This window comes from Acinetobacter sp. S54, from assembly GCF_016624945.1.
Lineage (GTDB): Bacteria > Pseudomonadota > Gammaproteobacteria > Pseudomonadales > Moraxellaceae > Acinetobacter.
Window position 1 is genome coordinate 576,715 of the sequence record NZ_JACVUI010000001.1, and the last position, 40,850, is coordinate 617,564.

The window sequence follows — 40,850 nt, forward strand, 5'->3', positions numbered from 1 at the left end:
AGGGGGTCGTAGGTTCGAATCCTACTGCTCCGACCATATATATATAAATCAATGGTTTATACATTGTAAAAAATACATAGCTTCTTTTTTTTATATTTTTAATCTTTCTTTTACTCTTTATTTCTTTGAATGCTTTTATGTCTGAAACCTGTTTTTCATTCCCACAAATTCCCCAGTTTTCGATCGTTAAATAGTCTAAATCATCCAAAAAGCCTCTAAACAGATAGTTTAAAAAATTTGGGTGGGGGTAAAATTTTGAAGTAATAAAAGTAATATTTATAAATAATATTATATAAAACATAGTCTTATTGTGTATTTTGATAAGTATTTTTTATGAAATATTGAAGTATTTTATTGCTGATATAAAGAGCTATTTTTAAACTAAATTAATCATCTTAAAATCAATGGTTTATAGAAAATTACTTCTAAAATTACAAGATATTACATGAAAATGAAATTTTTAATTACATGAAAAACATATACTTAAGTAATTAATTTCTTTATTACCTCAAAATTCGATGCATACCTAACAATCGGTTCAATATTTGTATTTATTTTTTATTTTCGGTTTTGTATATATCCAATTTAGCTCTACAAATAGACTTAAATATGATTAAAACGTATCAATTCCTAATGCCTCAAATTCCCACGAAATAGCCTGTGTTCTGTTGTAGTAAGATGTAGTATCAATTTTTGTATTAATGTGGCTTAAATCGCATTCTATAAGCACCTACAGAGCCTATTTCTACATTTTCCTCCTTTGCAGTAAAACAGCCCTATATAGAAACCGCAGGTGGGGCGGGCAACTGCGCAGCGGGTCGATGGTGAGAGTGAAGATTGTATAAAATTTATACATATTGTTTGGGCCAAAAATTAGACACAAAAAAGCCAGCAATCGCTGGCCTTTTTAGATAAATGGCTTTCCGTCACACGGAACATAGGTTGTCATTGATAAAGAAACCGACTGTCCTATAAATCGATTGAACTAGATGTTTATAAAAGTTATAACTTAAGATATTGATATAAAAAAGATGTCGCATAACGGCCATTATGTTAAATAGAACAAACATTGCAGAACTTTTCGTTATACTAAATGGAAATTTTTGATATTTAGCTCAGCATATGAATACAGTGATAGCTACAATTTTAAGAAAAGTAGATAGCCTAAATATTACTTCAGACTTTTTCTTCCTGATGAATAAAACTAATCACCTAAGATACGCGGTTGTTTATGAAACAGATAACAGAGAATTTGAAATTATTGGAAATGTTAATAATATCTTTCAATACATACATGATCTTATGGATAGTCCTGATTTAGCTAATGGAATTTATAGCTATTATTCTATGGATAAAAAAGTAATACATCATACTGATTACAATCCTGAGTTATTTTGGGATGATGCAATGGAATTGATCTTATATCAAACTTATGATGTGGCTCCATCTGATGAAGAAAAAAAAATTCGATTACAGAAAAGCCTTCAACAAGAAAAAGTAAAAGAAACCCTAGTATATGCTTGCCATCTTAATTTAGTTGATCAGATAGATTTTTTGCTCTCCAAAAAAATAAGTAGAAGTGAATTAAATAAAAAACTTGAAGGTGCAGGAACACCTTTAGGCTTAAGTATTAAAAGGAATAATATTACATTAGCAAAGAAACTATTAAAACTTGGTGCAGATCCAAAGAAAAAATCATTAGTCTATACACCACTTGAATTGGCATTTATATATTCAGATGAAATGGTCTTTTATTTTTTCGATCATTTTAAAGATTATTTTATAAAAACAGTGACACAAAAAGGCTTAGCTATTGCTGGACTTAATCAGAACGCTGAAATTTATAAATTACTGATAAATTTAGGTTGTGACCCATTAGGTAAGGATCCAGTGTTCCAAATGCCACATGTTTTCGTAGATTATAATAACTTATACGGATTACAGTTCTTAGCTGAATATGGAATAGATATGAAACATAAAAATAAATACAAAGAAACGGCATTTGAAAGAGCACAGAAACAAGGGAAAACTGAATTAATAAACTACCTAGAAGCTTTTAATTAGTTTCTCTAAAATTAACATAATAAGCCTTATATGAATTTTTTATCTGATATAAATCATAGGCTTAATTTTAATAAAAAGCCCAATCTATAGTGTTTGGGCTCTTTTAATGATCTATCACATTTCACGTATACTTATTGATCATTTTTCATAATTTTATGTAGTCTCTCTTAAACTTTTCATCAAGTAATGCAATCGCCTGAGTGATTAATTGATTTTGTGGTATTCCATGTTCTTTACTTAATTCATCAATGAGTTCAACTGTAGTGATAGGGAGCTTATAAGTTTTTGCTTTAATTCCTCGTTTATTATCGCTTTCTGCTTGAATTTGAGTAGTTGATTTAGCCATCAGAATCTCCTATTATTAATTTAACTCGGTGGAGAGGCTAGGTAGCTGTAACTACCTAACCTATTGTTACCTTAGTAAACTGATTGGTTAATCAGCACTAAGAGAACAAGAACGATGATCTTTGCAAGTGTATTCATCGTCTCTCTCCGAGGTGTTTGTAACATTGAACTGTTACGCGTCATCAAGTCTTTATTGTCTTGATGAGTTTATTATAGGTGTACCTATAGTGTAAGTCAAGGATTTATTTATATTTTGTACTCGAAATATAGAAAAAAAGCTCACATTGGTGAGCTTTTTTTTGCCTAAAATTAAACTGGATCCTGATATTTTTTAAATCGAATTAGCTCTATTCCGACCCGTTCATTAATCTGTGAAAGCCTTGCCTGTAATGGCATGATCTCATTTCTATAAAATACATCTGATGCATCTTTAATTGAACCAAACCCGCCTGTGTTATTTGGAACAATACCCATCAACTGTGGAGGGATGCGAAGTGATGCAAGGACATCATCACGGGTAATAGACTTGATATGCACAAAATCATCTTTAGCTGCAATTTCGGAAACAGGAATAATCTGAACGCCATCTTTCTTACCGCCCGGACTATAGAAAAATAGGTTACGAAAATTTCCCGGGCCTTTACTGTTTTTTAATGCTTCACGTAGATTATCAATATCTTTGGGATCATTGGCTGGATCGTTTACATACATGATGAATCCAGCATGACTCCCATTGTTATAATATTTTCGACGAAATAAAGTAGCGGACTCATTGAGCCATGCACTTTGCAGAGTTGCGATATATTCAGGTTTTCCATAAATCTCCTGATCAATATCAGACTCTCGAACATGAAACATTCTGCCTTCTGGAAATTCATACTCTGAATATCCAAGATGGTCACTGGTGATCATAAAAAATCGATTGTCTTCCCCAACTCTCATATATTTTGCAAGACTCGGTTTAAACTGAATTGTGCGTTTGGTTACTGATCTGATCTCTTCCAGATAAAGATTTCCTGACCAGATAAAATCAAAAACGATTTGTTCAAATGCAGATCGGCTTAATAGGGGGTGGGGAATAAACTGGTTCACCAGAAAATTTCGTTTAAAGATGATACCGCTACTCAAGTACGGTGTGGAACGAAATGATTTAGATAGTCCTTCAATACTCACCGCTGGTTCATACCAACGGCCATTGAACCAGCATTCCATATATTCTGATAATTCTCCTCCGTTTAATACTGGTACTGGATCACCAAAGGTGAAGGCTTCAGTTCGGTTGGTTGGTCGAATAGTTTCTGCCTGTGCTGACAAAGCATTGAAGGCACTTTTTAAAAAATGAATTGGTTTCATTGAGAAAATTCCAAAATAGAAGAGTTAGAGATAGTTGTGCCTTCAAGAGGTTCATTAAATAAGGCATGCATTAATGCCCACGCTAAATCGGCATGTCCTACTTCTTCAGATCGGCTGGCGGTAAAAGTCATTTGTCGTTGGCTTGCGGTGAGTGTTTGTCTAATGCTCATTAGCGAATAAGCGATATCTGTATGGCCAGCATCAAATTCCAGACGTCCGTTCCGAATGACATCTAATGTTTTATAGACAAGTTTGGTTTTTACTTCTGGGCTGTAGCTGAAAGTGGTCAAATTCGGAAAAAATTGGCGAACTAGCTGGGCAACACCCGTTCCCATTCCAGTCGTGTCAATACCGATATACGTGACGTTATAACGCAGGGTAATTTGTCGAATGAATTCAGCCTGTTTTGCGAAATCATTTCCTTTGAGCTGATGACGTTCCAAGATCCGGAATTTTCCTCCGGGTTTATCTGGAGGAGCAAGCACAATTAGGCCAGAATTATCGCCTGTTAAAGCTGGGTCATAACCGATCCATACGGGTTTATTTGCGAATGGGCGTAGGTGCAAGGGTTTATAATCATGTGCCCAGACTTCCCAAGAATCAATCATGCACGACTGCAGCATGTTCAGTGGGAATATAGACAAGGCATCATCTATAAACTCACACATAAATAGATTGTTAAAATCCTCTACCGAATATTCAAATTTCAGACGCTCGATATTGAATAAATCACAACCGCCAGCCTTTGCATCATGGATATTGACGATTTGACGCCATGCAAAATCCTCACATAAACGGCCTTCTTTTAAAGCAGCATGAGATACATCAAGATTAATCCTTTGCTCTTTAGGACGACCTTTATTAAAACGGGTTCCTGTCCAAAAGCCGTAAGCTTCATGAGAAACTGAAGATGGGGTGGAAAAATATGTTTTACGCCACTTATCATGGGTTGCCATTCCCGATGCGACTTTTTCCAGCTCATTAAAACCATAAGTCCAGAAAAACTCATCAAAGTACAAATTACCCGTATAGCCCTGAGCAGTTCTGTAGTTCGTACCGAGGAACATCAAATTGGCCTGATTATTTCCCAATATGATTGATTCACCATTAAGTTCAACACCCGTATGCTCAAAGGCGAATTTCTTAATATAGTTCTTAAAAATATGGGCTTGAGATTTTGAAGCAGATAGGAAAATCTGGTTACGGCCCGTTTTGAGGGCATCGATAAACGCTTCATGGGCAAAATAATAAGTTGCTCCGATCTGACGACTCTTGAGAATAGCTCGGGTTCGTTGATCACCCGCCCGATACCAATCCCACTGGTACTCATATAAGCTATCCTCAAATGCATTAACGAGAATATCAATTTCATCGTCGGTAAATGTGTTCGGCTGTTTACGCTTTTTGGCCACCGAATTGCGATTTTGAATATTGGGGTTTAAATCAGACTCTTTGCCTGTATCACGATAACGTTCAATTCTGGCCAGCCGTTCAAGCTCCCTCATCAGAAGATCGACTTCCTTCATATCTCCGCTAGACTTTTTATTTTTGAAAATCAGAGTAATGAGCCGTGCTTCAATCGCCTGAGCTACACGGTTTTCAGGTTTAGTTTTTTCCCATTCATCCCGGGTTTTCCATGCCTGAACCGTTCGTTCCTTTTCGTCCAGAACCTCGGCAATATCGGTAATTTTCCAGCCACACCAATAGAGAAATTTGGCTTTTAACCTGTTGTCGAGGAACAAATTGACATTCGCCAACTGTGAAAATTCATTCATATCCAATGTCTGTTGCTTATCTGCTGCAAACATTGGCAGTACATGCTTCTAGATTCAGCTTTACAGAGTTGTAAACCGTTCGATTACAACTGACGCTCGTTGATACGACACGGCCTGATTGCCCATTCTGCACCTATCGAATTGCCCGAACTCCAATTTTCAAAGGTAAATGCAGCATGAGCAGCAAAGAGCAAAAAGCCAAAAAATTTAAATCGAAGTGGTTCCGTATTGCCACAGCAGGGGACACCACGGATGGACGTGAAATTCAGGCAAACTGGATTCAGGAAATTGCAGCAAGTTATAACCCACAAACTTACGGTGCACGTATCAATGTCGAGCATATTCGTAGTGTTTACCCAGATAGCAGCTTTGGTGCCTATGGTGATGTTATTGCCGTCAAAGCAGAAACAGTCGATGTCGATGGTGAAAAGAAACTCACCTTATTTGCCCAGATTGAACCAAATGACAACTTGATCGAACTGAATAAACGCAAGCAAAAAATTTACACCTCGATTGAAGTCAATCCGAATTTTGCCAACTCGGGCAAAGCTTATCTGGTTGGTTTAGCGGTCACTGACAGTCCTGCATCACTGGGTACTGACATGCTCCAGTTCGCTGCAAATGCTGAGGTGAATCCACTGGCTGACAAAAAACAGCATAAAGACAACCTGTTCACTGCTGCATCTGAAACCAGTTTTGAATTTGAAGAAGTAGCCGAGCCCAAAGTATTCGGAGCAGGCCTTGTCGAATCAGTGCGAAAGCTGTTCAAGAAACAGGAACAACAAGAGCAAGCTGCAACGGAGTCATTCAGTAACCAAGAGCAGGCCATTCTTGAAATTGCACAACAGGCTGCGGATCAGGGCACCGAGGTCACCAATCTTCAAACCTCGTATAGCGAACTGAAGCAACAGCATGAGCAATTAGCGACCGACTTTGCTGAACTCAAAACCCAGCTCGATGGCACTCCAGACCAAGCATCCCGGCCTAAAGCCTCCAGTACGTCCTTCTCAGAAGAAGAAGTCGACTGTTAATTCCTGATTATTAATAAATTATTGAGTAAGAAATATGCGTCCTATTACCCGTAAAAAATACAATGCAGTCATGGCTAAATTGGCTGAACTTAACGGTGTTGAATCCGTCGAGTGTAAATTTACTGTAGAACCCTCAGTCCAGCAGAAATTGGTAGAGAAAATTCAGGCCTCATCTACATTTTTGAATCGCATTAATATGCATGTGGTACCAGAGCAATCGGGTGAAGCAATTGGGTTAGGAATCACCCGTCCCATTGCTTCACGTACCAATACCAATAATAAAGACCGGCAAGCCAGTGATCCGACCGGACTGGATAACCGTTTCTATGTCTGCCGAAAAACAGATTTTGATACAGCCATCAAATACCAGAAGCTTGATCAATGGGCGAAATTTAAAGATTTCTATAACCGTTTCCGAGCCGTGATTATTAAACGTCAGGCGCTAGATCGCATCATGATTGGATTTAACGGGACTTCAATTGCTGCTGACACAGACATTGCTGCAAACCCACTTCTACAGGACGTAAACAAAGGCTGGTTACAGAAACAACGTGAAGAAAACCCAAGCCGGGTTTTAAAAGAGGGAGCTACCGCAGGCAAACTTACCATTGGTAAAGAGGGGGACTATAACAATCTGGATGCACTGGTAATGAACCTAGTAGATGAAATGATTGACGAAGTTCACCGTGAGAATCCGGATCTGGTGGTTATTTGTAGCCGTAAATTACAGTCTGATAAATATTTCCCATTGGTCAATAAAGACCAGGAGAACTCAGAAAAACTGGCTGCAGATATTATTATCAGCCAAAAACGTATGGGCAATTTACCACTGTATGCAGTGCCATTTTTCCCAGAGAACTGTTTATTAGTCACCACATTTGACAACCTTTCCATTTACATTCAGGAAGGTGGACTACGTCGAACAGTGATTGACAACCCGAAACGTGACCAGATTGAAAACTATGAATCGTCTAATGAAGACTATTACATTGAAGATTTAGGTCTGGCTGCATTGGCTGAGAACATTGAAGTACTTGCGGGGTAAATGCGCATGAACTTTGCCCGTCAACATTTTCGCAAGTATCAGGCCAAAGCAGCTGCTGAACAGGCTTCTGAATTTGGTTCTATGAAAGATGCAACGGCATATGAGCTGCAACTGATGCAGCTCAACAATGACCGTGCACGTTTAAAACAGATTCAGTCGACTGAAAACAAAGTGAAATTGAAAGCCGAATTGCTACCAAGTTATGGCCCTTATATCAATGGCATCCTTGAAGCCCAATCCGGTGTACAAGATGAAATCGTGACAGAGATCATGATCTGGAATATCGATACTGCAAATTTCAGCCGGGCATTACAGATTGCTGAATATATCTTGGCCCATAACTTGGCACTTCCAGACCGCTTTGAACGAACACCGGCTTGCGTCATCACTGAAGAAATAGCAACAGCTTTCCTCAAGCAACTCAAAACCAATGCCGAAATTGATATTGATGTATTGCTGCAGCTTGAGTCATTGATGACCCACCCGGATTTTCCAGAAAAAACACTGGATATGCCTGATCAGGTAAGAGCCAAGATGTATTTAGCCTTGGGCAAGGCTGAACTTCGCTTAATTACAGACAAGGACAAGCCCGATCTGACGCATACCCGAGCAGCTGCTGACTACTTACATAAGGCCGTTGAACTGGACGACAAATGTGGAGGTCGTGGTGATTTGAATATGGTGCAGAAACTACTTGATAAATTTGCTCCAGCAACAGATCAATCGACTCAAACCAATACAGATGGTGCAACAGCATCATCATAACAAGTGCCCACGCACCGCACTGGCGAACAATGGTAGTGATCAACTGACACAGTAAATCTTCATGAGCCATTGTTCCCACCAGTGCTTTTTTTCATTGGGGGAGCAACATGAGTTTTGTCGCAAGCGGTAACACCACACCGTCTCATATCACGATTAACAGTACAGAATTTTTTCCGAGCATTTCACTTGATGAGATCCGGGACATAGTCCGCATCGATGGGGCAGTAACCGATGCCAGATTAAAACAGGCCACATTAGAAGAAATTATCGATGTCAATCGTTTACTTATTGGATTGGTATCCACGGCCTCCAGTTTAGCTGAACTGGCAACCACCCACGTGGATGGAACATCAGATACCGAAATTCTGTATTTTTCGGCAGTTTCAAATGGTGTTGCCGCAAAAGTGAATGAGAAGTACCGCAGCTATGACACTAGCGCGACAGGCAATAAAAATGCGGATGAACTGACACCCACCATTGATGAATACCGACGTAACAAACACTGGGCCATCAAACAACTATTAGGTGAAAGTCATACCACGGTGGAGTTGATATGAAAAAAAACTGTCCATGTCGTGGTTGCCTGATTTCAAATTCTGGATATGGCTATCAACCCTGTCATTTTCAGCCTAAACCCAGTCAACATATAAAACCACCGAGAAAGCCATGAATACCGTTCGTTCCATTCAAAATGACACGATTGACTTGATTTGTTGGCGTTATTACGGACGTAGCCTCGGTGTTGTGGAAAAGGTCTTGGAGGCAAATCCTCAGCTTGCCAGCTTGGGTGTAATCATTCCAGTTGGAACACAAGTCAATCTGCCAGATTTACCCGCTCCACAACAAATCACACAAACTATTCAGCTTTGGGACTAAATATGCCAGAACCAACAACAACGACAGCAGCAACATCGGCAGGACTCGCAGCTGTTTCTTTCCTTCCATTTATTAATGGGAATGCATTGCTTGGAGCGGTGCTAGGTGCTGCTTTTGTGGCTTACTTTGAAAAAGACCTCAGTGCTAAACAGCGCGTTGGCTTCATGCTGCTGTGTGTGGGCTTCGGATATTTATTGGGGCCAGAAATTACCCATCGAACCCAATACATCAGCAGTGATGCAACAGCATCCATGATTGCTGCAATTTTCTCTATTTATATCCTGATCAAACTGCTTGAGTGGGTCAAAAAATCAACGCTCGCACAACTCTGGAAAAGCTTTCGCGGAGGAGGTAACTCATGATCATTTTCTCAATTATTGCCGTATTTTGTTACTTGCTATGCGGCTTTCGCATTCTTAGTTTTGAACGTAGTAGCCACCATCGGGGATATGCATTCCTTGCAACCATATTAATTGCCAGCTTTATTGGCCAAGCGGTTTATATCATCTTTTTCAAGGATCCAGTCACCCTGTGGGATGCCATTTTAGCTGTATTACTCACATGCATTATTTATCAATCAAAAGGTAATGTCGCAAAGCTTCTTCGGAGGACATCATGATTATTTTATCGTATGGCTCCAAAGGAGCAACTGTAGTTACTTTACAGAAACAGCTGGTAAAGCTTGGGTTTAAAGGTAAAAACGGCAAAGCACTCAGTACGGACGGGAGTTTTGGAGAACAAACCGAACATGCGGTGATCCAGTTCCAGAAAAAAAATGGCTTGGTTGCAGATGGAAAAGTCGGTGATAAAACCCGACAAGCATTGCTGGGTGATAGCTTAGATAAACTTCTAAAAGATGTTGATTATATCAATGCAGCACAACGTTTGGGCGTCCCTGAACTTGTGATCCGCGTATTTGGTGCCGTTGAAGGGCAAGGCGTTGGATTTCTCAATAATGGAAAGGCCAAGATTCTATTTGAACGTCATCGTATGTATGAATACTTAAAACAATTCAAAAGCGAAACCTTTGCTAAAAATCAGATGAAGCTGGTGCCCAACTTGGTCAACACGAAAACGGGTGGTTATCAGGGCAATGAAGCAGAATACGTGCGCTTAACGCGTGCTAGACAGATTCATGAAGTAGCTGCACTCCAGTCCACCTCATGGGGACAGTTCCAAATTATGGGCGAAAACTGGAAAGCACTTGGCTATAGCTCGGTACAGGAATTTGTTGAACAAATGCAATCCAGTGAATCCTGCCAATTGGAGGCTTTTATCCGCTTTATTGAATGGAAACCCGGTTTGCTCGAGGCGCTGAAAAAGCAAGACTGGGATACAGTTTTCACTCTCTATAACGGCAAAAACTACAAAAAGTTAGGCTATCAAGCCAAGTTCCAAGCGGAGTGGGATCATCTCGAACCAATTTATAGGGGGGAGAAAGCAGCATGAAAAAACTCAATGATCTTCGCACCCATTTATTAAATGCCGTCGTTGAGTTACGCCGAGATCCAGATCGTTTACTCCTTTTTGCAGAACAGGGTGTATTAAAATGCACCTTTGCTGCGGGCTTATCATATGAATATGCGTATCAAGCCAACCTTATACTGACAGACTATGCTGGAGATATTGACTCGATTGCCATCCCTTTGTTTGACTGGCTCCGGATTAATCAGGGGGAGCTTTTAGCCAATTTAGATCGGGTCAAAGAGGGCATTCGCTTTGAAGCTGATTTACTGGATAACCACAAAGTCGATCTGGCTATTACTATCCCACTCACTGAGCGTGTCATTGTGAAACGTGATAAAAACAATGTCATGACGATTGATCACCCCCCAGAACCGTATATATCCAAAACAGAACCGGGACAGGAAGTCACTTTAATTGATCAGTCTAGCGGAGAACCTTTGGCCGTGTGGCAATCGGCAGATATCCCAGATAGCTATGCATTAGCGATGCCACATTTAGTCCCACCAAATCGGGGTTAATCATGGCTGAAATGCAGGCATTACTCGACCATTTGGGTGGTTTGTTAAATCAACTGAGTGATCAGGAAAAACGAAAACTGAGTCTGGCAATTGGGCGTAAACTTCGTAAAAGCCAAAGCGCCCGCATCACAAATCAACAAAATCCGGATGGAAGCTCTTACCAGCCGAGAAAAAACCAGAAACTCCGGGATAAAAAGGGACGTATCAAAAATAAAATGTTTACCCGCATTAAGCTGGCGCGTTTTATGAAATTAAAACAGGAACCACAAGGTGTAGGCTTGGGGTTTATGGGAAATGTGGCTTTTATTGCTCAGGTCCACCAGTTTGGCTTGCGGGATAGAGTAAGACGTAAAAAAAATAGCCCAGTCGTAAAATACCCCACCCGGGAACTTTTGGGCTTTACTTCAGATGAAATCAACATGATCGAAAATGATGTGTTAAACCACGTCGCAACCAAGTTGTAATTCCCTCAATTACAACTCCTACCACATGCATTTCACATCATGCTGCAACACGATTGCAGCATGAACATTTCAGATATTTTTCGTCGCTTAGAAAACATCATTCGGTTTGGTTCAATCAATACAGTGGATCTGGAACATGCCTTTTGTACAGTCAATCTTGGTGATATCACAACAGCACCGTTGAACTGGCTCAACCTTCGAGCCGGTACAGACTCGACTTGGGATCCACCCTCGGTGGGGGAGCGTTGCATTGTGTTTTCTCCCTCTGGGGAATTAGCGCAGGGCGTCGTATTGTTTGGTATTTATAGTAGTGAAAACGCGGCTCCAACTTCGGCCGGCACCATCAAGCTCCGAAAGTTTTCAGACGGTACCATTATTCAATATGACACCGAAACTCATGCGCTCAACGCTACTTTAACGGAAGGTGGCCAAGTCGAAATTACCGCAGCAGGTGGTATCACTTTAAATGGCAATACCACAATCAATGGCAATGCCATCATCAGTGGTTCACTGACTGCAGCGGGTACCACCACAATAAATAACAGTCTAACAGCAACAGGGAATATCACTTCAAATGGCGATGTCAAAGCTGGAAATATTAGCCTAAGCAATCACAAGCATTCAGGCATTCAAGGTGGCGGTTCTACATCAGGAGGGCCAGTACCATGAGTATGAGTCGTTCAACAGGCTTACTTATAAGTGATGAAATGGAGTCGATCCATCAGTCCATTATAGATATTTTAACTACCCCGATTGGAAGCCGACTCATGCGACGTGAGTACGGTTCACTGCTATATGACCTGATCGACCAACCTATTAATGACGTGCTTGTCTTGAAATGCTATAGCGCAATTTATTCCGCAATTTTGCGCTGGGAACCTCGTATCAGTATCAATCAAATCAGTATTTTTAGTATTGAGGGGGCACGGATGCAAATCAATCTCGAGGCAGATCTTATTCAACAAAATCAATCCGTAAACCTATCACTTGCCTTAAATCTAGGAGCAGCTGCATGAGTGTTGTTGATTTTTCACAGTTACCAGCACCTAACCTGATCAAAGAGTTGGATTTTGAACAGATTCTGGCTAAACGAAAAGAGCGTTTTATTTCCCTTTATCCGACTGAAGAACAACAAAACTGGACCGATATCTTGTCACGTGAGTCAGAGCCAGTAACTAAAATTCTTGAAGAAAATGCCTATATGGAAATGATCCTGACTAATCAAATTAATCAGGATGCACGATCACTACTTTTAGCATTTTGCAGTGGAGCCGATCTGGATCACATTGCATTAAGTTATTACGGCCTTACTCGCCTCATTATTACTCCAGCGAACCCCAATACCGTTCCGCCGACAGTGGCTGTGATGGAGAGTGATGAAGACTTGAAAGAACGATGTATTTTATCTTTATCTGGCTTCAATACTGCTGGTGCAGCCAATGCGTATAAATTTTTTACGAAATCTGCAGACGGGCGAGTCGCTGACGCTTCAATCCTTTCACATGAGGATAACCCATGTTATCTGGATGTTTATATTACTCAGCACGACAGTGAAGATTTTACGGCTTCTACCGAATTAATAGACATTGTGCAAAAGGCGTTGGATCCGGAAGATGTTCGACCTGTGGGTGATCGTCCTACGGTACATAGTAGTACTGCAGTTCTATATCAAATACAGGCACGGCTTTATCTTTCTCAAACTGCAGAGAATGTGATGCTCTTGTCCGTAGCACAAAGTCGATTGCAGAAATACGTGGAAAATTCAAAGAAAATAGGGCAGTCCATTCGATTATCAGCGATTTATGCTGCCTTACATGTAGACGGAGTGAGTCGTGTTGAAATCGTCAACATGATTTCAGATATCGAAATAAACAAAACACAGCATGCTTTCTGCACCAATATCGACATTCAGATCGGAGGGACAGAGTAATGAAAACATTACCTCCCAACGCAACTGATCTTGAAAAAAATATTGCAGAAACAGGTAAAGATGCATTTGAACAGCCTTCAATTAAATTAGCTAAAAATGTCGATCAGGCACCTTCCGAATTTTTGGCATTTCTGGCTTGGGAAAGGCAGGTCAACTATTGGCGCAATGAATGGCCAGACTCACTTAAACGACAAATTATCAATGAAGCTATTCCTCAGCACAAAATTAAAGGTACACCTGCAGCAATTAAGCGCGCATTAGAGCCTTTTGGATTTGAAGTAACTTTAACTGAATGGTTCAACGAAGTTCCTCCGGGCAAGCCTGGAACATTTTCTTTAGAACTGGATCTGGTTGGTAAAGAGCTTACTGAAGAAATCTATCACGAAGTAAATCGACTTATTGAAGACTCAAAAGCAGTGACACGTCACGTTTCAAATGTCCAGATTAGTTCAAACCCACTTCTATATATTAATACTGCAATTGCCCTTCAAGATGCAGTGACTATTGAATGCATGCCCCAAGGTTACCAACAATGAGCAGCCAATATTACAATGTTACGACTAATGCAGGTGATGCTGCGATCGCAAATGCCATTGCCACAAATACTAAACTTAATATCACGCATGTTGCCTTCGGCGATGGCAATGGTGCTTCACCGACCCCAGATAAAGCTCGGACCACATTGGTGAAAGAAGTCTATCGTCAAGGTGTGAATAAATATGAAAAACATCCCACGATTAATAACTTTCTCGTGGTTGAAGCGATTTTACCGCCAATTGTTGGTAGTTTTTATATTCGTGAGATTGGATTAATTATTGATAGTAAAACGCTTATTACACATGGAGCAGTAGCCCCTGTATTTAAAGAAGCCAACTCAGTGCGTGAATATCGATTGAAATTCACCATCAATATTCAGGATGCTGAAATTGTCAATGTTATGCTCGATGACACATTGATTTATGCAACTCAAGCATGGGTAGATGATAACTACATTCCACGTGACGAACTTATTGATAATCTGACTACCAATGATGCGACAAAACCGCTTTCAGCAAAACAGGGGAAAAACTTACAAGATAGTAAACTAGGTAAGACTGAAAATGCCGTTAGTGCTACTAAACTTGCTACAGCGCGAACGATTGGTGGTGTGTCTTTTGATGGAACAGCAAATATCAATTTACCGGGTGTGAATGCCGGGGGGAATCAAAATACAACGGGTAATGCAGCGACTGCAACCAAATTACAAACTGGACGTACAATTAATGGAATAAACTTTGATGGCACTGGAAATATTATAATTGATAATTTACCAGTTACAGTTTCTGTGGGCGACGGTAGCAGTTCTACTTATTCACTTATGCAGTTTAATAACTATAAAAAAGTGGCAGGAGCTGGATATGCAAATTATATACATACAGGGGTGTGGGAAGATAATTTAAGACAAATTGGCTTATCAAACTATAGTGATACGGGCGCGCATATCTCGACCTTATGGGTCGGTAAGTCAAATGCTTATGTAAAAATTGGAACAACAGATTATCAATTAGCAAAAATTACAGACAATGTTGCTACTGCAACTAAATTACAAACATCGCGGAAAATCAATAATGTCAATTTTGATGGCAGCGCGGATATAACAATTGCTGATAGTACAAAAGTTCCAGTGTCGGGTGGCGTTATGACTGGAGCATTATCTGCAACAGAATTGGCCATTAATAATAAAGATGGGACATTAGGTCTTGGTCTTTCTTTATATGCAGGCGCTCAAGGCGGTAAACCAAACTACGGAATGTATTTTGCCCAGACTGCATCTTTTGGGACACATGGAGCAGTTTCAGGTCAATGGTCAGTCTATTTTAATTGCATAACTTCAGGCGACACACGGGGTTGGATTTTTCAAAATGGCACAACGAATGTGGCATCGATTTCAACGTCTGGTGTTGTGACTGCTCCAACATTTTCGGGTTCATTGTCTGGAAATGCGGCTACAGCAACAAAACTTGCAACCGCCCAAATAGTCAGTTTTTCAGGGGCAGCAACAGGATCTTTTTCGTATGATGGCTCTGCCAATTCTACATGTATTTTAACGCTAGCAAACTCTGGTGTGACTGCTGGTTCATATTCTTCAACGATTCAAATCCCGTCCATAACAGTCAATGATAAAGGACAAATCACAGGCATTTCACAGCAAAATATTCGGTCTGCTTCTGTAACACAAACTGGGGTTGTGCAACTGAATAATACTTTGACGAGTTCTGCTACAGATCAGGCATTAACAGCAGCACAGGGCAAGTATTTACAAGATTATAAGTTAAATAAAGTAACTTCTATTCCTGCAAATTCTGATCTAAATACGTTTTTAGTCGAGGGCTTCTATGCTTGTTCTACAAATGCAGCAGCTGCAAGCATTTCAAATGTTCCATTGGCGACAGCATTTTCATTGCTGATAGAGGTGCATGCAGGTGTTAAACAAACATTTACTGATTACAACAGTAACCGTCAGTTTGTAAGACGATCTTATTCAAACGTGTGGAGCGAATGGCGCGAAATTGCGTATATCGATTCTACAAATATCAATAGCGCAGCAAAACTTGCTACAGCGCGAACGATTGGTGGTGTGTCGTTTGATGGAACATCGAATATCAATTTACCGGGTGTGAATGCCGGGGGGAATCAAAATACAACGGGTAATGCAGCGACGGCAACCAAATTACAAACCGGACGTACAATTAATGGAATAATCTTTGATGGCACTTCAGACATTACCATTGCTGATTCAACAAAGCTCCCACTTGCAGGGGGGACAATTACTGGAAATTTGACCATTTCGGGCAATATTTCCTTTGACAAAGTAGTTAGTACATCTTCAGAGCCAGTTTCATTCTTAACCGCCAATGCAGCTCGTGGTGTGAGAGTAGGAAGCTTACTGGTTTCAAGCTCATACAGTGACGATGCAAAAGTTCCGACAAATGGCGCATACATTAAAGGCGCTATTAATACTGATGGGACTCTAAATATTGGCACTAGAAATGGAGCCAAAGATGGTGTGTTTAACGAGCGAATAAACTTAGTTCCTCCGAGCCATTCTGGTGTGTGGAATGTCGGGATATTTGATGATTCATCAAACAGTAATTTCTGTATTAAATATGGCAATAACAGTGCATTAAAATTTGACCACAACGGTAATTTTACAATGTTGGGGACTGTGACTGCTCCAACATTTTCGGGTTCATTGTCTGGAAATGCGGATACAGCAACAAAACTTGCTACAGCGCGAACAATCGGTGGTGTGTCGTTTGATGGAACAGCAAATATTAATTTACCTGGTGTGAATACTGCGGGCAATCAATCAACCTCAGGTAATGCTGCAACAGCATCAGCTTGTACCGGAAATTCCGCTACAGCTACAAAGCTTGCCACAGCTCGAAACATCGCACTTTCCGGAGCAGTCTCTGGGTCTGCAAACTTTGATGGATCTGGGAACATCACAATCAACACCACAGCAAACAATTCAATCGGCGTTGGCCAAAGTTGGTCTGATGTTACGTCTAGCCGTTCAGCAAATACAACATATACAAATACTACAGGTAAACCAATCCAAATTATGGTTACAACCGCGAACTGGAACAATGCCGGGTCATTTGAACTTGTATTGGATGGGGTTTCAGTAACATCCATCGGTAACCAAGACGGTTATAACCAATCTAAACCAGTATCGGCAATCGTTCAAAACGGTTCAACATACCGGGTAAATGGTAGTTTTACAAAATGGAGTGAGTTACGTTAATGAAATATTTTAAAAACCAAAAAAATGGCGAAGTCTTTGCATTTGAAGATGACTTGAGTGAAATGTCTGCTGATGAGGTCGATCGTCATTTGAATCCTCAAAATTATCTAACGGATGAAGAAAAAGAGCAACTGCGGCTTGCAGAATTCACTGCGCTGACTCGTCGCCAGTTCAAACTTGCGTTACTTGAAAATGATCTACTGAACACAGTTGAGCAGTCGATTGCAAGTATCGAAGATCCAGCATTAAAAACTCGTATTGAAATTGAATACAATGAATCCGAAAAATTTGAGCGTACAAACGACTCTATTAAATACATGCTCAGTATTTTAAATCTGACGGACGAGCAAGTGGACGATATGTGGCGTTATGCGATGACGCTATAATAATTCTGCAAGTTGTAATTGAGGGGATTACAACTGCAACAGAATGAAATCCTCTCCGCAATTTGAAAACCTGTGATCTGACAAAAAATCAATCAGACCACAGGTTTTTTTATGGCAGATTCATATCACCACGGGGTACGGGTTTTCGAAATTAATAACGGAACCCGGCCCATTCGTACAGTTTCCACCGCCATTATCGGCATGGTCTGTACTGCATCAGATGCCGATGCAATCACGTTCCCACTCAATACCGCTGTGATGATCACTGACATACAGACATCGATTGGCAAAGCTGGTACTCAAGGAACACTTGCCCGTTCATTACAAGCAATTGTTGACCAAACAAATGCAGTCGTCGTTGTCGTACGGGTTGAAAGTTTAGAAGATGAAGCTGCACAAACCACCGCGGTTATTGGTGGAACTGTGGGTAGTAAATATACCGGGTTGAAGGCTCTCCTCACAGCTCCAGCAAAATTTGGCGTAAAACCACGAATTCTAGGAGTACCTGGGTTAGACAATGCCGCTGTTTCGGCAGAGTTGGTTTCAATTGCCCAGCAATTACGAGGTTTTAGTTACGTTTCGGCATGGGACTGTGAAACTAAAGAAGATGTTATCGCTTACCGTGAAACTTTTGGTGCACGTGAACTCATGTTGATATGGCCAGAATTTTTGGGCTGGGATACTGCACTGAGTAAAACTACAACATTGGATGCTACAGCTCGCGCTTTGGGCTTACGAGCCAAGATTGATCAGGAAACCGGCTGGCATAAAACTCTATCCAATGTCGCAGTCAATGGTGTGACGGGGATCAGCAAAGACGTATTCTGGGACTTACAGTCATCCGCCACAGATGCCAATTACCTCAATGAAAATGATGTCACAACATTGATTCAGCGTGATGGCTTCCGTTTTTGGGGCTCACGTACTTGTTCAGATGATCCACTATTTGCATTTGAAAACTATACCCGCACTGCACAAGTGCTCATGGATACGATGGCTGAAGCACATATGTGGGCAGTCGACAAACCTCTTCATCCTTCTTTAGCACGTGACATTATCGAAGGGATCAATGCCAAATTAAATGACATGACCACAAATGGCTATCTCATTGGGGGGCAAACATGGTTTGACCCAGCACTAAATACCACTGACATCCTCAAAGCGGGGCAGATGCGTATTTCTTACGATTACACCCCAGTTCCACCGCTAGAAGATTTGAGTCTGCGTCAGCACATTACTGACAGCTATCTGGCTGACTTTGCTTCACGCATTACTTCATAAGGAAATAGCACATGGCTTTACCTAAAAAACTCAAATTCATGGATCTTTTCAATGAAGGGATCAGTTATTTCGGCCAGACCGGTGAGGTGACCATTCCTAAATTGGCTCGCAAGCTCGAAAACTGGCGGGGCGGTGGTATGGATGGCAACGTTAAAGTCGATCTAGGCTTTGGTGATGACGTGACAAATTTCGAGTGGAAGCTGGGTGGTGTCGATCCCCTGATTCTTGAGCAATTCGGCGCGGCCACCGTGGGTGCACATTTGTTACGTTTTGCCGGGTCATATCAGCGTGAAGATACAGCCGAAATTGATGCTTACGAAATTGTGGTACGTGGACGACATGAAGAGATCGATTTCGGAAACCAGAAGCAGGGTGAAGATACAGAAACGACGATTAAAACCATCTGGAGCTATTACAAGCTCAGTATCAATGGTGTGGTTTACGTTGAAATCGATATCCCAGCTGGCAAGTTTATCGTTAAAGGGGTCGACCGTAATGCCGAGCACATGAAAGCCATCGGTCATTAATCATTTTTTCCTTAACTCCGGTTGAATCCAGCCGGAGTCTTTTTACTTTCTTTTAGGACATTTGCATGAAAACTCTAGACCAAACTCAAGCCACTGAACTTGAAACCCAACAAGCGGAAAATCAAAAAATGATTAATCCAGATGTTGAAAGCATTGATCTGGATCAACCCATTAAAATGGGTTCAATCGAAATTACTCAACTCGAAATCCGTAAGCCAAACGTCCCTGCCTTACAGGGCATCAAAATCGCAGAATTACTGCAGGGCGATGTCGATGCCATTTGTAAAGTCATCCCACGTGTCACTAACCCTACATTAACCCGTGCGCAAATTATTCAATTAGAACCTTCTGATATCGCTCAGATCGGTGCGGTACTGATGCTTTTTTTGCAACCGAGCTCAGTACGTGCAGCAATCTTACAAGAACAGTAGATGATGCCATCGCTAATATAGCGGTGGTATTTCATTGGCCACCGCAAACCTATTTGAATATGACCCTATCAGAACTCATGCAATGGCATCAAAAAGCCATTGAAAGAAGCGGAAATGATGCCGAATGAAACAGCTTAAACTCGAAGTCATCTTCGGTTCACAGGATAAACTTAGCCCCGCACTTAAAATGCTTTCAGGCAACAGCTCTGCTGCTGCCAAAGCATTGAAAGGTGTCCGGGATGAGGTGAAACGACTTAACGATCAACAAAAACAAGTTGATGGTTTTATTAGACAAAAAAAAGCCACTGAAGACAGTGCCAAGGCCTTAAAAGATGTTCAGGATCGTATCAAATCCTTACGTCATGAGATGTCGACCAATCCTTCAGAAAAATTAACTCGAGATTTTGATAAAGCTACTAAAGAAGCCAAAAAACTTAAAGATGCCCATAGTCAAAATCAGATGAAGTTACAAGCTCTGCGTGGTGAACTCCAACAAACAGGAGTTTCGACAGGAAATCTGGCAGGCCATCAAATTGAATTATCCAGAAAAATCACAACGGCTAATGCTTCTATCGACAACCAGAAAAGAAAACTGGAAAACTTAAACCGACTTCAGCAGTCTCACTCTAAAATCTCTGGGAATGCCCGTACCGCTGCCATATATGGCGCAGGTATGACCGCAACTGGAGCAGCTGCTCTTTATCAGTTGCGTAAACCGATTGACGAAAGTAAGCATGTGGATATTGAGCAAAACCGGATTGCCTCATTAGGTTTGGGTGCTGAAGCCACAAAAGAGGCGACGGATTACGCCAAAGCAATGAAAACTTTTGGTACCTCAACCTTAGACAACTTGGCACTCATGCGGGATGGTGTCACTGCATTTGCAGACGTGCACCATGCCAAATTTGCTGCACCTATGCTGGCCAAAATGAAATTTGCCAACGAAGCCATGTACGGGGGAGAGCAAGGTGGGGAAAATGAAAAAAAATTCATGGATATGCTTAAAGTCATTGAACTGCGAAATGGCTTAAAAAATGAAGGTGCATTTAAAGAACAGGCCAATATTATCCAGCAAGTGATCACAGCAACAGGTGGACGTGTACAGGCAGGTGAATGGCTCAATGCGATTAAAACAGGTGGTGTAGCAGTTAAGGGCCTCACTAATGAAGCATTCTATTACAAGATGGAACCGATTGTTCAGGAGCTTGGTGGTCATCGTTTTGGTACATCTGCCATGTCAGCTTATCAGAATATTTATCAAGGCAGAACCACCAAACGTGCTGCACAAAATATGGATGAATTAGGACTAATTGCAGACCAAAGTAAAGTGCAACATGACAAGGCTGGGCAAGTTTCCTTTTTAAATCCGGGTGCGCTCAAAGGCGCAGAATTATTTAAGAAAGACCAGTTTGCATGGATGGAACAGATTCTACTACCTGCTTTGGCAGCAAAGGGAATTACCGAACGTGGACAGATCCATGATGCCATTGGCAGTATTTTTACCAACCGTAATGCCTCCAACCTGTTCACGACCATGTACGACCAACGTGAGCAAATCCATAAGAATGCCAAACTCAATGCCGGGGCTGACAATATTGATCAGCTTAATTCAAAAGCAGTAAATACCACCACAGGTAAAGAAATAGAGGCCAAAGCCAAACTTCATGATGCTTATCTGACCTTTGGCCAGACTATTTTACCGATCTATACCCGTGCCATTGAAATAGCAACCAATGCACTGAAAGGCTTTAACACATGGATGCAACAGAACCCAGCACTGGCCAAAATGCTAGGCGCGGGTTTATTGGTGCTTGCTACATCGCTTATGGCCATCGGTGGTGCTTTGGTGGTGTTTTCACCCCTTATTCTCAGTATGTTAAGTCTTCGACTGATGATGGCCACAGTCGGTGCACAGGGGAGTTCGCTGGGTTTTGCATTTAAACTATTAACGAGCCCCTTGGGGCTTTTACAAAAAGGTTTTATAGGAATCGGAAAGGCATTTCTATGGGTTGGGCGTTTGTTCCTGACCAACCCAATTTTATTGGCCGTAGCAGCCATAGCCACAGTTGCGTATCTGATTTATCAGAACTGGGGAGCTCTCTCTAACTTTTTTACTAATTTATGGGCTAAAGTGACCACGGTTACCTCATCCGCATGGGGTAGCATAACCAATACTATCACTGGTTGGATTACCAATATCTCAGCTACTTTATCTGGCTGGGGGAATGGGTTGACTGGCTGGTTCGGTGGTATTTGGGAGGGCTTGAAACAAGCATTTAATAATGGATGGAACAATCTAAAATCGATTATTCGGACTGTAGATACCATTTTTGCAGATAACCCTATCCTCCATTTTTTAATTCCAATCATTGGTATTCCACGGTTGATCATTGCCCATTGGACTACGATCTCAGCCTTTTTCCAAAGCCTATGGAGTGGTATCTCAGCCACCGTTGGAGGATGGATTTCAACGATCTGGAATACCTTGTCCAATTGGGGGGTGTCTATTCGTGCATGGTCCAGTAGCATCTGGATTGGGGTAATAAATGCGGTAGATAGTGCATGGCTAAATATTGAAACATCCATTGGACAAGCAATTAATCGGGTACTCGCGACATTACAGACATGGGGGGCAACAGCACAAAATTGGTTAAATGGTCTATGGACTTCAATTACCCTGACGACTTCGACTGCATGGATATCAATTAAAACGGCTGTGTCTACTGCATGGAATAATCTGGTTGCGAGTATTCAAACGAATCCGATCTTGCAAAAGATCATTACGGGTTGGCAGACCATATTTGGCTATTTAGGTTCATTAAAAGACAAAATGCTAGGCATTGGCCAGAATATTATTGATGGGCTAATTAACGGCATAAAATCCGGGTTTAGTGGCCTAAAATCGATTTGGACTCAGATTAATAGTTACATGCCCGATTTCATGCGAAAAAAAATGGACATTCATAGTCCATCGCGTGTCATGCGTGGTATTGGCCGTTTTATTGTCGCGGGGCTTGAAGTGGGGATAGGCCAGCAACAGGGTTCACTCCAAAACACGTATCAGCGTATTGTTGATACTTTTAGTGTGCCTCCTTCAACAACTTCTCCTGGTGCGATTGTTCCTCCTGAACAACAGACGATTTTCCAGAAAGTGGTGGCACTAACCAAGCCAGTCTTGGAAAAAGCACCGATCCTGAAGTTCTTTGATCAGATCAAAAGTCAATGGAACACGTTGTGGAATGGATTAGATAACATCGCGGATAAATTTCCAGAACGCATGAAAATGCTATTCGATGTACAGCCTGAATTTGATCAGCCGGCATGGGCTGTTCCTACTTTTAATACGCCAGTGGCTTTACCACCGATGATGAACAAGCCACTTCGTGCAGATACTGCAGCAACGGTCTCACCAGCAGCAAAATCCCAGCAACTCACTGTAGAAGGGGACACCGTTTCAATCTATGTCACAGCGCAACCGGGGCAATCCTCTCAAGACATCGCCTCTGAAGTTCGACGAGTATTAGAGACATATCAACGAGAAAAAGAGCACCGTGTCCGTGATCAATTCTGGGATAACCAATAGGAATTCAAACCATGATGATGATTTTTGGCGTATTTGTCTTTTCATTGCCTACAGCCACCTATCAAAAGTTACAACGTAATACCTCGTGGCGCCATGCTTCAAGCTCCCGGGTCGGGGACATGCCAGACTATCAGTTTGTCGGAAGAGGGGATGATGTCATCACCCTTGATGGCAGCATTCTTCCCGAATTTATGGGAACGCCACTCAGCTTGACCGCATTGCGGGTCATGGGTGACACCGGCAAAGCCTATCCCCTGATCAGTGGTACTGGGAAAATATTCGGCTTGTACTTTCTGGAGGATCTGGAAGAAACCCAGACCTATTTTTTTAAGAATGGTGCAGCCCGAAAAATTGAATTCAAGCTGACCTTGAAACAAAAAATGAAAGCAGGAACATTGGTTAATAACGTGATCAGTACAGTGATGGGATAGCGATGCTGGATGACATAACAACGGCAAATGCACATGCCATTTATAAAGTGGTGGTGAATGGTCAAGACATCACTGCAAAAATCAACTCACGTCTCATTAGCATGACCATTGCTGACAATCGGGGCATTGAAGCCGACTCGGTGTTGATGAACTTGTCCGATCACGATGGACTATTAGATATTCCCCCCAAAGGTGCAGAAATTGAAGTCTGGATCGGCTGGAGTTCGACTGGGCTGCTATACAAAGGGAAGTACTTCATCAAGGAGCGCGAACATTCAGGTACACCCGATGTTTTAAGTTTACGGGCCACCAGTGCAGATCTAAAAGCCAGTTTGAAGCGAAAACGTGAAGACAGCTTTCATGACAAAACTATTGGTGAAATCATCAGTAGCATCGCAGCACGAAACGGATTGGATGCAATTATCCAGGATAAATTGGCCAGCATAAAACTCGCCTTTATAGAACAGAATGAATCCGATGCCAACCTCATGACCCGGATTGCAGACGAACATGATGCGATTGCAACCGTTAAAAATGGCACATTATTATTTCTGGCCAAAGGCAAGGCTGAAACGGTCACGGGCCAGAGCCTGCCCGAAATCGAAATCACCCGGCAACAGGGTGATCGACATAGATTTAGTGATACCTCAGAGGGGGACGATATTTCTGGAGTCACCTGTTACTACTACGACTTAAAACTTCCTTTGAAACAGCAGGTCACTATCGGCAATAGCAGCCTGAATGTCCGGGAAATTCGACATCCGTTTCGTGACAGGGAAACAGCACTGCATAAAGCCCAGTCCGAATATAATCACATCAAACGCAAGGCCACCAGTTTCAGCTATTCATTTTCTCGCGGTCGTCCAGAGCTTATTCCGGAAATGACCTTTAAATTTACCGGGCTAAAATCTCCCATTGATGACATTGTTTGGTTAGGTACACAAGTCACCCATCGGCTGGATGGATCTGGAGGATTTACCACGGATGTGACACTGGAAGTCATGCTGCCGGATGCTGATGATATTAGCCAATTGATTGAAAATGAGAGGGGCGATTACACTGGCATAATCGCATATTATGGTAGTCCCAAGTCACCGAATAAAGTGACACAAGGAGACCAATCTAATCCAAAACGCCTTACCTATCTTTATAAAACCAAGATAACCGCAACTAAAGCCGCAGAACGCGAATTCAAACGGCTTCAGGATGAAAACTCTAATAGTTAAAAGTTACAGATAATCAGTTCATTTCCGTTATGATTTTTATCCGCTGCGCTGTTATTAACAGTCCAGCGGATTTTTTTGCTGTGTATGACATAGTCCTGGAATAATTCGCGTACTTCAGGAACATCATTCAAACTTAAAATAAATTTACCTTGCATCCCATCCAGTTGCTTCTTCAGTGCAAAGAAATCATCCTTGCCAAATATTTCCTTACCATAATCCTTTTCACACCCCCAATACGGTGGATCCAGATAGAATAACGTCTCAGGAGCATCCATGCGTTTAATCACGTAGTCATAGCCTGCATTCTCAATCGTCACGTGCTGTAGACGTTCATGAACAGAAATCAGATGCTGACGTAACTCATGACCGAGCTTTAGCCCACCTTTACGAGATTTTGTATAACTAAATGCACCTTCTAACTGGCAGCTAAACGCAGCCCGGAGCAAATAATAAAATTTGGCAGCCCGTTGAATATCAGTGAGTCCACGATCATTTTTTTTCATGTCATTAAATAGACTGCGTGAAAACAACAGTAAATCGAACTCAGCAACAAACGCATCAAAATGAAACTTCAGTACGCGGTATAAATTAATGAGGTCATCATTGACATCATTAATCACTTCAACGGTTGACGGAGTTTTTTTGAAAAGTACCCAACCTGCGCCCCCAAACACTTCCACATAAGTTTGATGAACCGGCATGAGATCAATAATAGTTCTGGCCAGTTGAGATTTACCCCCTAACCACCCACTAAAACTATGACCTTTTGGATTGTATTGTACAGACATGATTCTTACCTGTTTTAGGGCGCTCTAGGCACTCAGGTAAGGCACTCTCGGTGCTCAGGATATTAATGGATTTACAGCGCGAACATTTGATTTCCAGTGAATCAAAATGCCCAACCTTGGCAAGCAGCTTATAACAGCAGCGACAACGGATCGTATGCATAAGGATTTTGATTACAAAGAGAAAAAATCTTGGCAATAGTATTCAAATTTACTTAGATGTACAAATATTTAACCGTATAATAAAAAAAGACACAAATATTGTACTTTTGAGAGAGATATGCGGGGAAAACATCAATTATATTGTCCACACTGCAATGCAAAACTGACAATAAGAAGCAGCAGACAACAACACATATTATTGAGATCTATCTGGCTTCAGTGCACCAATATCCTTTGTGGTTTTACTGGAGCTGGAATTATTGAAATTACGCATCAGATTTCACCAAGTTCACAAAAGAATCCAAATATTTCACTCAAAAAGCTTAAACGCAGACCAGACAAATATATCAAGGACATTGACCCCGTCGCAGACAATCTCGACCTATTTCCTGAACTTGAAGACAGTTAATGCCAATTTTATTGACCATCGTTTTATTAACACTCTACGGAGGACCACATGTCTAATTCACAAACCAAAATTTCAACCGTTGCGATCGGTATTATCCAAGCCATGCAAACCGTTCATGCCATTTATACCGTTGTTGCAAACGCAATGGATGCAGCAGAAAAAGCCAACTCAGGGCAATCGGGGGCTGACAAAAAATTATGGGTACTGGCCTATGCCAGAGACGTAGTCCTGGCAATGGGGGATAACTGGGACGAACTGCTAGAAAAAGTTTCAACTTTCATTGACCAACTCAAATCAGCTTACAACACAGTAAAAGTCCTGTTTTAAGGACTTTTTTTAATATTTAAAGGGATAAATAAAATGGCGAAATGCAACATCTGCGGTAAACGCTGGTTTTTCTCAAAACAACCAAAATGTGATTGCCATAAGAAAAAATCTACGCATGATCATCTACCGGTGAGGAAAACTGCATTATTGTCAGATCCTCCCAAATATCGGCAAGATGATATCGATCCAAACTTACAGTACTACTCGACCAAGGCGATTCAGGATATCTCTGAGCCCAAAAAAGATGAATGTTGGCAAAATCGTTATTATCAAACACCTTCCCATCACTCTAACCATAGTCATAACTCTGACCAAAGTTGTGACTCATCTAGCTGGAGTTCTGGATCAAATGATAGTAGCAGTTATGACAGTGGATCCTCATCTAGTTCAAGTTGGGATTAAATGTGATTGACCAAAAAAACAATCCCGAATGTCGAATGGCTTTTATGGACTATATGAGTCTGAACCATAAAGCCGTTCAATAAATGCTAGAAATAATTCATCATCTTCAAAAGTATTCACTTTTCTTAAAAGTGCATACTTTTTGATGTAATTCGATAATTCTTCATCATCAAATGCGAGATAGGCCATACAATGCATTTCATCAATGGTTTGATAGGATATAAATGTTTTAATAGCATGATCCAAAACACCTAAATCTTCATGCATCTCGATAAATCTTAAAATAAAATTTATAAACTCCACATATTCCATTTCTAGCACTAGATAATCAGTCTTGCGATGTGCTGAAGCTAAAATTTCATAAAATGTAAGATCTAAACTTTCGTCTTCAACGCTTAGAAAGGTTTCAACTACTAAGTAATAGCTTCTTAGCCCATATATGATTTCACTTAAAAAAAATTTAAGCCCTCTATGTCCAAGTTGATTTTCTTGGAGTAAAAATTTAATCTTTTGGTTTTTTTCATCAATATATCTAAATAATAAATCATAAAAAGATTGGATTTTTGAATCATTAATTTGTTGTTCAATTAATGTGGCTTGTTGTGCTGTAATTTTTCTCTGGGCTTCAGCGATCGAATTACTTTCTTTTATTTCATTGCGTTGAGCTTCGAGCTCTTTACGCTGTTCTTTAAGTTCCTGTCTTTGCATAAATAATGAAATAATCAAAATGGCAAAAGCAAATCCACTGAATAAGGTATTCAATGAACCATAACTATCACCATATGTTCCAAATCGCTCCCCCACCTTTTGAAAATCATTTGAATTAATGACTTCATCAACCATTTCGGAGGGTTTGAGTGGGATTTTCACACTCAAAGAGGGCTTATCCATCCAACTTACAAATGTCGGATAATAAACCCAAATTAAAAAAATAATGGTTAGTGCAGCTAAGATCCCAAAAAACTCAAGTAAACTTTTATCTATTTTCTTTTTCTTGGCTTCAGGTGTTTTAGATAAAATTTTATCGACTAAGCAATTGATTATTTTCATTTCTTATTCTTCGGACACTTCTTACCAGTCCCACCCGGAAGACAGTCACACGCACTGCCGTCCCCATCCCGATCCAACCGCTTATAACCCGGTTTCTTTGCATTAAAATACGCCTGAGCTTCAGCATGCGTTTTAAAGTCTTTACAATATTTTGCAAATGCTATTGATGGAAGGCAAAGGCCAATCAATAAAGCAAGAATTAAATTTTTCATTATTTAACAACCTTATAAAATTTTTGTTCATATTCTTTAGCTTGTGTAGGCGTAAATTCTTTATCTAAACGTAGTAAATACAACCCTCTTTTGTACATATATTGATTATAAACAGGCATTTGTAAGGTTATTCTTTTTATATAGTTATATCGTCTATTTAAATCGGAAATATTTTTAAATTTCTCAAGTGTCCCACCCTTGAATTCTGTCGGATTAGTGTCAGGATCGTAATATCCATCACTTTCAAATTTAGGATCAATTCGAGGATCAGGCCAAGAAACTTTATCGATATATTGATTAGGACGACCCAATTGATCATTGGGGTCATTACTTTCATCAAATGGGTACACGAAATCGATGCCTTTAATATTCATGCTAAAAATAACTTGGGCAGCGTCTTGGGCATGGAGTAAAGATGATGTAAAAAGACAAAAAGCGCAAAATAGAAATAATTTTAGATAGTTTAAAATATTCATGAATACAATACGTTATTTATACTATTTACATATATTAACACGATATTATTTTTTAACAATGTGTTGACAAGCCCTTGTTATCTTTATTATATTGAAAAAACACATTGTTAAATGTGTTACACCGCAAAATCGGTGGCAGGCCTAGGAAACCTGTAAAATTTACTCAGAGCGCATAAAATACCGTCGCTTAAGCGACTATTTTTTTGCCTAAAAAGTCTGATCGACTATACTTTATGGTAGATCGGACAGGGCAGCCTCGCGCTGGCCGTTCTCTGAGTACGGTTTTCCTAGCCTTGTTCGGTCTACCACCATTACCCTAGGAAAGTAATGGCGGTGGGTTGTAAAAACTTACTCAGAGTAAAGATCATGACTCATCAAACTCATGGCGTAGTCACACGCCTGCCTCAACCTCATAACCATCATATCCATATTTTTCCCGCCTTCGTTGGGCCAGTACATCCCGCAGCAGTCTTAAAACAGGTCCTGGACTATTCCGTTCAGGAGCGCATGTATCAGCTTTGCCTACAGCGTCTCCAGTCGCCGGACTTTGCTGGTCAGATTCCTTCGATCGCAATTTATGATCCACAACCAGTCGATGGAATTACCCTCTATTTACACCCCGCCATTGTTGCATTTCTGATTTTCTTGCTTCTCACTTCAGTCTATTTATTGGCAGGAGTATGGCAGCTATGAACAACAACAGCATTTATCCCTATGTTCCTTTGACATCACGGTTGGTGACAAGCAAACAGGTTGACACGCCTATTCTGGGCTATTTCATGACCATACTGGATGCAGCTTGCCAGAAAGAACTGGATTTTAATCACACTCCAGAACAATTTGGCTTCTTAAGTATCAATCCTGAGCAAATCAATGACTTGGCTAACTTAACATCATTGCAGCCAATCGACATGGTCGATTTAGGGAAAGCATTGGGCAGTTTAATTTATCCAGTTTTCCGGGGGGAAACCAAAGTAAATAGCCCACTCTGGAACAATGAGCCTACCGTCGTTTGGCAATTTCAATTGAATGTAATGAATAGTTGGAACTTTAAAACGATGAATAATTCACGAGATAAAGCAGTAGAGTCATTTGATCAGGTGTTAGGTATGGTTCGTATTTTAAGAAGCTCACTGGAAGCGAGACATCAGGATCCTGAAATCATCCTAAATGCAAACGACTTGGCAAACGTGCTTTTATTAATTGAAGAGAAGCTGTGCGACGCACACAGGCTTCTCGAACCAGACTCGGGCATTTTGGATGATTGACCATTTAGGCTTGTAGATCGGATGCATAACCTTCGATCAGTGACATCAAACTGCGTTGAGCATGTTCGGGTAACTGTCGATAAGCCTTAAGCATCACGGATTCCTCAAGCGTCAGACCCTGATGATCAGGGTCTGCACCAAGTAAAATGTAATGGATATCCATCCCTTTTTTATGCATTTGCTGTAAATAAACCCATTGGTAAGGGACATGATCACGGAGATAGTTACCAACAGTATTTTCGTGAGCTCCGATTTCACGTGACAACCGCTTAGCAGGAAAATTGCATCGGCGTACTTCTTTTTGGAAACGCTCGGTCATCTCTTTTGTTACGACGTCAACGGACATATATTGAACCTTTAATGTTTAAATCGGTACAAACAATGTGTTATCTTTGTTTTTAGCACATTATTAGAACCTTAGGATACATCATGAACACACAAACAACACCATATCCAAGACAAAGACAGAAACGGATTACGGCCGAAAGAAAACCGTTCACCATCTATCTCACAGACGAACAAAAAAATGAGCTAGAGCAAACAGCAGATCAGCGCGGATTGAGCAAAGGCCTACTGGCAATGAACCGTTACGAGGCAGGCCTATCTCTTGAAAATCAAGAGGAGCACTAATCCATGTATCAATATGTGCATTACCAAAATAAGCAGCCCCGAGATAACCGACGCAATGTCAACCTGAATGATTCCGAAACCATGTTGTTTGATGCCATGTCTCGGATCACAGGTACACCCATTGCCGTCATTATTCGTGAATTTGCCTTACGTCATGCGATTCGTCTCATTATGGATACTGACCAATCTATCTTAGATCGCATTACCAATACAGGCGCACCAGAGCACCTCCAGCGGGGCTAAAGGGGAGGAACTGAATATGCGACATAACATGCAACTTACAGAGCAGGAAGAACAGGTGTTTGAAGAGATTCGCCAATTATTTGGATTGGCAACTATCGATGACGCCATTCGCTTTGTAATCCAGCAAGGCATTCAGAACCAACTGCAACAAATTGCAGAACATGTAGCACAACCTAAAAAATCCTAAGAGCTAAAGATGTATCCAGAGACACAGAGAGAAGCTGTCCGCAGACTTGAAAATGAATTCCACTTTAAAAAACGGGGAGAATATCTGACTCAAGGCATTTGCCCAAACTGTAAACATAAGGAGCTATATGCCTATGCTGAAGCTCCATGGACATTGCAGTGCAATCGTCGCAGCAAATGCGCCCACGTGGTTTATTTACGTGATCTCTACCCCGATCTCTTTGAGAATTGGGAAAAGCGTTTTCAACCCACCGAGAAAAATCCGACAGCCACAGTAGATGCTTATCTGGTAGAGGGGCGTGGTTTTCCGATCGACAAATTACGCGGTCAATATACTCAGGAATATTATAAGCATTTCCAGTCAGGGCTGGGCTCAGTCACCATTCGTTTTCCAATTACAGATGATTCTAACAATATCGGTTATTGGGAGCGTTGTCTCGATGACAAAGGCAAGATGCCTAAAACCCCCAATCCCAAAAATTTTAAAATGCAAGGGCATGGCTGGGTTCCTCCACAAACCGACCTGATCAATGCAAAAGAAATCTGGATTACGGAAGGGGTTTTTGACTCTATTGCTTTATGGCTCTCGGGTGTCACGACTTTTACAGCACTGACCTGTAACAACTACCCATTGATTTTGCTTAACTCCATTGCCGAACAATGCAAACAGCAAGATAAACCACGGCCAACACTCATCTGGGCATTTGATGCGGACCAAGCCGGACGCGAAGGTATCGAAAAAAATATCGAACGTGCCAGAAAAGAGGGATGGGAATGTGCTGCAGCACAGCCTCCATCCGGTTGGAACAAAACCGACTGGAATGACTTATATAAGCAGGAACGACTCACTGAAACTGATCTGAAAAATTACCGATACTACGGTGATTTACTCATAGCAGAACGTCCGGCTGATAAAGCTATTCTCATGTTCAAACGCAGCCCAAAAAATAGCAGCTTCCCGTTTGACTTTAATAACCGTCTATATTGGTTCAAAATCGACATGGACGTTTATAACCAGAAAATCCGCGAGTTTGGTCTTGAAGAAGACGACAACGACAGTGAAGACTGGGCCCAAAAAGAAAAAGACGAAATCACGGAGGAACTGAAAGAACAGGCCATCCGTAGTTGCTATTCCGTGACTGAAATCGCCAATTGCAAACCGACTGCCCTTTACTACCAGTACACCGAAGAAATTGACGATGCCAAATATTATTTTCGTATCGATTTCCCCAAAAATGCCCATCCTGTAAAAAATACCTTTACCGGTGGTCAGCTCTCCGCAGCATCAGAATTTAAAAAACGCCTGTTAGCCGTTGCCCCGGGTGTCATTTATACCGGCAATGGGGCGCAACTGGATCGGGTATTACGAAACACTATTGAAAATATTCGCCGAGTACAATTGATCAACTATGTCGGTTATCACAGTGAACTCAAAACCTATGTGTTAGGGGATCTGGCTGTACAAAACGGCAAGACGTATCCCATCAATAACGATGACTACTTTGCTCTTCCACGTCAGGTCAACCTCAAGGCAAACGTCCCATTTGCTTTAAAAATCAATAAGGAACTCGCTGAATATAACAAGGGGTGGGTCAATGATCTGGTACAGGCCTATGATGTTCGTGGTCTTGTCACTTTAACTGCATTTTTTGGCAGTCTATTTGTCCAGCAAATTCGCAAAATACATAAGTCCTTTCCATTTCTAGAAGTCGTGGGTGCACCGGGTACGGGTAAATCCACCATGTTGAACTTCATGTGGAAGCTATTGGGGCGTGAAGACAACAATGGCGACTATGAGGGACTTGATCCAAATAAAACCTCTGAGTCCGGTTTAATCAGGACATTTCGTCAAGTTGCAAACTTACCGGTGCTATTGATTGAATCGGATCGCTCTGGAGAGAACCAACCTTATTCCAGACAATTTAATTGGGACATGCTCAAGACTTTATATGATGGAGGCTCACTCGGTGCACGGGGGGTAAAAACCAACGGAAATGAGACCTATGAACCACCTTTTATGGGGTCATTGATCGTCAGCCAAAATGCTGAAGTCAATGGATCCGAAGCTATTAAAGGGCGGTTTGTCCACATTAAATTTGAAAAATATCATCTTACCTCCCAATCCCTTGCTGCCAGTAAACGCTTGCAGAAGTACAAAATCCAAGACGTCAGCTATTTCATTCTGAACTGTCTGGAAAAAGAACAGCAGATTTTAGAAAGTTATGCAGAGCTTCAGGAGGAATATGACGAAATGCTGCATAGCTCATACACCATCGAAAGTGCCCGGGTCATACATAACCATTCTCAATTTATGGCGCTTTTCAAAGCCCTGACAAAACACATTATCCAGATCGATGAGATGACCCAGCGTAAAGTGATTGAAGAACTTTCAGAAATGGCCATTAAGCGCGATAAGTCACTTCAACAAGACAGCACAATCGTTCAGAACTTCTGGGATACCTTTGAACAGATTGAAGCAACCAAGTCTCTGACGGAAGACACCGTTCTCAATCATCACAGCAAACGTCACAAATACATCGCAATCAATTTTGCCCATCTCTACAAAGTCGCTGCGGATCTACGCTTCAACTTACCAGATATGCGTGAACTTCAGGACGCGCTGCGTCTGAGCATGCATTACAAATTTATCGACTCAAACAAAATGGTGGCCAGCAAGTTACAAGGACAATCTGTCCGTTGCTGGTTGTTTGAAGTTCCGTCCACCCATCCCTCAAATGACTAATACATAGGAGCATAGTCATGTTTAAAATCGAAATGAAAGAAACCATTGGCTCAAAATCATGGTCAATCAATGTCAACCACGTTTCAGACAAAATAAAGAAACGCAGTTTTGAGACAACCCGTCCTGAGCTGCATCTTGCCTTGTTATTCATGCATTCAATTGATGATTATTTTACTCAATTTATCAAAAAAGTCCTGAATGAAAGTACCGCTATTCAATTCACTTTCTCTATCTCGGAAGTAATAGAGCACGATTCGACTGAAGCTAGCTTGTTTAAAGAAAAATCGAGTCTTCCTGAAGCTGGAAAGCCTTTAGTCGTTGTGGATTTTGAAGGTGATATTTTCTCACCTGTACTTTATGACGCAGATAAAAATGAATGGGTACATCAGAGTGGAAAATTACGTTCCGTGATTATTCATCAATGGGCATATCAAACTGACGTTTATAAATCACTCAATCTCCCATCCCTTAATGAGGAGATTAAACAAAATATTCAGCAACAATTTGAAGAAGAGTGCCGTCAGGAAAAACAGAAAAAACGGGGCATGGAGAAACAAGTTTTAGAAGGTCTTAAAAACTCTCTAAAAGAGGCATTTCCAGATGCAAGCATCGAAATAAATGCAATCAAATTCTGAGGAAAAAACCATGGTACCTGAAAACCAACTTGACCATATTGGTCAAAAAATTATTGAAGTACTCCGTGAGAAATTCCCGAATGATGCAGGTTACGTGACTTCAAAAATTCATCGTCTGGCACAAATGGAGAATAAGTTTGAAACCTTTGCTTGGGCATTGGATCAACTTGACCATGAAAATAAAAGCCGACTTTTTGAAAAATTGGGATTGGATATAAAGAACCAGATCCATTATCGACATTTATTTCAGCAACTTTAATGGCAAAGCACACATGCAAAAGCGGCCACTTCTGCATGTGTCACACAATTACCGGAGAGCAATTATGCAAAACGATTCTAACTTAGAAAGTTTACCAGCGGAAATTCATCTACATCCGTATGTATATCAGCGCTACAACCATTTATCCAATGCAGTGCTTACCCCACACTTAAACCATCCAAATTTTCAACAAAGAAGTGATTATTCGAGTCGATGTAATTATAGCCACACAAAAAGAAAATTTAACCCTGTGATTAAACCCATTTCGGATATTGAAAAGATATACCGGAAAAAATGGGCAGAACGTCAGGTTCATTACATTTTGAATATGCCAAGTAATGCTGTTCTGGAGATTTGATGATGTATAAACAGAAAAAATTTGCCATAACCCGCGGTGGTTGGTGGCCTTGTGAAGAAAAAGTACTTCTTTCCATGCTCCAAGATAATTATCCAGTTCATCAAATTGCGGATGTTTTACAGCGTGAACGGATGGGGGTTCACACAAAAATTAAAATTTTGAAAAAACAGGGAGTGCTGGCGTCATGAGAGGAATCAATAAAGTGATTTTGGTGGGAACTCTTGGAGCAAATCCGATAGCTAAACATTTTCCTAATGGCGGAGGTTATGCTCAGTTTTCTATAGCCACTAGCGAACGCTGGCAAGATAAACAAACGGGAGAATGGCATGAAAATACTGAGTGGCATCGTATTGTAGCCTATGCACGTCTGGGTGAAATTGCATGCCAATATCTTAAAAAGGGCTCAAAAGTCTATGTCGAAGGGTCATTACACACGAGAACATGGACTGATCAAAATCGTCAGGAACGATTCATAACTGAGGTCAGAGTCCATACATTTAACGCTCTGGATTATGTTCCACACGCCAACGCAGTATGAGGAGAAAAATAAAATGACGGCTCTAATTTTTGATGTTGAAACCCATAAATTGCATGGCGATATTATTGAAGTGGCTTATCAGGGCGTTGAATTTCTACAAAATAGATTCCTGTTAAAAATGCATGAATATCGTTTTAATCAACGCTATAAACCGAGTGAGCAGATTGATATTTCAGCAATGGCGATACATTTAATAGCAGATGAAGATCTCGAAAAATCTCCTTCTTTTAAAGAATTTAATTTTCCAGAGGATCTAATTCCTGAATATCTGATTGGCCATAATATCGATTATGACATTGATGCCATTGCAAGGGCGGGATGTAATACTAAACATATCAAACGGATCTGCACCTTAGCGATGTCCCGGTATCTCTGGCCAGAGCTTGAATCACATAAATTGCCAGTTGTCGCATTATATGTAAGTAAAAATAGATCCATGACAGCACATGAATTGCGGTTTGCACATTGTGCAGCTCAAGACTGTGATATCACTTTTAACGTTCTTCAAGCAATTATTCAGCATCAAAACATTAACTCTATAGAGGAGCTATATCAGTTTTCAGAGTTGGCCAGAGTTCCTACACATATTTTTTGGGGAAAATGGAGGGGTAGGCGAATTTTCGATTTAGAAACCAAGCAAATAAAACAATTGCTTGAGAATGAAACCGATAAATACCTATTAACGGCCTTAAATAACGAACTGACAGACCGTATTCGTCCTCGTTAAACCTCAATCAGAACACCTTTAGCGCACCTCGCTAAAGGTGTTTTTTATGTCCAAAATTCTTTAAACGCACCAAAAAATGTAGGTAACCCATGTCAGCAGGACTCGAAATCCGAAAAAAAAGCATGCGTATCTGGATCAGAGACGGTGAACTGATAAAAGAACCTCTCGACTATGAACTGACCGACGAAAATATTGTCAGAGCCAAGCAACTCGTCGAACTCATTAAGTTAGAGTTAAAACTGGGAAAATTTGACTTGGCCAAACACTTTCCTGATTCTAGAAATATTAAGACCAATACCATGAGTTATTACATTAATCGTTGGTTAGATCAGATCGAATCTGAAATTGCCCCCAGCACCTTTGATGCTTATAAAAGCCAAGTAAAATGCCATGTCCGGCCTAAATGGGGAAAATTACCCCCTTCCGAAATTAATACCAACGATGTCAAAAAATGGGCAAATGGCCTTAAACGAGATCTTGCACCTAAAACAGTTCGGGAAATTGTGACGCGTCTATCCCAGATCCACAGCATCTGGAGAAACGAACATAAAATTGCATTTGATCCAATGAGAGATATTAATATCCACCAGATGGATCCATGTGAACCAGATCCATTTTCTAAGTCTGAAATTAATGCAATTCTATCGACCGATTCGCATCCTGATTTAACTAACTTTCTACCATGTCTGATATGGACTGGTTTTTCTATTTCAGAGCAGCTCCCAATTGCATGGGAAGATATAGACCTAAATACTGGAATGATCCAGATCCGCAGATCATATGTCCGGGGCGTTTATCGGGTAACAAAAAACAGGCGTAGGAATAGACGCATTAAATTACTTCAGCCTGCACTGGAGGCACTACGACGACAATATAAATATACGGCCAATTGTCGCGGACAAACTATATCAATTTTGCAGCGGGATAACGTGACCTACAAACAGGAACGTTTACGATTTGTGTGGATAAACACTGAATTATCAACACATTTTGAGTATTACACATTGCGTTATTTGTGGAGAAAACATTTGTCCAAAGCCAAAATTCGTTATCGTGGCCCAAATCAGGGGAGACATACATTCGCAAGTCAGCTTTTATCATCTGGACAAGTTCCTCCAGAATGGATCGCTGAACAGCTTGGCCATAGTGATACGTCCATGATTTATCGTCATTACGGCAAACTTATTGCAGAGGATTTACCTGATTATGCTGGTCGAATAAACCTGTACATAGCATCCTAGTAATTTTTCTTCCTTTAATATTGCATAAAAATTACAAGAGAAAAATTAAAAAAGTGCCTGATAGTAGGGCACTTTTTTTTATAAATTGCTTTGTTACTCCAAAATAATGATTAAGCCTTAGCCTCTATTCCCCAAATCCCATTTTAAAAGATTCATATTTTAGTAAGTTACTGAAAATAAATGTTATATAAGCAGCTTATTAATAGGTTCGAGCCCCATCATTCACCCCAATTCGGAGCATAGCACAGCCTGGTAGTGCACCTGGTTTGGGACCAGGGGGTCGTAGGTTCGAATCCTACTGCTCCGACCATCTTTAAGAATTAAAGGTAGGTTGAAAGAATCCGCTTAAATGCGGTTTTTTTATGCCTGTATTTTTTTAATTTGACCGTACCTCCATCATTTAATTTGATAGAGGTTCAAATGCTTTAAATTTAAGGAATAATAATTACAGCAACACGACGATTGGTAGCACGATTTTCTTCATTGATATTAGGTACTAATGGTTGTTCAGCACCCCGACCAATAATTTGTATATTTTGCGATTTAAAGCCGTGTGCTAGAAAAATATTGGCTACACTTTGAGCGCGCTCTTGTGATAGTTTTAAATTGTACTGTGCTGCGCCGATATTATCGGTATGTCCAACGATCTTCACTTTTTCTAAATCATATTTTTGCAATTGATTACTTAAACGTGAAATTTCCTGTTCATGTACAGGTTTGATATCTGTTTTATCAAAATCAAATAACAAACGTTCTGGTAAACCCAAAGTCCAGCCTTCATCTGTTAAAACAAAACCTTCTTTTTTCAGCATACGCACTTGTTTATATTTTAATGGGCCAAAACTTAAGCAACCGGAAAGAGCAATACAAATGATTGCCAAGAATGAAATTTTCAGGGAGTGACTAAGCATGTGGAATTCCAAAATTAGGGTTTGTAAATAAACCAGTGGTGAGTTAAGTGTTTCGCTTTATACATCGATTGATCGGCCTGCATGATCAAATCTTCTGGAGTAGAGGCAAATCGTGAAAATGCGATTCCCAAACTAAAACTGAATTCAATAGACTGCCCTTCAAAAATAATTGGTTGTTTGCTACTAGAAATTAAATTTTCGGCAATCGTAATTAAGTTTTCAACTTGATGGATTGACTGCAGTATGACGGCAAATTCATCACCACCCAAACGTGCAATAAAGTCCTGATGTCTAAGTTTTGATTTTAAGCGTCGTGCCATTTCTTTAAGAACAGCATCACCTGCGAGATGTCCAAATTGGTCATTAATTTGTTTAAAATTATTATTATCAATAAACATCAGCGCAGAACTTTGTCGTTTGTGACTATCCTCAAATAAACTGACTAATTCCTGATAAAAATAACTTCGATTTGGAAGCTGAGTTAAATGGTCGTGATGCGCTTTAAATGACAGTTGATGGTTTTCATTTTGTAGATGAGTATGCCATTTTTGAATTTCCTCAAGCAGTTGATTGAACACATCATTCAACTCCTGAAATTCTTTGATATCATTGTGTGGGAACCGTAAGTTATATGCTTTTTGGTCGCTTACTACTTGTGCAATTTGAGTCAATGGACGCATAGACTGCATGATATAGCGATAAGTCAAATTAGTTGACCACCACAAAGCCATCACAATAAAAATCATGGCAATCGCTAATCCAATCAAAATGGTGATAATAAATTGGATAATCTTCTCTGAGCTTCCAAAAAGAACCAACTCACCAATTTTGTTATTATGATGGTAAATAGTTAATTTAATTGGATCTTTTAAAAAAATATGATCCAATAAGCCTTGTAACTGACTAGAATATAGCGGGGGTTTGGAGCTAGAAGCTAATTCGTGATTGGACTTATCATAAATAAGAATCGTTCGAATAGAGTGTTGCTCTGTATATTCATTTAGAATCTGCTGTAAAGTCACCTGATCTTTAAAAACAAGTGCGGGTTGAATACGTTCACTAACCGTTAAACTCAAAATATTTAAATTTTGTTTAGCATAAGTCTCTATCGTAAAAATAGAAATCAGCACAAATGTAAATGTACAAATAAAGAAAGTAATTGCAAAAATCGTCGCTTGAGATTTTCGGAATAAAGAATGTAAAGATTTCGATTCATATAGACTTGAAATCATATACTCTTACTCCGCATTGCGAGCTAAAAGTAATACTCTAGGATCGATATGAACCTGAGAATGACTTAAAGCATCCAGATTAACTTTAAAAGTGGTTAATCCACGTTGCGTGTATAAACAAAAAATACTTCCAATCTCACAATCTGGATTATTATTACTAAAAGACAATAAATTCTTTTGAGGATAAGCATTCACTAAATTTTGTTGTTGTTGAGGAGTAAGATTGGAAAAGTAAACTGCTTGACATTGAGATTTGGGAAAATTGCCCGCGGTTAAACCCTGTATATGATACTCATAGGCAGATTGCTTAACCTGATTCTGAAAAGCTGTTGTTGCGGTAGGATTATCGATGACACATAACGTTGGCGTAATATTATTTGGCCATTTACTATAACTTAAAATAGCTAACGTCAGACTATAAGCATTATGTACAGAAACGGCAGACACAGTTTCACACGTCACTAAAATGACAATAGCAACAGCCAGACTTCTTTTGATATTGCCAAACATTTCAATAAAACTTATAAATATGCGAACCGTAATATAATTCTACTTAAATTAGCTGCCTAAAAAAAGTTCTAAATTTATTCAATTCAAATTCGCTCCAAGCTTTTAATTTCGAAATACAATCATTTTGTTTGTAAAATAACCAAACGTTTGGAAATGGTACAAAATTTAATCGATGTATTTAAAAACCTTTAAAAAGGGGTTGCATGGATGGGGGAATGCTGTAGAATGCGCACTCATCGGCGGTGATGTTGATAAAAACTT

General features: G+C 40.4%; 52 protein-coding genes and 2 tRNA genes (1 of these 54 running past the window's edge). 42 read left to right on the forward strand and 12 right to left on the reverse strand.

Annotated elements, in window-relative coordinates:
- A tRNA-Pro gene (locus tag IAE20_RS02590) sits at nt 1–36 on the forward strand; it begins 41 nt to the left of the window's first position.
- Between the two features lie 1,086 nt (nt 37–1,122).
- Complete coding sequence (locus IAE20_RS02595) at nt 1,123–2,064, forward strand: ankyrin repeat domain-containing protein (RefSeq protein WP_200481482.1); 942 nt, start codon at nt 1,123–1,125, stop codon at nt 2,062–2,064.
- Nucleotides 2,065–2,209: 145 nt separating this feature from the next.
- On the opposite strand, the gene IAE20_RS02600 is transcribed toward IAE20_RS02595, so the two are convergent.
- The 3 genes from IAE20_RS02600 to IAE20_RS02610 form a co-directional block, all read right to left on the reverse strand.
- Nucleotides 2,210–2,410, reverse strand: a complete 201-nt coding sequence (locus tag IAE20_RS02600; RefSeq protein ID WP_200481481.1) for a hypothetical protein — start codon at nt 2,408–2,410, stop codon at nt 2,210–2,212.
- Nucleotides 2,411–2,718: 308 nt separating this feature from the next.
- A complete protein-coding gene (locus IAE20_RS02605; protein WP_200481480.1) occupies nt 2,719–3,762 on the reverse strand; it encodes a phage portal protein in 1,044 nt (347 codons plus the stop codon).
- Nucleotides 3,759–5,537 carry a terminase large subunit domain-containing protein gene (locus IAE20_RS02610; RefSeq protein WP_200481665.1) on the reverse strand — a complete coding sequence of 593 codons (1,779 nt, stop codon included), beginning with the start codon at nt 5,535–5,537 and terminating at the stop codon, nt 3,759–3,761. The genes IAE20_RS02605 and IAE20_RS02610 overlap by 4 nt, the downstream gene beginning before the upstream one ends.
- Before the next feature lie 176 nt (nt 5,538–5,713).
- On the opposite strand from IAE20_RS02610, the gene IAE20_RS02615 reads away from it, so the two are divergent.
- The 23 genes from IAE20_RS02615 to IAE20_RS02725 all read left to right on the forward strand — a co-directional run bounded on the left by IAE20_RS02615 (nt 5,714) and on the right by IAE20_RS02725 (nt 25,285).
- On the forward strand, nt 5,714–6,568 hold the full coding sequence (locus IAE20_RS02615; RefSeq protein WP_200481479.1) for a GPO family capsid scaffolding protein: 855 nt from the start codon (nt 5,714–5,716) through the stop codon (nt 6,566–6,568).
- 34 nt (nt 6,569–6,602) lie between these two features.
- Nucleotides 6,603–7,613, forward strand: a complete 1,011-nt coding sequence (locus IAE20_RS02620) for a phage major capsid protein, P2 family (RefSeq protein ID WP_200481478.1) — start codon at nt 6,603–6,605, stop codon at nt 7,611–7,613.
- A 6-nt stretch (nt 7,614–7,619) separates the two neighbouring features.
- Nucleotides 7,620–8,378 carry a phage terminase small subunit gene (gene gpM, locus IAE20_RS02625; RefSeq protein ID WP_200481477.1) on the forward strand — a complete coding sequence of 253 codons (759 nt, stop codon included), beginning with the start codon at nt 7,620–7,622 and terminating at the stop codon, nt 8,376–8,378.
- 107 nt (nt 8,379–8,485) lie between these two features.
- Entirely contained in the window at nt 8,486–8,935 is a 450-nt protein-coding gene (locus IAE20_RS02630) for a head completion/stabilization protein (RefSeq protein ID WP_200481476.1), read from the forward strand.
- Nucleotides 8,936–9,044: 109 nt separating this feature from the next.
- Complete coding sequence (locus IAE20_RS02635; RefSeq protein WP_200481475.1) at nt 9,045–9,254, forward strand: tail protein X; 210 nt, start codon at nt 9,045–9,047, stop codon at nt 9,252–9,254.
- 2 nt (nt 9,255–9,256) lie between these two features.
- Complete coding sequence (locus tag IAE20_RS02640; RefSeq protein WP_200481474.1) at nt 9,257–9,616, forward strand: putative holin; 360 nt, start codon at nt 9,257–9,259, stop codon at nt 9,614–9,616.
- Complete coding sequence (locus IAE20_RS02645) at nt 9,613–9,873, forward strand: phage holin family protein (RefSeq protein WP_200481473.1); 261 nt, start codon at nt 9,613–9,615, stop codon at nt 9,871–9,873. Before IAE20_RS02640 ends, IAE20_RS02645 begins: the two co-directional genes overlap by 4 nt.
- Nucleotides 9,873–10,703 carry an N-acetylmuramidase domain-containing protein gene (locus IAE20_RS02650; protein WP_200481664.1) on the forward strand — a complete coding sequence of 277 codons (831 nt, stop codon included), beginning with the start codon at nt 9,873–9,875 and terminating at the stop codon, nt 10,701–10,703. Before IAE20_RS02645 ends, IAE20_RS02650 begins: the two co-directional genes overlap by 1 nt.
- The gene (locus tag IAE20_RS02655; RefSeq protein ID WP_200481472.1) at nt 10,700–11,239 is read left to right on the forward strand and encodes a phage tail protein; all 540 of its coding nucleotides are present in this window, start codon (nt 10,700–10,702) and stop codon (nt 11,237–11,239) included. Before IAE20_RS02650 ends, IAE20_RS02655 begins: the two co-directional genes overlap by 4 nt.
- Before the next feature lie 2 nt (nt 11,240–11,241).
- Complete coding sequence (locus IAE20_RS02660) at nt 11,242–11,703, forward strand: phage virion morphogenesis protein (protein ID WP_200481471.1); 462 nt, start codon at nt 11,242–11,244, stop codon at nt 11,701–11,703.
- Between the two features lie 60 nt (nt 11,704–11,763).
- A complete protein-coding gene (locus IAE20_RS02665) occupies nt 11,764–12,372 on the forward strand; it encodes a phage baseplate assembly protein V (protein WP_200481470.1) in 609 nt (202 codons plus the stop codon).
- The gene (locus tag IAE20_RS02670) at nt 12,369–12,719 is read left to right on the forward strand and encodes a GPW/gp25 family protein (protein WP_200481469.1); all 351 of its coding nucleotides are present in this window, start codon (nt 12,369–12,371) and stop codon (nt 12,717–12,719) included. The genes IAE20_RS02665 and IAE20_RS02670 overlap by 4 nt, the downstream gene beginning before the upstream one ends.
- On the forward strand, nt 12,716–13,633 hold the full coding sequence (locus tag IAE20_RS02675; protein ID WP_200481468.1) for a baseplate J/gp47 family protein: 918 nt from the start codon (nt 12,716–12,718) through the stop codon (nt 13,631–13,633). Before IAE20_RS02670 ends, IAE20_RS02675 begins: the two co-directional genes overlap by 4 nt.
- Nucleotides 13,633–14,169 carry a phage tail protein I gene (locus tag IAE20_RS02680; protein ID WP_200481467.1) on the forward strand — a complete coding sequence of 179 codons (537 nt, stop codon included), beginning with the start codon at nt 13,633–13,635 and terminating at the stop codon, nt 14,167–14,169. The genes IAE20_RS02675 and IAE20_RS02680 overlap by 1 nt, the downstream gene beginning before the upstream one ends.
- Complete coding sequence (locus IAE20_RS02685; protein ID WP_200481466.1) at nt 14,166–17,420, forward strand: phage tail protein; 3,255 nt, start codon at nt 14,166–14,168, stop codon at nt 17,418–17,420. Before IAE20_RS02680 ends, IAE20_RS02685 begins: the two co-directional genes overlap by 4 nt.
- Complete coding sequence (locus IAE20_RS02690) at nt 17,420–17,806, forward strand: hypothetical protein (RefSeq protein ID WP_200481465.1); 387 nt, start codon at nt 17,420–17,422, stop codon at nt 17,804–17,806. The genes IAE20_RS02685 and IAE20_RS02690 overlap by 1 nt, the downstream gene beginning before the upstream one ends.
- Before the next feature lie 111 nt (nt 17,807–17,917).
- Complete coding sequence (locus IAE20_RS02695) at nt 17,918–19,087, forward strand: phage tail sheath protein (protein WP_200481464.1); 1,170 nt, start codon at nt 17,918–17,920, stop codon at nt 19,085–19,087.
- 11 nt (nt 19,088–19,098) lie between these two features.
- Complete coding sequence (locus IAE20_RS02700; protein WP_200481463.1) at nt 19,099–19,614, forward strand: phage major tail tube protein; 516 nt, start codon at nt 19,099–19,101, stop codon at nt 19,612–19,614.
- 65 nt (nt 19,615–19,679) lie between these two features.
- A complete protein-coding gene (locus IAE20_RS02705) occupies nt 19,680–20,045 on the forward strand; it encodes a phage tail assembly protein (protein ID WP_200481462.1) in 366 nt (121 codons plus the stop codon).
- Nucleotides 20,046–20,062: 17 nt separating this feature from the next.
- The gene (locus IAE20_RS02710) at nt 20,063–20,173 is read left to right on the forward strand and encodes a GpE family phage tail protein (RefSeq protein ID WP_320159816.1); all 111 of its coding nucleotides are present in this window, start codon (nt 20,063–20,065) and stop codon (nt 20,171–20,173) included.
- Nucleotides 20,170–23,628 (forward strand): phage tail tape measure protein, encoded by a 3,459-nt coding sequence (locus IAE20_RS02715; protein WP_200481461.1) that lies wholly within the window; start codon nt 20,170–20,172, stop codon nt 23,626–23,628. The genes IAE20_RS02710 and IAE20_RS02715 overlap by 4 nt, the downstream gene beginning before the upstream one ends.
- Before the next feature lie 11 nt (nt 23,629–23,639).
- The gene (locus tag IAE20_RS02720) at nt 23,640–24,059 is read left to right on the forward strand and encodes a phage tail protein (RefSeq protein ID WP_200481460.1); all 420 of its coding nucleotides are present in this window, start codon (nt 23,640–23,642) and stop codon (nt 24,057–24,059) included.
- A 2-nt stretch (nt 24,060–24,061) separates the two neighbouring features.
- The gene (locus tag IAE20_RS02725) at nt 24,062–25,285 is read left to right on the forward strand and encodes a contractile injection system protein, VgrG/Pvc8 family (RefSeq protein WP_200481459.1); all 1,224 of its coding nucleotides are present in this window, start codon (nt 24,062–24,064) and stop codon (nt 25,283–25,285) included.
- On the opposite strand, the gene IAE20_RS02730 is transcribed toward IAE20_RS02725, so the two are convergent.
- On the reverse strand, nt 25,282–26,073 hold the full coding sequence (locus IAE20_RS02730; protein WP_200481458.1) for a DNA adenine methylase: 792 nt from the start codon (nt 26,071–26,073) through the stop codon (nt 25,282–25,284). The two genes, IAE20_RS02725 and IAE20_RS02730, sit on opposite strands and share 4 nt — an antisense overlap.
- The gene (locus IAE20_RS16905) at nt 26,042–26,233 is read right to left on the reverse strand and encodes a Com family DNA-binding transcriptional regulator (protein WP_200481457.1); all 192 of its coding nucleotides are present in this window, start codon (nt 26,231–26,233) and stop codon (nt 26,042–26,044) included. The genes IAE20_RS02730 and IAE20_RS16905 overlap by 32 nt, the downstream gene beginning before the upstream one ends.
- 117 nt (nt 26,234–26,350) lie before the next feature.
- Between IAE20_RS16905 and IAE20_RS02740 the strand changes: the two genes are divergently transcribed.
- The 3 genes from IAE20_RS02740 to IAE20_RS02750 are packed head-to-tail and all read left to right on the forward strand — an operon-like array spanning nt 26,351 to nt 27,370.
- Entirely contained in the window at nt 26,351–26,641 is a 291-nt protein-coding gene (locus IAE20_RS02740) for an ogr/Delta-like zinc finger family protein (protein ID WP_200481456.1), read from the forward strand.
- A 48-nt stretch (nt 26,642–26,689) separates the two neighbouring features.
- Complete coding sequence (locus IAE20_RS02745) at nt 26,690–26,968, forward strand: hypothetical protein (protein ID WP_200481455.1); 279 nt, start codon at nt 26,690–26,692, stop codon at nt 26,966–26,968.
- 33 nt (nt 26,969–27,001) lie between these two features.
- On the forward strand, nt 27,002–27,370 hold the full coding sequence (locus IAE20_RS02750; protein WP_200481454.1) for a hypothetical protein: 369 nt from the start codon (nt 27,002–27,004) through the stop codon (nt 27,368–27,370).
- 42 nt (nt 27,371–27,412) lie between these two features.
- On the opposite strand, the gene IAE20_RS02755 is transcribed toward IAE20_RS02750, so the two are convergent.
- Genes IAE20_RS02755 through IAE20_RS02765 form a run of 3 tightly spaced genes read right to left on the reverse strand, consistent with a single transcriptional unit; the run spans nt 27,413 to nt 29,108 of the window.
- Nucleotides 27,413–28,420 carry a hypothetical protein gene (locus IAE20_RS02755; RefSeq protein ID WP_200481453.1) on the reverse strand — a complete coding sequence of 336 codons (1,008 nt, stop codon included), beginning with the start codon at nt 28,418–28,420 and terminating at the stop codon, nt 27,413–27,415.
- Nucleotides 28,417–28,632: an excalibur calcium-binding domain-containing protein gene (locus tag IAE20_RS02760; protein WP_200481452.1), complete on the reverse strand. Its 216-nt coding sequence runs from the start codon at nt 28,630–28,632 to the stop codon at nt 28,417–28,419. Before IAE20_RS02760 ends, IAE20_RS02755 begins: the two co-directional genes overlap by 4 nt.
- Nucleotides 28,632–29,108 carry a hypothetical protein gene (locus IAE20_RS02765; protein WP_200481451.1) on the reverse strand — a complete coding sequence of 159 codons (477 nt, stop codon included), beginning with the start codon at nt 29,106–29,108 and terminating at the stop codon, nt 28,632–28,634. Before IAE20_RS02765 ends, IAE20_RS02760 begins: the two co-directional genes overlap by 1 nt.
- Before the next feature lie 366 nt (nt 29,109–29,474).
- On the opposite strand from IAE20_RS02765, the gene IAE20_RS02770 reads away from it, so the two are divergent.
- Both IAE20_RS02770 and IAE20_RS02775 read left to right on the forward strand, forming a co-directional pair.
- On the forward strand, nt 29,475–29,801 hold the full coding sequence (locus IAE20_RS02770) for a hypothetical protein (RefSeq protein ID WP_200481450.1): 327 nt from the start codon (nt 29,475–29,477) through the stop codon (nt 29,799–29,801).
- Nucleotides 29,798–30,376 (forward strand): hypothetical protein, encoded by a 579-nt coding sequence (locus IAE20_RS02775; RefSeq protein ID WP_200481449.1) that lies wholly within the window; start codon nt 29,798–29,800, stop codon nt 30,374–30,376. The genes IAE20_RS02770 and IAE20_RS02775 overlap by 4 nt, the downstream gene beginning before the upstream one ends.
- Nucleotides 30,377–30,380: 4 nt before the next feature.
- Here IAE20_RS02775 and IAE20_RS02780 read toward each other — a convergent pair whose 3' ends face one another.
- On the reverse strand, nt 30,381–30,722 hold the full coding sequence (locus IAE20_RS02780) for a hypothetical protein (RefSeq protein ID WP_200481448.1): 342 nt from the start codon (nt 30,720–30,722) through the stop codon (nt 30,381–30,383).
- Between the two features lie 83 nt (nt 30,723–30,805).
- Between IAE20_RS02780 and IAE20_RS02785 the strand changes: the two genes are divergently transcribed.
- The 12 genes from IAE20_RS02785 to IAE20_RS02840 all read left to right on the forward strand — a co-directional run bounded on the left by IAE20_RS02785 (nt 30,806) and on the right by IAE20_RS02840 (nt 38,246).
- A complete protein-coding gene (locus tag IAE20_RS02785) occupies nt 30,806–31,006 on the forward strand; it encodes a hypothetical protein (RefSeq protein ID WP_200481447.1) in 201 nt (66 codons plus the stop codon).
- A gap of 3 nt (nt 31,007–31,009) precedes the next feature.
- Nucleotides 31,010–31,249, forward strand: coding sequence for a hypothetical protein (locus IAE20_RS02790; protein ID WP_200481446.1), 240 nt, complete (start codon nt 31,010–31,012; stop codon nt 31,247–31,249).
- A 16-nt stretch (nt 31,250–31,265) separates the two neighbouring features.
- Nucleotides 31,266–31,436, forward strand: coding sequence for a hypothetical protein (locus IAE20_RS02795; protein ID WP_200481445.1), 171 nt, complete (start codon nt 31,266–31,268; stop codon nt 31,434–31,436).
- Nucleotides 31,437–31,445: 9 nt separating this feature from the next.
- Entirely contained in the window at nt 31,446–34,178 is a 2,733-nt protein-coding gene (locus IAE20_RS02800) for a toprim domain-containing protein (protein ID WP_200481444.1), read from the forward strand.
- A 17-nt stretch (nt 34,179–34,195) separates the two neighbouring features.
- Nucleotides 34,196–34,813 (forward strand): hypothetical protein, encoded by a 618-nt coding sequence (locus IAE20_RS02805; protein WP_200481443.1) that lies wholly within the window; start codon nt 34,196–34,198, stop codon nt 34,811–34,813.
- Nucleotides 34,814–34,823: 10 nt separating this feature from the next.
- Entirely contained in the window at nt 34,824–35,072 is a 249-nt protein-coding gene (locus IAE20_RS02810; RefSeq protein WP_200481442.1) for a hypothetical protein, read from the forward strand.
- Between the two features lie 64 nt (nt 35,073–35,136).
- Entirely contained in the window at nt 35,137–35,430 is a 294-nt protein-coding gene (locus tag IAE20_RS02815; RefSeq protein ID WP_200481441.1) for a hypothetical protein, read from the forward strand.
- Nucleotides 35,430–35,618 carry a hypothetical protein gene (locus tag IAE20_RS02820; protein WP_227610808.1) on the forward strand — a complete coding sequence of 63 codons (189 nt, stop codon included), beginning with the start codon at nt 35,430–35,432 and terminating at the stop codon, nt 35,616–35,618. The genes IAE20_RS02815 and IAE20_RS02820 overlap by 1 nt, the downstream gene beginning before the upstream one ends.
- A complete protein-coding gene (ssb, locus tag IAE20_RS02825) occupies nt 35,615–35,968 on the forward strand; it encodes a single-stranded DNA-binding protein (protein WP_200481440.1) in 354 nt (117 codons plus the stop codon). Before IAE20_RS02820 ends, ssb begins: the two co-directional genes overlap by 4 nt.
- Before the next feature lie 13 nt (nt 35,969–35,981).
- The gene (locus IAE20_RS02830) at nt 35,982–36,695 is read left to right on the forward strand and encodes a 3'-5' exonuclease (RefSeq protein ID WP_200481439.1); all 714 of its coding nucleotides are present in this window, start codon (nt 35,982–35,984) and stop codon (nt 36,693–36,695) included.
- Between the two features lie 89 nt (nt 36,696–36,784).
- Nucleotides 36,785–37,936 carry a tyrosine-type recombinase/integrase gene (locus IAE20_RS02835; RefSeq protein ID WP_200481438.1) on the forward strand — a complete coding sequence of 384 codons (1,152 nt, stop codon included), beginning with the start codon at nt 36,785–36,787 and terminating at the stop codon, nt 37,934–37,936.
- Between the two features lie 233 nt (nt 37,937–38,169).
- Nucleotides 38,170–38,246, forward strand: a tRNA-Pro gene (locus IAE20_RS02840).
- A 121-nt stretch (nt 38,247–38,367) separates the two neighbouring features.
- On the opposite strand, the gene IAE20_RS02845 is transcribed toward IAE20_RS02840, so the two are convergent.
- From IAE20_RS02845 to IAE20_RS02855, 3 genes are read right to left on the reverse strand one after another with little or no spacing between them, the layout of a single operon-like run.
- The gene (locus IAE20_RS02845; protein WP_200459354.1) at nt 38,368–38,847 is read right to left on the reverse strand and encodes an OmpA family protein; all 480 of its coding nucleotides are present in this window, start codon (nt 38,845–38,847) and stop codon (nt 38,368–38,370) included.
- 14 nt (nt 38,848–38,861) lie between these two features.
- On the reverse strand, nt 38,862–40,079 hold the full coding sequence (locus IAE20_RS02850) for a diguanylate cyclase domain-containing protein (RefSeq protein WP_200459355.1): 1,218 nt from the start codon (nt 40,077–40,079) through the stop codon (nt 38,862–38,864).
- A 6-nt stretch (nt 40,080–40,085) separates the two neighbouring features.
- Nucleotides 40,086–40,547: a YfiR family protein gene (locus tag IAE20_RS02855; RefSeq protein ID WP_413784479.1), complete on the reverse strand. Its 462-nt coding sequence runs from the start codon at nt 40,545–40,547 to the stop codon at nt 40,086–40,088.
- Between the last annotated feature and the right edge of the window lie 303 nt (nt 40,548–40,850).

Bases quoted from the DNA above. Each gene is read 5' to 3' on its own strand.
- IAE20_RS02595 (WP_200481482.1), top strand. From the start codon at position 1,123: ATGAATACAGTGATAGCTACAATTTTAAGAAAAGTAGATAGCCTAAAT.
- IAE20_RS02600 (WP_200481481.1), bottom strand. From the start codon at position 2,410: ATGGCTAAATCAACTACTCAAATTCAAGCAGAAAGCGATAATAAACGA.
- IAE20_RS02605 (WP_200481480.1), bottom strand. From the start codon at position 3,762: ATGAAACCAATTCATTTTTTAAAAAGTGCCTTCAATGCTTTGTCAGCA.
- IAE20_RS02610 (WP_200481665.1), bottom strand. From the start codon at position 5,537: ATGAATGAATTTTCACAGTTGGCGAATGTCAATTTGTTCCTCGACAAC.
- IAE20_RS02615 (WP_200481479.1), top strand. From the start codon at position 5,714: ATGAGCAGCAAAGAGCAAAAAGCCAAAAAATTTAAATCGAAGTGGTTC.
- IAE20_RS02620 (WP_200481478.1), top strand. From the start codon at position 6,603: ATGCGTCCTATTACCCGTAAAAAATACAATGCAGTCATGGCTAAATTG.
- gpM (WP_200481477.1), top strand. From the start codon at position 7,620: ATGAACTTTGCCCGTCAACATTTTCGCAAGTATCAGGCCAAAGCAGCT.
- IAE20_RS02630 (WP_200481476.1), top strand. From the start codon at position 8,486: ATGAGTTTTGTCGCAAGCGGTAACACCACACCGTCTCATATCACGATT.
- IAE20_RS02635 (WP_200481475.1), top strand. From the start codon at position 9,045: ATGAATACCGTTCGTTCCATTCAAAATGACACGATTGACTTGATTTGT.
- IAE20_RS02640 (WP_200481474.1), top strand. From the start codon at position 9,257: ATGCCAGAACCAACAACAACGACAGCAGCAACATCGGCAGGACTCGCA.
- IAE20_RS02645 (WP_200481473.1), top strand. From the start codon at position 9,613: ATGATCATTTTCTCAATTATTGCCGTATTTTGTTACTTGCTATGCGGC.
- IAE20_RS02655 (WP_200481472.1), top strand. From the start codon at position 10,700: ATGAAAAAACTCAATGATCTTCGCACCCATTTATTAAATGCCGTCGTT.
- IAE20_RS02660 (WP_200481471.1), top strand. From the start codon at position 11,242: ATGGCTGAAATGCAGGCATTACTCGACCATTTGGGTGGTTTGTTAAAT.
- IAE20_RS02665 (WP_200481470.1), top strand. From the start codon at position 11,764: ATGAACATTTCAGATATTTTTCGTCGCTTAGAAAACATCATTCGGTTT.
- IAE20_RS02670 (WP_200481469.1), top strand. From the start codon at position 12,369: ATGAGTATGAGTCGTTCAACAGGCTTACTTATAAGTGATGAAATGGAG.
- IAE20_RS02675 (WP_200481468.1), top strand. From the start codon at position 12,716: ATGAGTGTTGTTGATTTTTCACAGTTACCAGCACCTAACCTGATCAAA.
- IAE20_RS02680 (WP_200481467.1), top strand. From the start codon at position 13,633: ATGAAAACATTACCTCCCAACGCAACTGATCTTGAAAAAAATATTGCA.
- IAE20_RS02685 (WP_200481466.1), top strand. From the start codon at position 14,166: ATGAGCAGCCAATATTACAATGTTACGACTAATGCAGGTGATGCTGCG.
- IAE20_RS02690 (WP_200481465.1), top strand. From the start codon at position 17,420: ATGAAATATTTTAAAAACCAAAAAAATGGCGAAGTCTTTGCATTTGAA.
- IAE20_RS02695 (WP_200481464.1), top strand. From the start codon at position 17,918: ATGGCAGATTCATATCACCACGGGGTACGGGTTTTCGAAATTAATAAC.
- IAE20_RS02700 (WP_200481463.1), top strand. From the start codon at position 19,099: ATGGCTTTACCTAAAAAACTCAAATTCATGGATCTTTTCAATGAAGGG.
- IAE20_RS02705 (WP_200481462.1), top strand. From the start codon at position 19,680: ATGAAAACTCTAGACCAAACTCAAGCCACTGAACTTGAAACCCAACAA.
- IAE20_RS02715 (WP_200481461.1), top strand. From the start codon at position 20,170: ATGAAACAGCTTAAACTCGAAGTCATCTTCGGTTCACAGGATAAACTT.
- IAE20_RS02720 (WP_200481460.1), top strand. From the start codon at position 23,640: ATGATGATGATTTTTGGCGTATTTGTCTTTTCATTGCCTACAGCCACC.
- IAE20_RS02725 (WP_200481459.1), top strand. From the start codon at position 24,062: ATGCTGGATGACATAACAACGGCAAATGCACATGCCATTTATAAAGTG.
- IAE20_RS02730 (WP_200481458.1), bottom strand. From the start codon at position 26,073: ATGTCTGTACAATACAATCCAAAAGGTCATAGTTTTAGTGGGTGGTTA.
- IAE20_RS16905 (WP_200481457.1), bottom strand. From the start codon at position 26,233: ATGCATACGATCCGTTGTCGCTGCTGTTATAAGCTGCTTGCCAAGGTT.
- IAE20_RS02740 (WP_200481456.1), top strand. From the start codon at position 26,351: ATGCGGGGAAAACATCAATTATATTGTCCACACTGCAATGCAAAACTG.
- IAE20_RS02745 (WP_200481455.1), top strand. From the start codon at position 26,690: ATGTCTAATTCACAAACCAAAATTTCAACCGTTGCGATCGGTATTATC.
- IAE20_RS02750 (WP_200481454.1), top strand. From the start codon at position 27,002: ATGGCGAAATGCAACATCTGCGGTAAACGCTGGTTTTTCTCAAAACAA.
- IAE20_RS02755 (WP_200481453.1), bottom strand. From the start codon at position 28,420: ATGAAAATAATCAATTGCTTAGTCGATAAAATTTTATCTAAAACACCT.
- IAE20_RS02760 (WP_200481452.1), bottom strand. From the start codon at position 28,632: ATGAAAAATTTAATTCTTGCTTTATTGATTGGCCTTTGCCTTCCATCA.
- IAE20_RS02765 (WP_200481451.1), bottom strand. From the start codon at position 29,108: ATGAATATTTTAAACTATCTAAAATTATTTCTATTTTGCGCTTTTTGT.
- IAE20_RS02770 (WP_200481450.1), top strand. From the start codon at position 29,475: ATGACTCATCAAACTCATGGCGTAGTCACACGCCTGCCTCAACCTCAT.
- IAE20_RS02775 (WP_200481449.1), top strand. From the start codon at position 29,798: ATGAACAACAACAGCATTTATCCCTATGTTCCTTTGACATCACGGTTG.
- IAE20_RS02780 (WP_200481448.1), bottom strand. From the start codon at position 30,722: ATGTCCGTTGACGTCGTAACAAAAGAGATGACCGAGCGTTTCCAAAAA.
- IAE20_RS02785 (WP_200481447.1), top strand. From the start codon at position 30,806: ATGAACACACAAACAACACCATATCCAAGACAAAGACAGAAACGGATT.
- IAE20_RS02790 (WP_200481446.1), top strand. From the start codon at position 31,010: ATGTATCAATATGTGCATTACCAAAATAAGCAGCCCCGAGATAACCGA.
- IAE20_RS02795 (WP_200481445.1), top strand. From the start codon at position 31,266: ATGCGACATAACATGCAACTTACAGAGCAGGAAGAACAGGTGTTTGAA.
- IAE20_RS02800 (WP_200481444.1), top strand. From the start codon at position 31,446: ATGTATCCAGAGACACAGAGAGAAGCTGTCCGCAGACTTGAAAATGAA.
- IAE20_RS02805 (WP_200481443.1), top strand. From the start codon at position 34,196: ATGTTTAAAATCGAAATGAAAGAAACCATTGGCTCAAAATCATGGTCA.
- IAE20_RS02810 (WP_200481442.1), top strand. From the start codon at position 34,824: ATGGTACCTGAAAACCAACTTGACCATATTGGTCAAAAAATTATTGAA.
- IAE20_RS02815 (WP_200481441.1), top strand. From the start codon at position 35,137: ATGCAAAACGATTCTAACTTAGAAAGTTTACCAGCGGAAATTCATCTA.
- IAE20_RS02820 (WP_227610808.1), top strand. From the start codon at position 35,430: ATGATGTATAAACAGAAAAAATTTGCCATAACCCGCGGTGGTTGGTGG.
- ssb (WP_200481440.1), top strand. From the start codon at position 35,615: ATGAGAGGAATCAATAAAGTGATTTTGGTGGGAACTCTTGGAGCAAAT.
- IAE20_RS02830 (WP_200481439.1), top strand. From the start codon at position 35,982: ATGACGGCTCTAATTTTTGATGTTGAAACCCATAAATTGCATGGCGAT.
- IAE20_RS02835 (WP_200481438.1), top strand. From the start codon at position 36,785: ATGTCAGCAGGACTCGAAATCCGAAAAAAAAGCATGCGTATCTGGATC.
- IAE20_RS02845 (WP_200459354.1), bottom strand. From the start codon at position 38,847: ATGCTTAGTCACTCCCTGAAAATTTCATTCTTGGCAATCATTTGTATT.
- IAE20_RS02850 (WP_200459355.1), bottom strand. From the start codon at position 40,079: ATGATTTCAAGTCTATATGAATCGAAATCTTTACATTCTTTATTCCGA.